The 57,185-nt window shown below is 73.0% G+C and carries 51 protein-coding genes and 1 riboswitch (1 of these 52 running past the window's edge); of the genes, 31 read left to right on the top strand and 20 right to left on the bottom strand.

Annotated features, from left to right (window positions below; translation table 11 throughout):
- Positions 1-146 precede the first annotated feature (146 nt).
- A complete protein-coding gene (locus ABT122_RS03135; protein WP_351544456.1) occupies positions 147-1,943 on the bottom strand; it encodes an AMP-dependent synthetase/ligase in 1,797 nt (598 codons plus the stop codon).
- Positions 1,944-2,247: 304 nt separating this feature from the next.
- Here ABT122_RS03135 and ABT122_RS03140 point away from each other — a divergent pair, with 304 nt between their 5' ends.
- The 6 genes from ABT122_RS03140 to ABT122_RS03165 all read left to right on the top strand — a co-directional run bounded on the left by ABT122_RS03140 (position 2,248) and on the right by ABT122_RS03165 (position 7,221).
- Complete coding sequence (locus ABT122_RS03140) at positions 2,248-3,003, top strand: metallophosphoesterase family protein (RefSeq protein WP_351544815.1); 756 nt, start codon at positions 2,248-2,250, stop codon at positions 3,001-3,003.
- Between the two features lie 131 nt (positions 3,004-3,134).
- A complete protein-coding gene (locus ABT122_RS03145; protein WP_351544459.1) occupies positions 3,135-3,584 on the top strand; it encodes an SRPBCC family protein in 450 nt (149 codons plus the stop codon).
- A complete protein-coding gene (locus tag ABT122_RS03150) occupies positions 3,584-4,744 on the top strand; it encodes an ArsA family ATPase (protein ID WP_351544462.1) in 1,161 nt (386 codons plus the stop codon). Before ABT122_RS03145 ends, ABT122_RS03150 begins: the two co-directional genes overlap by 1 nt.
- A gap of 85 nt (positions 4,745-4,829) precedes the next feature.
- The gene (locus ABT122_RS03155; protein WP_351544465.1) at positions 4,830-5,312 is read left to right on the top strand and encodes a DUF5304 domain-containing protein; all 483 of its coding nucleotides are present in this window, start codon (positions 4,830-4,832) and stop codon (positions 5,310-5,312) included.
- Between the two features lie 58 nt (positions 5,313-5,370).
- A complete protein-coding gene (locus ABT122_RS03160) occupies positions 5,371-6,312 on the top strand; it encodes an ROK family glucokinase (RefSeq protein ID WP_351544468.1) in 942 nt (313 codons plus the stop codon).
- Positions 6,313-6,480: 168 nt separating this feature from the next.
- Positions 6,481-7,221 (top strand): endonuclease/exonuclease/phosphatase family protein, encoded by a 741-nt coding sequence (locus ABT122_RS03165; RefSeq protein WP_351544471.1) that lies wholly within the window; start codon positions 6,481-6,483, stop codon positions 7,219-7,221.
- A gap of 7 nt (positions 7,222-7,228) precedes the next feature.
- Here ABT122_RS03165 and ABT122_RS03170 read toward each other — a convergent pair whose 3' ends face one another.
- Positions 7,229-7,813 (bottom strand): hypothetical protein, encoded by a 585-nt coding sequence (locus tag ABT122_RS03170; protein ID WP_351544474.1) that lies wholly within the window; start codon positions 7,811-7,813, stop codon positions 7,229-7,231.
- Positions 7,806-8,585: an alpha/beta hydrolase gene (locus ABT122_RS03175; RefSeq protein ID WP_351544477.1), complete on the bottom strand. Its 780-nt coding sequence runs from the start codon at positions 8,583-8,585 to the stop codon at positions 7,806-7,808. Before ABT122_RS03175 ends, ABT122_RS03170 begins: the two co-directional genes overlap by 8 nt.
- A 232-nt stretch (positions 8,586-8,817) precedes the next feature.
- Between ABT122_RS03175 and ABT122_RS03180 the strand changes: the two genes are divergently transcribed.
- The 4 genes from ABT122_RS03180 (at position 8,818) to ABT122_RS03195 (ending at position 12,957) form a co-directional block, all read left to right on the top strand.
- Positions 8,818-9,654, top strand: coding sequence for a lysophospholipid acyltransferase family protein (locus tag ABT122_RS03180; protein WP_351544818.1), 837 nt, complete (start codon positions 8,818-8,820; stop codon positions 9,652-9,654).
- A 66-nt stretch (positions 9,655-9,720) separates the two neighbouring features.
- Positions 9,721-10,959, top strand: a complete 1,239-nt coding sequence (gene macS, locus ABT122_RS03185; RefSeq protein ID WP_502976090.1) for a MacS family sensor histidine kinase — start codon at positions 9,721-9,723, stop codon at positions 10,957-10,959.
- Between the two features lie 101 nt (positions 10,960-11,060).
- Positions 11,061-11,714, top strand: coding sequence for a response regulator (locus ABT122_RS03190; RefSeq protein WP_451068230.1), 654 nt, complete (start codon positions 11,061-11,063; stop codon positions 11,712-11,714).
- 214 nt (positions 11,715-11,928) lie between these two features.
- Positions 11,929-12,957: a 6-phosphofructokinase gene (locus ABT122_RS03195; RefSeq protein WP_351544483.1), complete on the top strand. Its 1,029-nt coding sequence runs from the start codon at positions 11,929-11,931 to the stop codon at positions 12,955-12,957.
- Positions 12,958-13,389: 432 nt separating this feature from the next.
- Here the strand turns inward: ABT122_RS03195 and ABT122_RS03200 are convergent, their stop codons facing one another.
- Positions 13,390-15,426 (bottom strand): anthranilate synthase family protein, encoded by a 2,037-nt coding sequence (locus ABT122_RS03200; protein WP_351544486.1) that lies wholly within the window; start codon positions 15,424-15,426, stop codon positions 13,390-13,392.
- Between the two features lie 124 nt (positions 15,427-15,550).
- A complete protein-coding gene (locus ABT122_RS03205) occupies positions 15,551-15,622 on the bottom strand; it encodes a trp operon leader peptide (RefSeq protein WP_351544823.1) in 72 nt (23 codons plus the stop codon).
- 126 nt (positions 15,623-15,748) lie between these two features.
- On the opposite strand from ABT122_RS03205, the gene ABT122_RS03210 reads away from it, so the two are divergent.
- Together ABT122_RS03210 and ABT122_RS03215 are read left to right on the top strand one after the other, a co-directional pair.
- Positions 15,749-17,095 carry a class II 3-deoxy-7-phosphoheptulonate synthase gene (locus tag ABT122_RS03210; RefSeq protein WP_351544826.1) on the top strand — a complete coding sequence of 449 codons (1,347 nt, stop codon included), beginning with the start codon at positions 15,749-15,751 and terminating at the stop codon, positions 17,093-17,095.
- 181 nt (positions 17,096-17,276) lie between these two features.
- On the top strand, positions 17,277-17,531 hold the full coding sequence (locus tag ABT122_RS03215) for a (2Fe-2S)-binding protein (RefSeq protein WP_351544489.1): 255 nt from the start codon (positions 17,277-17,279) through the stop codon (positions 17,529-17,531).
- A 47-nt stretch (positions 17,532-17,578) separates the two neighbouring features.
- Here ABT122_RS03215 and bfr read toward each other — a convergent pair whose 3' ends face one another.
- Complete coding sequence (gene bfr, locus ABT122_RS03220; protein WP_351544491.1) at positions 17,579-18,058, bottom strand: bacterioferritin; 480 nt, start codon at positions 18,056-18,058, stop codon at positions 17,579-17,581.
- A gap of 157 nt (positions 18,059-18,215) precedes the next feature.
- Between bfr and ABT122_RS03225 the strand changes: the two genes are divergently transcribed.
- The gene (locus tag ABT122_RS03225) at positions 18,216-18,848 is read left to right on the top strand and encodes a sulfite oxidase-like oxidoreductase (RefSeq protein WP_351544494.1); all 633 of its coding nucleotides are present in this window, start codon (positions 18,216-18,218) and stop codon (positions 18,846-18,848) included.
- Between the two features lie 67 nt (positions 18,849-18,915).
- Here the strand turns inward: ABT122_RS03225 and ABT122_RS03230 are convergent, their stop codons facing one another.
- The 6 genes from ABT122_RS03230 to thiO form a co-directional block, all read right to left on the bottom strand.
- Complete coding sequence (locus tag ABT122_RS03230) at positions 18,916-19,500, bottom strand: DUF4396 domain-containing protein (protein WP_351544497.1); 585 nt, start codon at positions 19,498-19,500, stop codon at positions 18,916-18,918.
- A gap of 75 nt (positions 19,501-19,575) precedes the next feature.
- Complete coding sequence (locus ABT122_RS03235; RefSeq protein ID WP_351544500.1) at positions 19,576-20,430, bottom strand: deoxyribonuclease IV; 855 nt, start codon at positions 20,428-20,430, stop codon at positions 19,576-19,578.
- Positions 20,431-20,542: 112 nt separating this feature from the next.
- On the bottom strand, positions 20,543-22,480 hold the full coding sequence (pknB, locus tag ABT122_RS03240) for a Stk1 family PASTA domain-containing Ser/Thr kinase (RefSeq protein ID WP_351544503.1): 1,938 nt from the start codon (positions 22,478-22,480) through the stop codon (positions 20,543-20,545).
- Positions 22,481-22,728: 248 nt separating this feature from the next.
- On the bottom strand, positions 22,729-23,523 hold the full coding sequence (locus ABT122_RS03245) for a thiazole synthase (RefSeq protein WP_351544506.1): 795 nt from the start codon (positions 23,521-23,523) through the stop codon (positions 22,729-22,731).
- Between the two features lie 6 nt (positions 23,524-23,529).
- Complete coding sequence (gene thiS, locus ABT122_RS03250; protein WP_351544509.1) at positions 23,530-23,745, bottom strand: sulfur carrier protein ThiS; 216 nt, start codon at positions 23,743-23,745, stop codon at positions 23,530-23,532.
- Positions 23,742-24,935, bottom strand: a complete 1,194-nt coding sequence (thiO, locus tag ABT122_RS03255) for a glycine oxidase ThiO (RefSeq protein WP_351544512.1) — start codon at positions 24,933-24,935, stop codon at positions 23,742-23,744. The genes thiS and thiO overlap by 4 nt, the downstream gene beginning before the upstream one ends.
- Positions 24,932-25,045: riboswitch (TPP riboswitch) on the bottom strand. It overlaps the preceding gene by 4 nt.
- 83 nt (positions 25,046-25,128) lie before the next feature.
- Between thiO and ABT122_RS03260 the strand changes: the two genes are divergently transcribed.
- The 6 genes from ABT122_RS03260 to ABT122_RS03285 all read left to right on the top strand — a co-directional run bounded on the left by ABT122_RS03260 (position 25,129) and on the right by ABT122_RS03285 (position 29,982).
- Positions 25,129-25,467 carry an avidin-fold protein gene (locus ABT122_RS03260; RefSeq protein WP_351544515.1) on the top strand — a complete coding sequence of 113 codons (339 nt, stop codon included), beginning with the start codon at positions 25,129-25,131 and terminating at the stop codon, positions 25,465-25,467.
- 112 nt (positions 25,468-25,579) lie between these two features.
- Positions 25,580-26,755, top strand: coding sequence for an NAD(P)/FAD-dependent oxidoreductase (locus tag ABT122_RS03265; protein WP_502976091.1), 1,176 nt, complete (start codon positions 25,580-25,582; stop codon positions 26,753-26,755).
- 120 nt (positions 26,756-26,875) lie between these two features.
- Entirely contained in the window at positions 26,876-27,241 is a 366-nt protein-coding gene (locus tag ABT122_RS03270) for an Rv2175c family DNA-binding protein (protein ID WP_351544519.1), read from the top strand.
- 156 nt (positions 27,242-27,397) lie between these two features.
- Positions 27,398-28,048 carry a thiamine phosphate synthase gene (gene thiE / locus ABT122_RS03275; RefSeq protein ID WP_351544522.1) on the top strand — a complete coding sequence of 217 codons (651 nt, stop codon included), beginning with the start codon at positions 27,398-27,400 and terminating at the stop codon, positions 28,046-28,048.
- A gap of 140 nt (positions 28,049-28,188) precedes the next feature.
- Positions 28,189-29,106, top strand: a complete 918-nt coding sequence (gene metF / locus ABT122_RS03280; protein ID WP_351544525.1) for a methylenetetrahydrofolate reductase [NAD(P)H] — start codon at positions 28,189-28,191, stop codon at positions 29,104-29,106.
- Positions 29,107-29,157: 51 nt separating this feature from the next.
- On the top strand, positions 29,158-29,982 hold the full coding sequence (locus tag ABT122_RS03285) for a hypothetical protein (RefSeq protein WP_351544527.1): 825 nt from the start codon (positions 29,158-29,160) through the stop codon (positions 29,980-29,982).
- A gap of 524 nt (positions 29,983-30,506) precedes the next feature.
- Here ABT122_RS03285 and ABT122_RS03290 read toward each other — a convergent pair.
- The 4 genes from ABT122_RS03290 to ABT122_RS03305 all read right to left on the bottom strand — a co-directional run bounded on the left by ABT122_RS03290 (position 30,507) and on the right by ABT122_RS03305 (position 36,095).
- Positions 30,507-32,006, bottom strand: coding sequence for a phytoene desaturase family protein (locus tag ABT122_RS03290; protein WP_351544529.1), 1,500 nt, complete (start codon positions 32,004-32,006; stop codon positions 30,507-30,509).
- A gap of 510 nt (positions 32,007-32,516) precedes the next feature.
- Complete coding sequence (locus ABT122_RS03295) at positions 32,517-33,134, bottom strand: TetR/AcrR family transcriptional regulator (protein ID WP_351544532.1); 618 nt, start codon at positions 33,132-33,134, stop codon at positions 32,517-32,519.
- A 62-nt stretch (positions 33,135-33,196) separates the two neighbouring features.
- Positions 33,197-35,284 carry a YhgE/Pip family protein gene (locus ABT122_RS03300; protein ID WP_351544535.1) on the bottom strand — a complete coding sequence of 696 codons (2,088 nt, stop codon included), beginning with the start codon at positions 35,282-35,284 and terminating at the stop codon, positions 33,197-33,199.
- Complete coding sequence (locus tag ABT122_RS03305) at positions 35,256-36,095, bottom strand: ATP-binding cassette domain-containing protein (RefSeq protein ID WP_351544538.1); 840 nt, start codon at positions 36,093-36,095, stop codon at positions 35,256-35,258. Before ABT122_RS03305 ends, ABT122_RS03300 begins: the two co-directional genes overlap by 29 nt.
- A 156-nt stretch (positions 36,096-36,251) precedes the next feature.
- Here ABT122_RS03305 and ABT122_RS03310 point away from each other — a divergent pair, with 156 nt between their 5' ends.
- The 3 genes from ABT122_RS03310 (at position 36,252) to ABT122_RS03320 (ending at position 38,692) form a co-directional block, all read left to right on the top strand.
- Positions 36,252-36,896, top strand: coding sequence for an SAV_6107 family HEPN domain-containing protein (locus ABT122_RS03310; protein WP_351544541.1), 645 nt, complete (start codon positions 36,252-36,254; stop codon positions 36,894-36,896).
- Positions 36,897-37,252: 356 nt separating this feature from the next.
- Positions 37,253-38,035, top strand: a complete 783-nt coding sequence (locus ABT122_RS03315) for a methyltransferase (RefSeq protein ID WP_351544543.1) — start codon at positions 37,253-37,255, stop codon at positions 38,033-38,035.
- A 249-nt stretch (positions 38,036-38,284) separates the two neighbouring features.
- On the top strand, positions 38,285-38,692 hold the full coding sequence (locus ABT122_RS03320; RefSeq protein ID WP_351544546.1) for an SCO2097 family morphological protein: 408 nt from the start codon (positions 38,285-38,287) through the stop codon (positions 38,690-38,692).
- Positions 38,693-39,097: 405 nt separating this feature from the next.
- Here the strand turns inward: ABT122_RS03320 and ABT122_RS03325 are convergent, their stop codons facing one another.
- From ABT122_RS03325 to ABT122_RS03340, 4 genes are all read right to left on the bottom strand, one after another.
- The gene (locus ABT122_RS03325) at positions 39,098-41,515 is read right to left on the bottom strand and encodes a transglutaminase TgpA family protein (RefSeq protein ID WP_351544549.1); all 2,418 of its coding nucleotides are present in this window, start codon (positions 41,513-41,515) and stop codon (positions 39,098-39,100) included.
- 16 nt (positions 41,516-41,531) lie between these two features.
- Positions 41,532-42,944, bottom strand: coding sequence for a DUF58 domain-containing protein (locus tag ABT122_RS03330; RefSeq protein ID WP_351544551.1), 1,413 nt, complete (start codon positions 42,942-42,944; stop codon positions 41,532-41,534).
- The gene (locus ABT122_RS03335) at positions 42,944-43,987 is read right to left on the bottom strand and encodes an AAA family ATPase (RefSeq protein ID WP_351544554.1); all 1,044 of its coding nucleotides are present in this window, start codon (positions 43,985-43,987) and stop codon (positions 42,944-42,946) included. Before ABT122_RS03335 ends, ABT122_RS03330 begins: the two co-directional genes overlap by 1 nt.
- Before the next feature lie 310 nt (positions 43,988-44,297).
- Positions 44,298-44,849: a beta-class carbonic anhydrase gene (locus tag ABT122_RS03340; RefSeq protein WP_351544557.1), complete on the bottom strand. Its 552-nt coding sequence runs from the start codon at positions 44,847-44,849 to the stop codon at positions 44,298-44,300.
- 334 nt (positions 44,850-45,183) lie between these two features.
- Between ABT122_RS03340 and rsmH the strand changes: the two genes are divergently transcribed.
- From rsmH to murG, 9 genes are all read left to right on the top strand, one after another.
- Positions 45,184-46,140: a 16S rRNA (cytosine(1402)-N(4))-methyltransferase RsmH gene (gene rsmH, locus ABT122_RS03345; RefSeq protein WP_351544560.1), complete on the top strand. Its 957-nt coding sequence runs from the start codon at positions 45,184-45,186 to the stop codon at positions 46,138-46,140.
- A complete protein-coding gene (gene ftsL / locus ABT122_RS03350) occupies positions 46,137-46,778 on the top strand; it encodes a cell division protein FtsL (protein WP_502976088.1) in 642 nt (213 codons plus the stop codon). The genes rsmH and ftsL overlap by 4 nt, the downstream gene beginning before the upstream one ends.
- 4 nt (positions 46,779-46,782) lie before the next feature.
- Positions 46,783-48,771, top strand: a complete 1,989-nt coding sequence (locus ABT122_RS03355; RefSeq protein WP_451068211.1) for a peptidoglycan D,D-transpeptidase FtsI family protein — start codon at positions 46,783-46,785, stop codon at positions 48,769-48,771.
- Positions 48,772-48,920: 149 nt separating this feature from the next.
- Positions 48,921-50,663: a UDP-N-acetylmuramoyl-L-alanyl-D-glutamate--2,6-diaminopimelate ligase gene (locus ABT122_RS03360; protein ID WP_451068210.1), complete on the top strand. Its 1,743-nt coding sequence runs from the start codon at positions 48,921-48,923 to the stop codon at positions 50,661-50,663.
- A gap of 4 nt (positions 50,664-50,667) precedes the next feature.
- Positions 50,668-52,098 (top strand): UDP-N-acetylmuramoyl-tripeptide--D-alanyl-D-alanine ligase, encoded by a 1,431-nt coding sequence (locus ABT122_RS03365; protein WP_351544566.1) that lies wholly within the window; start codon positions 50,668-50,670, stop codon positions 52,096-52,098.
- Positions 52,095-53,165 (top strand): phospho-N-acetylmuramoyl-pentapeptide-transferase, encoded by a 1,071-nt coding sequence (mraY, locus tag ABT122_RS03370; protein WP_351544569.1) that lies wholly within the window; start codon positions 52,095-52,097, stop codon positions 53,163-53,165. Before ABT122_RS03365 ends, mraY begins: the two co-directional genes overlap by 4 nt.
- Positions 53,162-54,613, top strand: coding sequence for a UDP-N-acetylmuramoyl-L-alanine--D-glutamate ligase (murD, locus tag ABT122_RS03375; protein WP_351544572.1), 1,452 nt, complete (start codon positions 53,162-53,164; stop codon positions 54,611-54,613). The genes mraY and murD overlap by 4 nt, the downstream gene beginning before the upstream one ends.
- Before the next feature lie 105 nt (positions 54,614-54,718).
- Positions 54,719-56,164 (top strand): putative lipid II flippase FtsW, encoded by a 1,446-nt coding sequence (gene ftsW, locus ABT122_RS03380; protein ID WP_351544575.1) that lies wholly within the window; start codon positions 54,719-54,721, stop codon positions 56,162-56,164.
- Positions 56,165-56,170: 6 nt separating this feature from the next.
- Positions 56,171-57,185: the 5' portion of an undecaprenyldiphospho-muramoylpentapeptide beta-N-acetylglucosaminyltransferase gene (gene murG / locus ABT122_RS03385; protein ID WP_351544578.1), read on the top strand. 80 nt of this gene lie beyond the right edge of the window; only the first 1,015 of its 1,095 coding nucleotides appear in the window; it begins with the start codon at positions 56,171-56,173; its stop codon lies off the right edge, out of view.

Genomic DNA, 57,185 nt, shown 5'->3' on the forward strand with positions numbered 1-57,185 from the left:
CTAATAATTCAACTTGGTTCTGTCTTTTATTCTGTGTCCTTCCCAGTCCTGCCCGGGCGCCGGCCCGGACCTGCCCCGGCACGGCCCGGCCCGCCGGGCCGTGCCGGGGCAGGTCCGGGAGAGATCAGGGGTGGTCAGGGGGGTGGTCACCCCCGGTAGATCGCCTCGATCTCATCGGCGAAGTCCTTGGCCACCACATTGCGCTTCAGCTTCAGCGACGGCGTGATGTGGCCGGCCTCCTCGGTGAACGGCGCGGCGAGAATCCGGAACTTGCGCACCGACTCCGCCTTGGAGACGGCCGCGTTGCCGTCGTCCACCGCCCGCTGCACCTCGGCCAGCAGCTCCGGGTCCCCGCGCAGCTCGGCCGCCGTCGCCCCCTCGGGCCTGCCGTGCTCCGCCGCCCAGCGGCCGAGGAAATCCTCGTCCAGGGTGATCAGCGCGCCCACGAAGGGCCGCCCGTCGCCCACCACCATGCACTCGCCGACCAGCGCGTGCGCGCGAATCCGGTCCTCGATCACGGCCGGAGCGACATTCTTGCCGCCCGCCGTCACCAGGATCTCCTTCTTGCGGCCCGTGATCGCGAGATAGCCGTCCTCGTCCAGGGTGCCGATGTCCCCGGTGTGGAACCAGCCGTCGGCCAGCGCCTCGGCGGTCGCCTCCGGGTTGTTCCAGTACCCCGTGAAGAGGTGCTCGCCGTGGAGCAGCACCTCGCCGTCGTCGGCGATCCGCACCACGGACCCGGGCAGCGGCTGCCCGACCGTGCCGATCTTCTGCCGGTCCGGCGGGTTGAACGCGGTGGCGGCGCAGGACTCGGTGAGGCCGTACCCCTCCAGCACCGTGAACCCGATCCCGCGGAAGAAGTGCCCCAGCCGCTCACCGAGCGGCGCGCCGCCGGAGATCGCGTGCTCCACCCGGCCGCCGAGCACCGCCCGCATCTTGCTGTAGACGAGCTTGTCGAAGATCCGGTGCTTGATCCGCAGCCCCAGCCCCGGACCCTGGGCGGTGTCCAGCCCCCGGCTGTAGTCGATCGCGGTCTGCGCGGCCTTGTCGAAGATCCTGCCCTTGCCGTCCGCCTGCGCCTTGGCCCGGGCGCCGTTGTAGACCTTCTCGAAGACCCGGGGGACACCGAGGATCAGCGTCGGCCGGAAGGTGGCCAGCTCATCGGTGAGACGGCTGATGTCGGCGACACAGCCCAGCTTGATCGGGGCCATGATCGCGGCCACCTCCACCAGCCGCCCGAAGACATGCGCGGCCGGCAGGAAGAGCAGCACCGAGCACTCGCCGGTACGGAAGAGGGGCTTCAGCCGCTCGACCGCGTTGCCGCACTCCGCGAAGAAGGCGCGGTGGGTGAGCACACAGCCCTTGGGGCGCCCGGTGGTGCCCGAGGTGTAGACGATCGTCGCCGGGTCGTCCGCCTTGGCGGTCTTGCCGCGCTCGTCGACGGTGGCGTCGGAGATCTCCGCGCCCGATGCGACCAGCTCCCCGACCGCGCCCGCCTCGATCTGCCAGATGTTCCGGAGCGCGGGCAGCCGCTCCCGTACCGACTCCACGGCCTCGGCGTGCGCCGCGCTCTCCACCAGCGCCCCGACCGCGCCCGAGTCGGAGAGAATCCACGAGACCTGCTCGGCGGAGCTGGTCTCGTACACCGGCACGGTCACCGCCCCGGCGCTCCAGATCGCGAAGTCCAGCAGCACCCACTCGTAGCGGGTACGGGACATCAGGGCCACCCGGTCGCCGGGCTCCACCCCCGCCGCGATCAGGCCCTTCGCCGCGGCCCGCACCTCCGCCAGGAACTGGGTGGAGGTCACATCGGTCCAGACGCCCGCGACCTTTCTGCCCACCACGGCCACATCGGGGTGCTGGGCGGCGTTGCGGCGGATCAGATCCGTCAGATTGCCGTCCGAAGGGACCTCGTACAGGGCCGGAAGGCTGAACTCGCGCAAGACTGCTGCTCCTCATCGGGCGCCGGCGCCACGGCTCTGTGTGTGATGCACCGGTTGCGGTCCATGGACGGGCGGATGCTCATCTCTGGGGTGAGCACGACTGGACTGCCCGGACGTTACCCACCAGTACCGCTGCCGGATAGGGGGTTCCGGCCAGATGTTCGCTGCGTCACACGCGTATGACAGTACTTCGCGAGGGTAGTCCACACCCCCGCCCAGCAGAAAGAACGACCGGCCCAACCCCTCTGTCCAGCGGCCGAGCAGTCGCTCTAGGCTTCACGCCATGCCAGGCACCCGGGTGAATGTGGTCAGCGATGTACACGGCAACGCCAGAGATCTCGCCAACGCGGGCGACGGCGCCGACGCCCTGATCTGCCTCGGCGACCTCGTTCTCTTCCTCGACTACGCCGATCACTCGCGCGGCATCTTCCCCGATCTCTTCGGCACCGAGAACGCCGATCTGATCGTGAGCCTGCGCACCGCCCGCCGCTTCGAGGAGGCGCGTGAGCTGGGCCGCAGGCTCTGGGCCGGGCTGGAAACGGACCGCGACACCGCCATCGAGTCCGCCGTGCGCAAGCAGTACGCCGAGCTGTTCGCCGCCTTTCCCGCACCGACGTACGCCACCTACGGCAATGTCGACATCCCCGCCCTCTGGCCCGAGTACGCCCGGCCGGGCACCACCGTGCTCGACGGCGAGCGCGCGGAGATCGGCGGCCGGGTCTTCGGCTTCGTCGGCGGCGGGCTGCGCACCCCCATGCGCACCCCCTACGAGATCTCCGACGAGGAGTACGCCGCCAAGGTCGAGGCCCTCGGCGAGGTCGATGTCCTCTGCTCCCACATCCCGCCCGACGTGCCCGAGCTGACCTACGACACCGTCGCCCGCCGCTTCGAGCGCGGCAGCCCCGCCCTCCTCGACGCGCTGCGCCGCACCCGCCCCCGGTACGCCCTCTTCGGCCATGTCCACCAGCCGCTCGCCGCCCGGATGCGGGTCGGCGCCACCGAGTGCGTGAACGTCGGCCACTTCGCCTCCACCGGCCGCCCCTGGACCCTCTCCTGGTGACCCCTCCCGGTGCTCCCTCCCGCCGCTCCGGCGACCTCGGACCGGTGCGCGGAGGGCGGTACGGTCCGCGATAGCCTGCAACCACACCAATCATCCCCAGGGCCGTACCGCACTGTTGAGGAGCCGCAGCGATGGCGGAACACACCAGCTCAAGCATCACCATCGAGGCGGCACCGGCCGATGTCATGGGAGTGATCGCCGACTTCGACCGCTACCCGGAGTGGACCGGCGAGGTCAAGCAGGCCGAGGTGATCTCGCGGGACGGCGAGGGCCGCGCCGAGCAGGTCCGGCTGGTGCTGGACGCCGGAGCGATCAAGGACGACCACACCCTCGCGTACACCTGGAGCGGCCCCCACCAGGTCAGCTGGACCCTGGTGAAGTCGCAGATGCTGCGCGCCATCGACGGCTCGTACACCCTCACCCCCGTCGGCGGCGGCGACCGCACCGAGGTCACCTACCGGCTGACTGTCGACGTCAAGATCCCCATGCTCGGGATGATCAAGCGCAAGGCCGAGAAGGTCATCATCGACCGCGCCCTGGACGGGCTGAAGAAGCGCGTCGAGAGCGGACCCGCCGCCTGATGCGCAGGGTCCTCGTCACCGGCCTCGGCGGCGCGGGCCGGACCACCGTCGCCGCGGCGACCGCGCTGGCCGCCGCCGGCCCCGGGAGACGGGTGCTGCTGCTCTCCGCCGACCCCGGGGAGGTCCTCGGCACCCCGGTGACCCGCACCCCGGCCGAGGTCGCCGAGGGGCTCTGGGCCGCCCGGATAGACCCCGGAGCCGACTTCCGGGCCGAATTCCTCGCCCTCCAGGAGCGCGCCGCCGCCGGACTCGATCTCCTCGGCACCGCCGGGCTCGCCGAGGAGGAGCTGACCGAGCTGCCCGGCAGCGAGCAGTTCGCCCTGCTGCGCGGCCTCGCGGAGGCCGCGGCGGGGGAGTGGGAGCTGACCGTCCTCGATCTGCCGCCGGTCCGCGACACCATCGCCCTGCTCGCCCTCCCCGCGCAGCTCCGCCGCTATCTGCGCCGGCTGCTGCCGCCCGAGCGGCAGGCCGCCCGCGCGCTCCGTCCGGTCCTCGCCCAGCTCGCCGGGGTGCCGATGCCCGCGCGGTGGCTCTATGAGACCGCCGCGCGCTGGGACACCGAGCTGGCCGCCGTCCAGTCGCTGATCGAGTCCCCCGACACCGGGCTGCACCTGGTGGCCGAGCCGGGCCCGGCCGCCGCCGGCGCCCTGCGCGCCGCCCGCACCGGGCTCGCCCTCCACGGGCTGCCCGCCGCCGCCCTGCTCGCCAACCGGGTCCTGCCCCGGCACTCCGCCGACACCTGGCTCGCCGCGCTCGCCGCCCAGCAGGAGAAGACCCTCCAGGAGTGGTACGGGGAGTGGGGCTCCGCCGTCCGTGAGATCCCGCACCTGGGGCGCGACCCTCGGGGCCCGGAGGATCTCGCGGAGATCGGCGCGGCCACCGCCGTCACCGGTCCCGGGGAGCGGGAATCGCCGGTGGAGGACCGGCGGGCGGAGGACGGCACCCTCGTGTGGGCGCTCCCGCTGCCCGGCGCGGAGAAGAAGGATCTCGGTCTGGTGCGCCGGGGCGATGAACTGCTCCTCCGGGTGGGCCCGTTCCGCAGGATCGTTCCGCTGCCGTCCGTGCTCCGCCGCTGCACCGTCTCCGGCGCCGCGCTCGCCGACGGCACCCTGAGGGTCCGCTTCACCCCCGACCCGGCGCAGTGGCCGCGTACGCCCTGAGCCGGCCGCTGAACGGCGCGCGTCCGTTCGGGTACCGTCGGAGGTACCGAGCGACCACAGCCGACCCCCCGTGCAGGAGTACGTCATGAGCGATGCCACCGAGCGTCCCGAAGCCGACGCCGATGCCTGGGCCGAGGCATGCGCCGAGGACCTCGCCGCCGAGAAGGCCCGCCGCCGGGCCGAGTACGGCACTCCGCCCGGCTCGGCCGCGGAGGAGCTGCGCAAGCTGTTCGGCGCGGTCGCCGACAAGGTCACCGAGTTCCAGGGCTCGCTGCCCGGGATCGCCGCGCAGAGCGCTGTGCAGCAGTTCGTCAGCCAGGCGAAGTCCGCCGTCGAACCGGTCATCGAGCGCAACCCCCAGGTCTTCGACCACCTCGCCGCCGCCGGCGGTGAGCTGCTCGCGGCCTACCGCTCCGCCGTCGAGGGGCAGGAGCGCCGCTGGACCCGGAACCCCACCAGCGGTGAGGGCCCCGCCGCGAAGGACCCCTCCGACCCGCGCGACACGAGCGGTCCGCGCGGTCCGCGCGACGGGGACCCCGGCCCGGGCGAGCAGATCGACCTGGACTGAGCGGCCCCGGAGACCCGCTCCGACCAGGGGTGTCACGGCCCTCGGGTACGGTTGGCCCATGGCACTCACCATCGGCGTTGACATCGGCGGGACGAAGATCGCGGCGGGCGTCGTCGACGAGGAGGGCACCATCCTCGAAACCCATACGGTGCCCACTCCGTCGACCCCCGGAGGGATCGTCGACGCCATCTGCACGGCGGTCGGCGGGGCCGGTCGGGGCCATGAGATCGAGGCCGTCGGGATCGGCGCGGCCGGGTATGTGGACGACAAGCGGGCCACGGTCCTCTTCGCGCCGAACATCGACTGGCGGCACGAGCCGCTGAAGGACAAGGTCGAGCAGCGGATGGGGCTGCCCGTGGTCGTGGAGAACGACGCCAACGCCGCCGCGTGGGGCGAGTACCGCTTCGGCGCGGGGCAGGGGCACGAGGACGTCATCTGCATCACCCTCGGCACCGGGCTCGGCGGCGGGATCATCATCGGCAACAAGCTGCGGCGAGGGCGCTTCGGCGTGGCCGCGGAGTTCGGGCACATCCGGGTCGTCCCGGACGGGCTGCTGTGCGGCTGCGGCAGCCAGGGCTGCTGGGAGCAGTACGCCTCCGGCCGGGCCCTGGTCCGGTACGCGCGGCAGCGGGCGTACGCGACCCCCGAGAGCGCGGAGATCCTGCTCGGCCTGGGGGACGGCACGGTCGAGGGGATCGAGGGGAAGCACATCAGCGCGGCGGCGCGGGAGGGGGACCCCGTGGCGGTCGACTCCTTCCGCGAGCTGGCCCGCTGGGCGGGAGCGGGGCTGGCGGACCTGGCGTCGCTCTTCGACCCCTCGGCGTTCATTGTCGGAGGGGGGGTCTCCGACGAGGGGGAGCTGGTTCTGGCGCCGATCCGGAAGTCGTTCCGCCGCTGGCTCATCGGCTCCCAATGGCGCCCCCACGCCCAGGTCCTCGCCGCCCAACTCGGCAACAAGGCGGGCCTCGTGGGCGCGGCGGACCTGGCTCGCCAGGGGTAGCCCGCTTGCGCGAGGGGGTTGTGCCCCGTCCGCCCGTTTGATGTGCGCGCTCCCAGCCTCGCCGGCGTTTGAGGCACGGGGGTTCGGGGGCCGGCCCCCGACGGTGGGGTCGCGCGGTGCGGGGGCGTCCTTGAGCGGTGGCGGGCGCCGCGCGCATAGGCTGAGGGCATGGGTACCGCACGCCCCGGCGGCGAGGACCTCCGCGTCCTCAGCTACAACATCCGCTCGCTCCGCGACGACTTCCCCACCCTCACCCACATCATCCGCACCTCCACCCCCGACCTCCTCTTCCTCCAGGAAGCCCCCCGCTTCTTCCGCTGGCGCCACCACGCCGCCCGCCTCGCCGCCGCCACCGGCCTCCTCGTCCTCGGCGGTGGCGCCCCCGCCGCCGGCCCCCTCCTGCTCTGCTCCCCGCGCGTCGGCGTCGAGCGCACCGAGGACATCCTGCTGCCGCTCACCCCGGGCCTGCACCGCCGCGGCTTCGCCACCGCCGTCGTACGGATCGGCGGCGCCCGCGTCGGCCTGCTGAGCTGTCATCTCAGCCTGCGCCGCGACGAGCGCCACACCCAGGCCGGCCTGCTCCTCGACCACCTCGCCGCCATGGATGTCCCGCACACCATCGCCGCCGGAGACCTCAACGAACCCCCCACCGGCCCCGCCTTCCGCCGGATCTCCGCGGAGTTGCAGGACTGCTGGGCCGTCGCCCCGCGAGGCGGCGAGCACACCTATCCGTCCACCGCCCCGACCCGCCGGATCGACGCCGTCTTCGCCGGCCGGGGCCTGCGCGTCCTGGGCTGCGGCGTCCCGGACGACCTCCCCGGCATCACCCCGGCGGACTTCGGCGCGGCCACCGACCACCTCCCGGTCCTGGCCACGCTCAGCCTCCCCGTACCCCCGGTGCTCCCCTAGCGGAGCCTCACACCACGGCTCCCCGCCCCGGGTCGTCGTTCTCCTCGTCGTCCCCGCTGGACATCCGCGCCACCAGCGTGGCGAACCCGCCCAGGAAGCCGCCGATGCAGAGCGTCGTCAGCCACCAGGTCATCTCCCAGCGGAAGAGCACCGCGATCAGCATCAGCACCGGCCCGCCGATCACCGCCAGCCAGGCGAACTTCGCCGTCACATCCGCCTCGGGCAGCGGGGGCGGCTCCGGCGGGACGAAGTGGCCCTCGTCGCTCTCGTCCAGGTCGTCGTCCTTGGGCGCGGCGACCTGGTAGTCACGCGGGCCGGCGCCGCCCACCCCGGGGGCGAAGGTGATCGAGCTGCCGAGCGCCGGACGGTCCTCGTCGGACTCCGGCTCCGGCTCCGGGGGCTCGGCTCTCGCTCTCGGGGTCTCGTTGATCTCGACCCCGCCTTCGAGCTTGGCGAGGTCCTCCACGGACTTGAACGGCTTGGCCCCCGGCGGGTCCGCCGGCTCCTCGCCGTACCCCGCGACGATCGCGGCCCAGGCGGCCTCTTCGTCAATGGGCTGCGGCTCACGGTCCGCGTCATGCTGCTCAGCCACCGGCGGTGCTCCCCTTCGTCCCGACACTTGGAGCGAACCGGCCGATGAACGCGTGACTCTCCTCGAAAATCCGCTCCGCATCGAGGTCCAACGTCGCGACGTGGTAGCTGTGTTCCAGGAGGACCTCCCGGACATCCGTGGAGGAGACCCGGCCGAGGATGCGCGCCGAGTCCACCGGCGGCACCACATGGTCGCGCGGACTGTGCAGCAGCAGCATCGGCTGGGTCACCCGGGGCAGCTCGCGGTCGACCACGCGCAGGAAATCCCGCAGGGAGTTCGCCGCGTGCAGCGGCACCCGGTCGTATCCCACCTCGTGGGCGCCCGGCTTGGCGATGTCGTCGGCCACCCCCGCGGTGGAGCGGACGAAGTGCCGCAGCACCGGCAGCGCCGCCGCGGTGATCCCGTGCACCTTGTTGGCCGGGTTCACCACCACGATCCCGCGCACCGCGTCCCCGTGTCTCGCGGCCAGCCGCAGGGTCAGCGCGCCTCCCATGGAGAGCCCGAGGACGAAGACCTGGGAGCACCGCGCGCTCAGCTCCCGCAGCTCCCGGTCCACCTCCGCGTACCAGTCCTGCCAGCCGGTGATCCGCAGGTCCTGCCAGCGGGTGCCGTGCCCGGGGAGCAGCGGCAGCGAGACGGTCAGCCCGCGCTCGGCCAGATAGTCGGCCCAGGGGCGCAGCGACTGAGGAGATCCGGTGAATCCGTGACAGAGAAGGACGCCGACCTCTCCGCCCTCGTGGCGGAACGGCTCGGCTCCGGGAAGGACCGGCACCGGGGTCTCCTGTTCTGTGGCTGGGACGCCCGCGGCGTGGACTGCCGTGTCGGGGGTGTCCGTGGCGGGCGTTTCTGTGGCGGGGTCGCACAGCTCCGAGGGTGTATTCACCGTACGCGACCGGACTGACACCGACCAGATCCACTGGCCCTCCGGCGCGGAGATACCCGGTCACCTCGGGTTAAGGTCTGTTCGACAGCAATAGGAGGCATTCGAGTTGATCTACGGCGCAATGAAGTTCTCCCTGGGAGGCTCGCTCAAGCTTGCCTTCAGGCCCTGGGTGGAGGGTCTGGAGAACGTTCCCGTCGACGGGCCGGCGATCCTCGCGAGCAACCACCTCTCGTTCTCCGACTCCTTCTTCCTCCCCGCGGTGCTCGACCGGAAGGTCACCTTCGTCGCCAAGGCGGAGTACTTCACCTCGCCCGGGGTCAAGGGCAGGCTCACCGCCGCCTTCTTCAAGGGCGTGGGGCAGCTCCCCGTGGACCGCTCGGGCGCGCGCGGCGCGGCCGAGGCGGCGATCAAGGCGGGGATCGAGGTCGTGCGGGGCGGCGGCCTCTTCGGCATCTACCCGGAGGGCACCCGCTCCCCGGACGGCCGCCTCTACCGGGGCAAGCCCGGCGGGCTCGCCCGGGTCGCGCTGGCCACCGGAGCCCCGGTCATCCCGATCGCCATGATCGACACCGAGAAGATCCAGCCCCCCGGCAAGGTCATCCCCAAGCTGATGCGGCCGGGCATCCGGATCGGCAAGCCGCTCGACTTCAGCCGTTACCACGGCATGGAGGAGGACCGGTACATCCTCCGCTCGGTGACCGACGAGGTCATGTACGAGATCATGAAGCTCTCCGGCCAGGAGTACGTGGACATCTACGCCACGGTCGCCAAGCGCCAGCTGGCCGAGGAGGAGAAGGCGGCGAAGGCCGCCGCGAAGGCCGAGAAGGCCGAGGCGGAGAGAGCCGAGGCGGAGAAGGCCGAGGCGGAGAAGGCCGAGGCGCGGGCTGAGCAGGACGCCGGCGCCGAGGACGGCGGAGCGGCGGACGGCACGGAGTCGACGAACCGCCCGGCCGCCTAGCCGAGACGCGTTCGTTCCTGGGGGGAAGACGTGGGGAATCCGGCCAAGCGCGAGCGGGTCGTACGGATGTCGGTGGAGCTGCCGCTGTGGCGCGCCCTGACCGGCTATCGCGTCCTGACCATGGGGTACGCGGTACTGCTCTTCGTCTTCGAACGGGAGAGGTTCGAGCGCCCCTGGGTCGCCGCCGGATTTCTCGCGGTGATGGTCGTATGGACGCTGGCCACCCTGCCCAGGGTGTTCAGCGCCGACCGGTGCACCAAGCGGTTCCTCGGCGCCGATCTGACCATCGCGCTCACCGGCATTCTCCTCACCCCGCTCGCCGACACCCACGCGCAGCAGGTCGACGGGCCGACGCTGCCGTCGATATGGACCGCCGGCTCCGTGCTCGCGTTCGCGCTCAAGGGCGGCTGGCGCTGGGCGGGCTTCGCCTCCTCCTTTGTCGCCGTCGCCAATATCGTCGAGCGCGGTGAGCCCAGCCGGGACACCTTCCACAATGTGCTGCTGGTCTGGGTCGCCTCCATCGCGATCGGCTATGTGGTCGAGGTCGCCCGCGCCTCCGAGCGCACCCTCGCCCGGGCCCTGGAGATCGAGGCCGCCACCCGGGAGCGGGAGCGGCTCGCCCGCGACATCCACGACAGCGTTCTCCAGGTGCTGGCGATGGTGCAGCGGCGCGGCACCGCGATCGGCGGCGAGGCGGCCGAGCTGGGGCGGATGGCGGGGGAGCAGGAGATCGCCCTGCGCACCCTGGTCTCCAGCGGTCTGGTGCCCGCCACCCGCGTTCCGGGCGACACCCCGGCACGGGCTGTCCCGGCGGACCCCGCCGGGAGCGGGGACGGCGGGGACGGCGGGGACGGCGGGGACGGCGACCGCGATCTGAGGTCGCTGCTCGCCCCGTACGCGGGCCCCGCTGTCACCTTCTCGGAGCCCGGCGCTCCGGTCACCCTGCCGTCCGCCGCGGCACGCGAACTGGCCGCCGCTGTCGGTGCCGCCCTGGACAATGTGGGACGGCACGCGGGGGAGGGCGCCCGCGCCTGGATTCTGGTCGAGGACTGGCCGGACGAGGTGATCGTCACGGTCCGGGACGACGGGCCCGGCATCCCCGAGGGCCGGCTCGCCCAGGCGGAGGGCGAGGGGCGGCTCGGGGTCGCGCTCTCGATCCGGGGCCGGCTGCGGGATCTGGGCGGCACCGCCGAGCTGATCTCGGTGCCGGGCCAGGGCACGGAGGTCGAGCTGAAGGTGCCCCGGACACCGGGTGCGGCACACCGGGCGCGGGGATCACAGGAATCAGGGACAGCACAGGTTTGACGGGGGAAGGCGGACGGAAGATGACGGACCGGATGGAGCGGACGGGCCCGGCGGACCGGGAGGGCCGGGAGGGCCGGGCGGACCGGCGGCCGGTGAGGGTGATGGTCGTCGACGACCACCCGATGTGGCGGGACGCGGTCGCCCGCGACCTCGCCGCCGCCGGTTTCGACGTGGTGGCGACGGCGGGCGACGGCCGGCAGGCGGTGCGCCGCGCCCAGGCCGCCGTCCCGGAGGTCCTCGTCCTCGATCTCAACCTCCCCGAGCTGCCCGGAGTGCGGGTCTGCAAGGAACTGGTCGGCTCGCTGCCCGGGCTGAGGGTGCTGGTGCTCTCCGCGAGCGGTGAGCACGCGGATGTGCTGGAGGCAGTGAAGTCGGGTGCCACCGGCTATCTCCTCAAGTCCGCGAGTACGGAGGAACTGGTCGACGCCGTGCGCCGCACCGCGGTCGGGGACGCGGTCTTCACCCCGGGCCTGGCCGGCCTCGTCCTCGGCGAGTACCGCAGACTGGCGTCCGAGCCCGCTCCGTCCCCCGGGGCCGGTGAGCCCAACGCCCCTCGGCTGACCGACCGGGAGACCGAGGTGCTGCGGCTGGTGGCCAAGGGGCTCTCGTACAAACAGATCGCCGAGCGGCTGGTGATCTCCCACCGCACCGTGCAGAACCATGTACAGAACACCCTGGGCAAGCTCCAGCTCCACAACCGCGTGGAATTGGTGCGCTATGCGATTGAGCGCGGACTGGACGACATCGACGCCTGATCACTCCTTCGGGTGTAGAGGGCGTCTCGTGTCGTCCCCCGTTCTGCTGAATTCCCGGCGGCGCCCGGAACCGCTCCAGGACTGGTCCGGGGCGGCTCCGAGGCCGCAAACACCGCGTCCCGGACAGAAATTGACCTTCCCTCCCATCCCGGAGTGACGTGGATCACCATTAGCGTGGCGCTCCACAGGGCTCACTCAGGCGAAGGGAGTATCCATGCGCGTCGGAGTACTGACCGGAGGCGGCGACTGCCCCGGTCTCAACGCTGTCATCCGCGGAGCCGTCCGCAAGGGTGTTCAGGAGTACGGGTACGAGTTCATCGGCTACCGCGACGGATGGCGCGGCCCCCTCGAAGCCGACACGATTCCGCTCGACATTCCGGCTGTACGCGGCATTCTGCCCCGCGGCGGCACCATTCTCGGGTCTTCGCGCACCAACCCCCTCAAGGCGGAGAACGGCATCCGCCGCATCAAGGACAACCTCGCCAAGGCGGAGGTCGACGCGCTGATCGCGATCGGCGGCGAGGACACCCTCGGGGTCGCCGCCCGGCTCCACGACGAGTACGGCGTCAGCTGTGTCGGCGTCCCCAAGACCATCGACAACGACCTGTCCGCCACCGACTACACCTTCGGCTTCGACACCGCCGTCTCGATCGCCACCGAGGCCATCGACCGGCTGCACACCACTGCCGAGTCCCATATGCGGGTCCTGGTCGTGGAGGTGATGGGCCGCCACGCGGGCTGGATCGCCCTCCACTCGGGGCTCGCCGGCGGCGCCAATGTCATCCTCATCCCCGAGCAGCGCTTCGATCTCGACCAGGTCTGCGCCTGGGTGACCTCCCGGTTCCGGGCGACGTACGCGCCGATCGTCGTGGTCGCGGAGGGAGCGATGCCGCAGGACGGCGACGCCGTGCTCAAGGACGGAACCCTCGACTCCTTCGGCCATGTACGGCTCTCCGGCGTGGGCGAGTGGCTGGCGAAGGAGATCGAGCGGCGCACCGGCAAGGAGGCCAGGACCACGGTGCTCGGCCATGTCCAGCGCGGCGGCACCCCGAGTGCCTTCGACCGCTGGCTGGCCACGCGCTTCGGGCTGCACGCCATCGACGCGGTCAGGGACGGCGACTTCGGCAAGATGGTCGCCCTCCAGGGCACGGACATCGTGCGGGTCCCGATCGCCGACGCCACCGCCAGGCTCAAGACGGTGGACCCCCGGCTGTACGCGGAGGCCGGGGTGTTCTTCGGCTGACGGCCACCGGACCGGACCGGCCCCGACTGGACCGGCCCGGACCCGGCGGAGCCGACCGGACCCGACCGGACCGCACCGGCCCCGACTGGACCGGACCGGCCCCGACTGGACCTGACTGGACTGCACGGGCCCCGACTGGACCAGACCGGACCGCGCCGGACCTGCCAGACCGCACCGGACTGGACCAGACCGGACCGCACCGGACCCGGTGGAGCCGCCCGGACCCGACCCGGCGGAGCCGCCCGGACCGGGTCCGGACACCCGTATCCGGACCCCGCCCGGTCGGCCGGGCGCGGGCGCGCCCGCGCCGGTGGTGCCCCGGCGAGGCGGGCGGTTCAGCCCCCCCGGGGCCGGGGACGGACCCCGCGCCACGGGGGGCCCGCACCGTGCGGGCCACCCGGGGCCCGGCCCCCGGGCGCACCCACCGCCCGGTCACGGCCGCGGCACGCGGCCCGGCCGCTCGCCCCCCACGGCCCCGGGGGCTCCCGCTGCCCCAGCGGCCGGCGCGCCCTCCGCCGCCGCGGCAGGCACAGCGGACAGCGCGGGCACAGCGGGCGCAGCGGGCACAGCCGCGGCTCCTGGCAGCCCCGCCAGCAGCTCCGCCACCACCCGGGGGCCGTCCAGCGTCAGCACCGACTCCGGGTGGAACTGCACCGAGGCGAAGCCCGCCGCCCGCAGCGCGTGCACCTCCCCGCTCGCCGGATCGCGCGCCGTCTCCACTCCCCGGGCCGCCAGATCCGCCGCCTCCTCCGCGCCGCAGCGCGCGGTGAAGCTGTTGTAGAAGCCCACCGTCTCCGTCCGCCCGAAGAAGTCGATCCGCTCCTGCGTCCCCTGGTACGGGATCTTCTTCCGCACCACGTCCAGCCCCAGCCCGGCGGCGATCAGCTCATGCCCCAGACACACCCCCAGCACTCCGTGCCGGTGACCGGCCAGCAGCTCCGCCGTGAGCGCTCGCAGCGCCCGCATCCGGGCGTCCGCCCCGTCCGCCGGATCGCCCGGTCCCGGGCCGAGCACCACGGGACCCGGGTGTGCCAGCGCCGCCTCCCGCAGGCCCGGCTCGTCGAACCGCCGCACCGACACCGAGGGCCCCGCCGACCGCAGCAGATGCGCCAGCATCGAGGTGAAGGTGTCCTCGGCGTCGATCACCAGCACCTGCCCCCGGGTCTCGCCGCCGCCCTCCCGCATCCGCAGCCAGAACGGCGCGAGCGAGGCCCGGCGCCCGTCCAGCGCAGCCCGCACCCGGGGGTCGGCCGCCAGACCCGCGTACCCCCCGGACCCGCGCGCCGCCCCCGGGCGCACGCCCAGCGCCGCCAGCACCCCCGCCGCCTTCGCATGGGTCTCGGCGACCTCGCCCGCCGGGTCCGAGTGGCGCACCAGCGTGGCGCCCACCGGCACCTTCAGCCCGCCCCCGGCGTCGATGTCGGCGGTGCGGATCAGAATGGGGGAGTCCAGGGTCTGCCCGCCGCCCGCGTCCCGGCCGATCAGGGCCAGCGCCCCCGCGTAGTAGCCGCGCCCGCCCGTCTCGTGGCGCTCGATGACCCGGCACGCGTTCTGCACCGGGGAGCCGGTGACGGTCGCCGCGAACATCGTCTCCCGCAGCACCTCCCGCACATCGAGCGAGGACCGGCCGCGCAGCTCGTACTCGGTGTGCGCGAGATGCGCCATCTCCTTGAGCCGGGGCCCGACCACCACCCCGCCCATGTCGCCGACCGTGCACATCATCTTCAGCTCCTCGTCCACGACCATGGAGAGCTCGTCCCGCTCCTTGGGGTCGTCGAGGAAACGCAGCAGCGCCTCGGTGCTCGGGCCCCCGGGCGGATAGCGGAAGGTGCCGCTGATCGGATTCATCACGACCGTCCCGCCGCTCATCCGGACATGCGCCTCGGGGCTGGCGCCCACCAGGGTGCGCTCCCCGGTGTGGACGACAAAGGTCCAGTACGCGCCGCGCTCACCGGTCAGCAGCCGCCGGAACAGGGCCAGCGCGTCGGCCCGCCCGAAACCGGGGATCGTGCCGGTGAAGGTCCGCCGGATGACGAAGTTCGCGCCCTCGCCCCGGCCGATCTCCTCCGTGACGACCCGGCGGACGGTCTCCGCGTACTCCTCGTCCCCCACGTCGAACGCCCCGCCCTCGACCCGTACGGCATGGGCGGGCAGCGCGGCCACCGTCCCCGCGAGAGGCAGGGCCGCCGACTCCTCGGCGAGCAGCACGCTCAGCGGGGTGCCGTCGTCGCGGACGTCGAAACCGCGCTCCCTGATCTGGCGGAAGGGGATCAGGGCCAGCGCCGGAGTCCGGCCGGCCGGGATCTCGGCGAGCGTCGCGCACTCCACGACCGGGCCGGTGAGCACCTCCACGGTGTCCTCGTCGTGGCCGGGGGTGCGCCGGCGCAGCAGGGCGAAGGGGCCATCGCCGGCGAGCAGCCGGGCGAGGACCGCTCCGGGAGCGGGGGAGGTGTCGGGGTGAAGCGGCATCGGATGTGTTCCTTCCGGTGGTCCCACCGTGCGGTGGGGCGGGGGAGGAACGGCCGGTTTCCCTGCGGATACACCAAAGGCCGCCCCTCGGGCGGCCTTCGCGGTACGGATCGGGTACGCGCAGTCAGTGGGCCGCCGGATGAGCGGTCCACCACCAGTTCCGGTTCGGAAGCGTCTGGTCTCGGTGCGCGAACATGCCGGGAACCCTACCCCAGCCCGGTGCGGACCGTGGGCGGAGTCACAGGACGGTGGAATGGGTGTCTCATTTACTGGGCGGCTTGAGGTGTGCACGGTGTGACCACGTACTGTGGGCGGTGTGACCGTGAACGCTAAGACCACCCCCGCTGGTGGCAACACCTGGCGAGACCTGCCCGCGGCGCAGCAGCCCGAGTACCCGGATGCCGAGGCTCTGCGCGATGTGATCGCCGAGCTCGAAAGCTATCCGCCACTCGTCTTCGCGGGCGAGTGCGACCAGCTGCGCGCCCGTCTGGGAGCCGTCGCCAGGGGCGAGGCGTTCCTGCTCCAGGGCGGCGACTGCGCCGAGTCCTTCGAGGCCGTGGGCGCCGAGGACATCCGGGCGAAGCTCAAGACCCTGCTCCAGATGGGCGCGGTCCTCACCTACGCGGCATCGGTGCCGGTGGTCAAGGTCGGCCGGATCGCCGGTCAGTACTCCAAGCCCCGCTCCAAGCCCACCGAGACCCGTGACGGTGTGACCCTCCCCACGTACCGGGGCGACTCCGTCAATGGATTCGAGTTCACCGAGGCGGCCCGGATTCCGGACCCGCAGCGGCTGAAGCGGATGTACAACGCCTCCGCGGCGACGCTCAACCTGGTCCGCGCCTTCACCACCGGCGGCTACGCCGATCTGCGCCAGGTGCACGCCTGGAACCAGGACTTCGTGAAGTCCTCGCCCTCCGGCCAGCGGTACGAGCAGCTCGCGCGCGAGATCGACAACGCGCTGAACTTCATGGAGGCGTGCGGCACCGACCCGGCGGAGTTCCGCACGGTCGAGTTCTACGCCTCCCACGAGGCGCTGCTGCTGGACTACGAGTCGGCGCTCACCCGCACCGACTCCCGCACCGGACAGCTCTACGACGTCTCGGGCCACATGGTCTGGATCGGTGAGCGCACCCGGCAGCTGGACGGCGCGCACATCGAGTTCGCGTCGAGGATTCGCAACCCGATCGGGATCAAGCTCGGCCCGACGAGCACCGTCGACGAGGCGCTGACCTACATCGACCGGCTCGACCCCGAGCGCGAGCCGGGCCGGCTGACCTTCGTCGTCCGCATGGGCGCCGACAAGGTCCGCGACAAGCTCCCCGAGCTGGTCGAGAAGGTCACCGCCTCCGGCGCGGCCGTGGCCTGGGTCACCGACCCGATGCACGGCAACACCTTCGAGGCGGCCTCCGGCCACAAGACCCGCCGCTTCGACGACGTGCTCGACGAGGTCAAGGGCTTCTTCGAGGTCCACAAGGCCCTCGGCACCCACCCGGGCGGCATCCATGTCGAGCTGACCGGCGACGATGTCACGGAGTGCGTGGGCGGCGGCGATGAGATCTTCGTCGACGATCTCCACCAGCGCTACGAGACGGCCTGCGACCCCCGGCTGAACCGGAGCCAGTCGCTGGACCTGGCGTTCCTGGTCGCCGAGATGTACCGCGACCAGTGATCCGGCCGGCCCGTTGAACCGACGGGCCGGTTGATCTTCCGGAGAGCGGCAGTGGGGCGCGGATTCATGTGATCCGCGCCCCACCGTGCGTCCGACTGCTTTTACGCCGCCACCGGGACGGGTAAGGTTAGGTTAGCCTCACCGAAGATCGGCGGGGGCGCGACCGACAGTCCCCCGGGAGGTGAACCGCGTGTACGTCTGCTCTTGCTTCGGTATCACCGAGCAGCAGGTGAAGGAGCACGCGGACGCCGGTGCGTGCACGCCCCGCCAGATCGCCTCCGCCTCCAAGGCGGGCACGGACTGCGGATCGTGTGTGCGCAGGATTCAGTCCATTCTCGGCCGGGGTGCGTGTCCCCGGCGTGAGCTTCTCGACCGGGGCCGCCCCGCGCTGGCGTCCGGTGTCGCGGACGCCGTCGCGCTGGACGAGGCCGCCTAGGTCGTCTCAAGGCGGCGGCGCGCCGTGTGCGGGTGGGCCCGGCGGGCTCAGCTGCTCGGCTGCTCGATCTGCTGTGCCAGATAGAGGGGCTCGCCGAGGGACTCGATCAGCTCCAGCTGGGTGTCGAGATAGTCGATGTGGTGCTCCTCGTCCTCCAGGATCGACTCGAAGATATTGGCCGATGTGACATCGCCCTTGGCCCGCATCACATCGATCCCGCGCTTGAGGCGGTCGATCGCCTCCACCTCGACCTGCCGGTCGGCCTGGAACATCTCGGTGACCGTCTGGCCGACCCGCACATGGAACAGCCGCTGGTAGTTCGGCAGCCCGTCCAGGAAGAGAATGCGTTCCGTCAGGACATCCGCGTGCTTCATCTCGTCAATGGACTCGGCACGTGTGTATGCGGCCAGCTTCGTCCAGCCCTTGTTCTCCTGGATACGGTAATGGAGCCAGTACTGGTTGATAGCGGTCAGCTCGCCGGTCAGCTGCTCATTCAGAAACTCGATGACCTCGGGGTCGCCCTGCATCGCGGGTGCTCCTTCCACGCGTATGGCCTCGGGGGCAGGTCCGCGCATCCTCGCATCGCCATCGGGAGCCGTCCAGTAAGTGCCTCCTTAGTAGTAGTTGCCCGAATCGGCTCAGACCTGGTCATGACCACCCCTCCCGGTCTGTCACCATTGAGGCATGGGTCAGCCGGAGAACCGGGATTACCGCGCACCGGAGGAGTCCGCGCTTCCGCCGGGCCAGAGATTGCAGCGCGGCTGGCCGGTCACCCATTACGGGCCCGTTCCGAAGTTCAAACCCGACCGCTGGGAGTTCAGGGTCTTCGGTGCCACGGCGGACGGCGACAAGCACTGCTGGAATCACGAGGAGTTCTCGGCGCTTCCGTTCTCGACGGTCGTCGCCGATCTGCACTGCGTGACGAAGTTCAGCATGCTGGGGGCCGAATGGGGTGGTGTGTCCACCCGTGCCATCGTCGAGCTGGCGCCGCCGGCACCCCATGTCACACATGTCATGGTCTGGGCCGAGTACGGGTTCAGCGCCAATATGAGGCTCTCCGATTTCACCGCCGAGCGGGCGATTTTCGCCACGCATAAGGACGGTGAACTGCTCACCGCCGAACACGGTTTTCCGCTGCGCCTTGTCGTGCCCCAGCTCTATGCCTGGAAAGGGCCCAAATGGGTCCGGGGTGTGGAATACATGACGGCGGACCGCCGGGGTTTCTGGGAGGAGCGCGGCTACCACAATCTGGGGGACCCCTGGCGGGAGCAGCGCTACTCGTACCAGGAGGAGCCGGGGGACGGCCCGGAGCTGTAGCCCGGCGTCCCGGGCTCACGGCGGGGCCGGCGGAGCCGGAGCGGCGCGCCGCCGGGCCGGTGGAGGGTCAGTGGAACCGGTGCATCACCGCGTGCCCCCTGCCCCGGCCGATCAGCCACTTGTTCACCGGAGTGGTGATGACGAAGGCGACCGCGAAGGCGATGGCCAGGGCGTACCAGAACAGGGCGTCCGACAGCTCCGCGTGCAGCGCGCCCGGCCAGAGGGCGAGCACGCTGTTGTCGGTGATCTCCATGACGGTGATGGAGAGGGTGTCGGCGGCGAGTGCGATCTTCACGGCGGTCCGGAAGCCGATGCCCGCCCGCAGGATGGTGACCATGGTGAACGAGTAGCCGAAGACAAAGGCGAGGAAGATCGCCAGGGCCATCGTGGGCACGTTGTGCCAGCCGAGCGCGGTGCCGATCGCCATGCCGAGAACCTCGCCGATGGCGCAGCCGACGAGGCAGTGCAGGGTCGCCCGGACGGCCATGCCCCAACTGGCTCCGCCGTTCCCCGGGTGCTGATGCCGCGCGTGGTCCGCCCGCTGTCCGGGGCCCTCGGGCCGACGGTGGCCGTCGCGGCCGTCGCGGCCGTTGTGCCGGTCGTGGCCGTCGTGCCCGTGGTCCGTGGGGCGGGAGTGGGCTCCGTGGTCCATGAGGGGTCCCCAGGGTCAGGTGTGCGGGTGCGCCGACAGGGAGACTCTATACCCCCCTAGGGTACCTCGCCAGGTTCACCGCTCCCGGAGCGTCTTGAGCAGGGCCACATCCGCCGTGTGGCCCTCCTTGCCGCCGGGCGTCTCGATGATCAGCGGCACCCCCTCGGTGGCCGGATGGCGCAGCAGCTCCCGGAAGGGCTCGGCGCCGATATGGCCCGCGCCGATACTGGCGTGCCGGTCCTTGTGCGCACCGGCCGGCTCCTTGGAGTCATTGGCGTGGATCAGTTTCAGCCGCCCCTCGCCGACGGTCCGCACCAGCAGATCGAGGGTCTCGGTCACGCCGCGCGGAGCCGCGAGGTCGTGCCCGGCGGCGTGGATGTGGCAGGTGTCCAGACAGATGCCCAGCGCGGGGTGGGCGTCGAGCGCCTCGAAGTACGGCCCGAAGTCCTCCGCCCGCGAGCAGAGCGAAGCGCCCTGCCCGGCCGTGGACTCCAGCAGCAGCCGGGGATCGTCGTCATGGGTCAGCTCGTCCAGCAGCGGCAGCATCAGCTCGCGCGCCTGGGCGAGCGCCACCTCCCGGGAGCGGCCCCCGGTCGCCGAACCGGTGTGGACGACCACACCCCGCGCACCGATCTCCCGGCCCCGGCGCAGCGAGTGGCGCAGGGACTCCACGGACCGCTCGGCGGTCGCCTCGGTGTGCGAGCCGAAGTTGATCAGATAGGGGGCGTGGACATACACGGACAGCCCCGCCTCGGCGCATCCGGTGCGGAACGCCTCGTCCTGGGCCGGGTTGCCCGGAGGCGTCGCCCAGCCGCGGGGATTGGCCACGAAGACCTGGAGGGTCTCCGCCGCCAGCTCACGGGCGTAACCGAGGCCCGTGGTGGCGAGGCCGCCCGCCACGGGCACATGTCCGCCGACCGGATTGCGCATAGCTGTCTCGTCAGTCCTTCGCTGGTGTGCGGGGGCGCCCCCGGAGGAACGGGAGGCGCCGGAACGCTGATGTCCGGGGGTGTCCCGGGGCGGAGGGAGCGAGCGGCGGCGCTCACAGCCCCTGGAGACGGACGGTGACCGTACTGCCCTCGGGTGCCCGGTCCCCGGCCCCCGGTGACTGGCTCTCGACGGTGTCGCCGAGGTAGGGGAAGCTCTTCTCCACCCTGACCTCGAAGCCCGCCGACTCCAGCGCGCTCCTGGCCTCGTCCTCGCTGTCGCCGGTCACCTCGGGGACGGTGACCATGCGCGGGCCCTTGGAGACGGTGAGGGTGACCGTGTCGCCGGCGGCCAGCCTGGCGCCCCGGGCCGCGGACTGCCGGGCCACGGTGCCCTCGTCCTTCGGTGAGTGGACCCGCCCGGAGGCGATCTCCACCGTGAATCCGGCGCCCTCCAGTTCCTCGGTCGCCTCCGCCACGGAATCGCCGGTCACCCCGGGCACCTCGATCGGGGCGCCCTTGCTGACCACCACGGCCACTCCCGAGTCCGGGCTGCGCCGGGCGCCCGCCTCCGGGTCGGTGCGGACGACCGAGCCCTGCGGCACCGTCTCGCTGAACTCCCGGGAGACCGCGCCGGGCGCGAGACCGGCCTCCTTGAGCCGGCGCTCCGCCTCCGCGAGCGGCTCGCCCTTCACCGAGGGCACCCGGATCACCTCCGGGCCGCGCGAGACGACCAGCGTCACCGAGCCGTTGCCCCGGATGCGCTCGCTGGTGGCCGGGTCGCTGGTGATGACCGCGCCCCGGTCGAAGGTCTCGCTGAACTCCTCCCGCACCGTCCGCACATCGAGACCGGCGCTCTCCAGCTCCCGGCGGGCGTCGCTCTCGGTCTTGCCGATCAGGGCGGGGACCCGGGTGAACTGCCCGGAATTGATGTACCAGACACCGATTCCGCCGCCGAGCACCACCAGGACCGCGGCCACGATCGCGAGAACACCCCGCCGGGACAGGGTGAGCCGCCAGGACCGGGCGCCTCGGCGCGCGGGCGGCGCCGGTGCCGCCGGTGTCAGGGAGAGCCGGGCGGTGCGGCTGACCCCGGGCTCCTCCCGGGGGAGGGCCCGCGCGATGACATCCGTACGCTCCTCGCCGGTGGCGGGCGCCGGGGGGTCGTCCGGCTCGCGGGCGCCCGGCGGCACCAGGTCGAGCTGTTCGTCACCGAGCGCCGCCCGGGCCTCGCGGGCGCGGGCCAGCAGCTCCACGGCGTCGTACGGGCGGGCCCCGGCGTCCCGCGCGGTCGCGCCGGCCACCAGCGCGTCCAGCTCCGGGGCCAGGCCGGGGGCGGACGCGGAGGGCGCCGGCACGTCCTCGTTCAGATGGCGGTAGATCACCTGGGCGGGGGTGTCCCCGGAGTGCGGCTTGGCGCCCGTCAGCATCTCGTACAGGACCACCCCGCACGCGTACACATCGCTGCGGGTGTCGGAGGCGCCGTCCTCGATCTGCTCGGGCGCCAGATAGGAGACCGTGCCCAGCACGGCGCCGGTGGTGCTGGTGACCGAGCCGACGGCCCGCACCAGGCCGAAGTCGGCGACCTTCACCCGGCCGTCGTCCCCTATGAGGACGTTCTCCGGCTTGATGTCCCGGTGGACGAAGCCCGCCCGGTGCGCGGCGCCGAGTGCGGCGAGCACCGGCTCCAGGATGTCCAGCGCGGCCCTGGGGCGCAGCGCGCCGCGCTCGCGCAGCACGTCGCGCAGGGTGCAGCCGGCGATGTACTCCATGGCCAGATAGACATAGGAGCCCTCGGCGCCCTGGTCGAAGACACCCACCACATTGGGGTGGGCGAGCCGCGCCACCGACCTGGCCTCACGGATGAAGCGCTCCACGAACGCGGCATCCCCGGCGAGGTCCGGATGCATCACCTTGAGCGCCAGCTCGCGGTCGAGCCGGGTGTCGACGGCCCGGTAGACCGTGGCCATACCGCCGACGGCGATGCGCGCGTCGACGCGGTAGCGGCCGTCGAGCACCTGCCCGACGAGAGGGTCCTGGAGGGTCGTATCCACCCCGCGATTCTACGAGCCGCCACCGACACCCCCGGTCCGGCGGGGTGCGGCGGGCGGTACTGGGGCCGAGCTGTGACAGCCCGGGCGCCCACCCCGGACCCGTACCGCCCCGGGGCGCGGCCGGAACCCGTGCGGCCGGAACCCGTGCGGCCGGGACGCGGGCCGGCCCGTGCGGCCGGGTCCGTATCGCCGGGGCGCGGAGGCGGGTCCGCGCGGCCGGGCCCGTACAGCCGGGCGCGCGGCCGGGCTCAGAAGGCCGGGCGCTCCGGGTCCAGCGCCGCCATGCCGTCGACCGGGGACGACGCCTCGGCGAAGTGGCGGCGCGGAATCCGGCCCGCGCGGTGCGCCAGCCGGCCGGCCTCGACGGCGTGCCGCATCGCCCGAGCCATCAGCTCCGGCTCCTGGGCCCGGGTGACGGCCGACGCCAGCATCACCGCCGCGCACCCCAGCTCCATGGCGAACGCCGCGTCGGACGCCGTGCCCGCGCCCGCGTCGAGGATCACCGGCACCCCCGCCCCCTCGACGATCAGCCGGAAGTTGTGCGGGTTGCGGATGCCGAGCCCGGAGCCGATGGGGGAGCCGAGCGGCATGATCGCCGCACAGCCCACATCCTCCAGCTTCCGGGCGAGGACCGGATCGTCATTGGTGTACGGGAGGACGGTGAAGCCGTCGTCCACCAGGATCTCGGCCGCGTCGAGCAGCTCGATCGGGTCGGGCAGCAGGGTCCGCTCGTCGGCGACGACCTCCAGCTTGATCCACGAGGTGCCCAGCGCCTCCCGGGCCAGCCGGGCGGTGAGCACCGCCTCCCCCGCCGTGAAGCAGCCCGCCGTGTTGGGCAGCACCTGGATACCGAGCTTCTCCAGGACGGACAGGACGGAACCCTGGACGGTCGGGTCGAGACGGCGCATGGCGACCGTGGTGAGTTCGGTGCCGCTGGCGACGAGGGAGCGCTCCAGGACCTGGAGGCTGGGCGCCCCGCCCGTGCCCATGATCAGCCGGGAGCCGAAGGTGGCGGGCCCGAGGGTGAGCCGGTCGTCCGACATCGCGCCTCAGCCTCCCTGGACGGCGGTGAGGACTTCCACCCGGTCGCCGTCGCCGAGCGGGGTGTGGGCCCAGCGGCTGCGCGGGACCACCGTCTCGTTGACGGCGGCGGCCACCCCGGCCCCGGCGCTGGTGAGCTGCGCGATCAGGGTGTCCAGCGTGGTTCCGGTGGCGAGTTCACGCCGTTCGCCGTTGACGGAGACGGCGACGGGCACAGTACTCATACGGGCTGCTCCTGGGAGAGAGGGGAGAAGCGGCGGGGAGTGAAGGGGCGGGCTTCCTCCGGCAGTACGCCGGTGCTCAGCGCGGTCGCCAGCACATCGCCGGTGACCGGCGCCAGCAGCACGCCGTTGCGGTGGTGGCCGGTGGCCAGCAGCAGGCCCGGCAGGGCCGTCGGGCCGAGCAGGGGCGCGTTGTCGGGCGAGCAGGGGCGCAGCCCGGCGCGGGTCTCGGTCAGCGGGAGTTCGGTGATGCCCGGGACCAGCTCATGGGCGTCCCGCAGCAGTTCGTACACCCCGCCGGCGGTGACGGTGGTGTCCCACCCCAGCTCCTCGCTGGTGGCGCCGATGACCAGCTCACCGCTCTCGCGCGGCACCAGATAGACCTGGCTGCCCCGCACCACGGCCCGGACGGTCCGGGACAGGAAGGGGGCATGGGACGGTGGCACGGTCAGCCGCAGCACCTGGCCCTTCACCGGGCGGACCGGAGGAAGCACATCCTCCGGGACCCCGCCGAGACGGCCGCTCAGACTGCCCCCGGCGAGCACCACCTGCCCGGCGTCCACGGCGGTCCCGTTGTCGAGCACGGCTCCGGTGGCCCGCCCGCCCGCCACCGAGAGCCGCTCGGCCCAGCCGAGGTGGAAGGCCACCCCCGCGCGCTCACAGGCCGTCACCAGGGCGCCGGCGAGCCGCCGGGGATCGACCTGGTGGTCGCCGTCCACCCGCAGCCCGCCGCGCACACCGGGGGCCAGCATCGGTTCGAGCCGGCGGCACTCACGGCCGCTCAGCCACTGGGACTCCAGCCCCGACCGCAGGTGCAGGGCGTGCAGCTCGCGCAGATGCGCCCGGTCGTCGGCGTCGAGGGCCACGGCGAGGGTGCCGCAGGCGCGATAGCCGATGTCCCGTCCGGACGCCTCCTCCAGCTCGGCGGCGAAACCGGGGTAGCGGCGGGCGGATTCGAGGTTGAGGCCGAGCAGGGTCTGTTCGCCGTAGTGGAGTTCGGTGACGGCGGCGAGCATCCCGGCGGCGACCCTGGCGGCCCCCCGGCCGGGGCGCGGGTCCGCGACGGTGACGCTCAGCCCCCGCTGGGCGGCCCGCCAGGCCGTGGCGAGGCCGATGATTCCGCCCCCGATGACCAGGACGTCCGGCACCGGTGGTCGGTCCGTCGCGGTCCGTGTGACAGGGATCTGTGGCATGGACGGTCGGCTCCTCCCTTCGCCGGCATGACCCGGATCAGGTTCGTACGGTCGGAGGCCGTCCAGCCTCCCTCTCAGCCCGGTGCGTCCGGGCTCCCGCGAGTGCTTTACGGTGGCCACCCTAACCCCAGCGCCCAACGCGCAGTAAGGCGCGTGGGCACCGGCCGGACACCGAGGCAGAGGGAGCACGGCAGTGACGAGGTCGCTCGACGGACTGGTCTTCGCGCCGGTCGCGGATCAGGCCCCCGGACAGGTGGGCACCGGCACCCGCTTTCTCTACCACGAGCGGGACGGCCGGATCTGGGCCGAGTACGAGGGCGGCGATGTGGTCCTGGGCCGGCTGGTGGGCACCCGGGAGGGCGACCGCGTCGACTTCCGCTACGTACAGCTCACGGCCGACGGCGCCACCTCGTCGGGGCACTGCGTCTCGACCGTCTCCCCGCTCGCCGACGGCAGGCTGCGGATGACGGAGACCTGGGAGTGGGAGTCCCGGGCGGGCAGCGGGACGAGCGTGGTGGAGCAGGTGCGGTGACGGCGGGGCGGACGCCTCCTGTTCGCGGGGATCACCGGCTGCGTAAGGTTGGCGCGTGAGCGAGCGGAGCGGTGAGCGGCGGGCGGGGCGCGTGGTCGTGGCCGGCGCGGGCATGGCCGGGGTGCAGACCGCCGTCGCCCTGCGCGATCAGGGATTCACCGGACCGGTCACCCTGATCGGAGCCGAACCCCACCAGCCCTACGACAGACCGCCGCTCTCCAAGGCGGTCCTGCTCGGCACGGCCGAGGGCTCGGCGTTCGATGTGGACTTCGAGACGCTCGGCATCGAGCTGCGGCTCGGCTGCGCCGTCACCGGCGTACGGCCCGGGGCGCACGAGCTGGACACCGAGGCCGGAGCCGTCCCGTACGACACCCTGGTCATCGCCACCGGCGCCGAGCCCCTCACCCTGCCGGGCACCGACGCGGTCCCCGGGGTCCATCTGCTGCGCACCCTGGACGACGCCGCCCGGCTGCGGCCCGTCCTCACCGCCCGGCACGACATCGTGGTCGTCGGCGCGGGCTGGATCGGGGCGGAGTTCGCCACCGCCGCCCGGGGCGCGGGGTGCGCGGTCACCGTGGTGGAGGCCGCCGGGCGGCCTCTCGCGGGCGCTCTGCCCGCCGAGGTCGCCGCCCCGATGGCCGGCTGGTACGCGGAGCACGGGGTCACGCTGATCACCGGCGCCCGGGTGGCGGGGATCGAGCCGGGCACCGTCGTCCTCGCGGACGGGCGGAGGCTCCCGGCGGGCGCGGTGGTCGTCGGCATCGGCGCCAGGCCCGCCACCGGCTGGCTCGCCGGTTCCGGGATCGAGACCGGCCCCGACGGCGCGATCACCGCCGACAGCCATCTGCGCACCTCCCGCCCCGATGTGTACGCCGTCGGGGACTGCGCCTCCTTCCCCTCCGCCCGCTACGGCCGGCGGCTGCTCGTCCACCACTGGGACAACGCCCTCCAGGGCCCGCGGACCGTCGCCGCGAACGTGCTGGCCGCCGGGCGGGGGGAGCCGCCGCTCCGCTACGACCCGGTGCCCTACTTCTGGTCCGAGCAGTTCGGCCGCTTCGTCCAGTACGCGGGCGACCACACCGGCGCCGACACCACGTGGTGGCGGGGCGGCCCCGACGACACCGGCTGGACGGTGCTCTGGCTGCGCGACGGCGCCCTCACCGCACTGCTCGCCGTGGACCGCCCACGGGACCTCGCCCAGGGCCGCAAGCTCCTCCTGTCGGGCGCCCGGCTGGACCGGGAGCGGGCCACCGACCCCTCCGTACCCCTGAAGGGCGCGTCCGTCTGATCCGGTCATGACCGAGACGCACCGCTCTGACCAGCCATAATGTTAAAAAGGTGGTTCGCCTTCAGCGGATGGCCCGGGGGCTGGCTACCGGCTGTCAGTCCCAGATGGCAGGCTTGTCCCGTGACCGAGATTGACGCAAAGATCGATGCTCTCGTCCCTGCCTGGCTCACCCTCCCCGACATCGCGGAACTCCTCGATGTCGAGGTGACGCGTGTGCGCCAGCTGGTCAAGGAGGGCCAGCTGATCGCCGTGCGCCGGGGTGAGAACCGGGCGCTTCAGGTTCCCGCCGCCTTCATCGACGGCGACAAGGTCGTCAAGGGCCTCTCCGGCACCCTGACGCTCCTGAAGGACGACGGCTTCACCGACGGAGAAATGCTGGAGTGGCTCTTCACTCCCGACCCCAGCCTGCCCGGTACCCCCGCGCAGGCCCTCAGCGAGAACCGCGGCACGGAAGTGAAGCGCCGCGCCCAGGCGCTGGCCGTCTGAGCCCGGCGCCCGCGTCCGGCCGTCCCCGGCGGGCGCTCCGACGACCGCACCACGGCCACGTGGAGCGATGACACCAGAGCGGGGTGCGTGCGGGGCCGCCGCGCCATGCGGCGCGCGCCCGCCCGTGCCCCGCCGACCCACCCGGGGGGAACCGCCATGCCCAGCACCCGAGCGCCGCTCACCGACGCCCGGCTCTACCTCTGCACCGATGCCCGCACCCGGCAGGGCGACCTCCCCGAGTTCCTCGACGCGGTCCTCGCCGCCGGGGTCGACATCGTGCAGCTCCGCGACAAGGGCATGGAGGCCGCCGAGGAACTGGACCGGCTGAGCGTCTTCGCCGACGCCTGCCGGCGCCACGGCAAGCTGCTCGCGGTGAACGACCGGGCGGACGTCGCCCACGCGGCCGGCTCCGATGTGCTCCATCTGGGCCAGGGTGATCTCCCGGTCCCGGCCGCCCGGGCGGTCCTCGGCGAGTCCGTTCTCATCGGCCGCTCCACCCACTCCCCGGCCGAGGCGGCGGCCGCCGCCGCCGAGCCGGGCGTGGACTACTTCTGCACCGGGCCCTGCTGGCCCACCCCGACCAAGCCGGGGCGGCACGCCCCCGGGCTCGACCTGGTCCGCTCCACCGCGGCCCTCGCCACCGACCGTCCCTGGTTCGCCATCGGCGGGATCGACGCGACCAATCTCGACGAGGTGCTGGAGGCGGGCGCCCGCCGGATCGTCGTGGTCCGGGCGATTACGGAGGCGTCCGACCCCGCCGCGGCGACCGCGGATCTCAGCAGGAGGATTCGGGCATACAGCTCATAGTCGAAGGCTGTCGAGCCCTGGCCGCGCCCGGTGGGAAACCGCTTTCCGGCGGGCGGAGTGATCAAGCCGAATGCGCGCGGCGCGTGTCCGATTGCTGGACTCCTGTTGGGTGACCCCCTTACCCCCGATAACCTGCGGGTATGGCCTTCGGAACATATTCGACCAGGACGGACCGCGCACGGACCGTGCGCGAGTTGCTCGCGACAGGCAAGGCGTCCTACTCCTTCGAGTTCTGGGCGCCCAAGACCGAGAAGGGCGAGCGCAACCTCTGGAACGCCCTGCGCAGGATCGAGGCGGTGGCCCCCAGCTTTGTCTCCGTGACCTACGGCGCGGGGGGTTCCACCCGGGCCGGCACGGTCAAGGCCACCGAGCAGATCGCCGCCGACACCACGCTCACCCCGGTGGCCCACCTCACCGCGGTGAACCACTCCATCGCCGAGCTGCGCAATATGATCGGCCAGTACGCCTCCGCCGGAATCCGCAACATCCTCGCCGTCCGGGGCGACCCGCCCGGCGACCCGATGGGGGAGTGGGTCGAGCATCCCCAGGGCGTGCGGTACGCGGCCGAACTGGTCCGGCTCATCAAGGAGTCCGGCGACTTCTGCGTGGGCGTCGCGGCCTTCCCCGAGATGCACCCCCGCTCCCAGGACTGGGAGACGGACATCCGGCACTTCGTCGACAAGTGCCGCGCCGGTGCCGACTACGCGATCACCCAGATGTTCTTCCGCCCCGAGGACTATCTGCGGCTGCGCGACCGGGTCGGGGCCGCGGGCTGCGACACCCCGATCATCCCCGAGATCATGCCGGTCACCAGCGTCCGGCAGCTCGAACGGTTCGGGCAGCTCAGCAATGCCGTGATCCCGGCGAAGCTGAAAGAGGGCATCCTCAGCGTCAAGGACGACCCCGCGGCTGTACGCTCCATGGGAATAGAGTTCGCAACCGAGTTCTGTGCGGAGCTGCTCTCCGAGGGTGTTCCCGGGCTGCACTTCATCACGCTCAACAACTCCACGGCGACACTTGAGATATACGAGAATCTCGGACTGCACAGACAGTCCTGATCGGCCCTACCCGCCCCGAGCCGGGGCGGGGGCCGAGGGAGAGGGGCGGGCATGGGCTGGACGGTCCTCTACATCGCGTTCGGCGTGGTCGCGCTGTGGCTGCTCGGTGAGGTGCTGCTGCAGTACAAGGCGCGGCTGAGGTGGCGTCTCCTCGCCTTCGTCGGGTTCCTGGGGGTGGTGCTGGGGGTGCTGCTCTCCTCCGTGGTGGTGATCGCGCTCGGCACGATCACCTTCGCCGTGGGGCAGACCTATGTGACGCTCTCCTTCCGCCGGGGCTTCTCCACCGGCTGGGCGATCGGCGGGCGGCCCGGGGCGAGCCGCCGCCGCAAGGCAGGGGAGAAGGACGCCTCGCGCGAACCGGTCATCGAGGTCTCGGGACTTGAGGAGACCGCCGTACCGCCCTACGCGACGGCGGCCCCGCTGGATCTGGACCCCGAGCCGGTCTACGCGCCACAGCCGATGCCCGACGACACCAACGGGTACGGCGTCTACACCGGCGCCCCCTTCGACGGCCCCCAGCCCGCCCCGGGCGGCCCGTCCGGCGAGGGCTACGGCCAGTACGACCCGTACTACGACGCCGGACAGCCGCCCGCCCGGGACGACTTCGGCACGGACCCCCAGCAGTACCCCGCGTACTCCGATCCCTATGTGGGCGGCCAGCAGTACAGCCCGGCGGAGAGCTACGACAGCTTCGGCAACCCGCAGTCGTACGACGCCGATCCGTACTACGCGCAGCAGTCGTACACGGATACGCCTCCCGGTGGTGTGTGGGTCCCGCAGCAACGGGACACGGAGCCGCCCCGGGAGCAGCCGGACCCGCAGCAGCCGTACGGCTACGACCCCGAGTACAACAACGAGCAGCAGTACCGCTACTGACTCGCAGGGGGCTGACCTCCCTGACCCGGCCGCACCCCGGCCACTCCCGGCCCCTGTGGCGCGGGGTCCGTCCTCAAGCGCCGGACGGGCTGGGGGTGACGGGTTCGCCCGGCGCGGGAGCCCGGGAACCGGGATGCCCTGGGTGTGGGCCTTTCCACGAGCGCCCGGACAGGCTGCCGTACCGAGCCCCTCCGAAGGCCCGCCGGAAATCGGAGCGAATCCCAGCCCCATCGGGAACCCGAACACCCCCAGCCCCGCCAGGAACCTGAGCCACCCCCAGCCCCGCCGGCGTTTGAGGCGCGGGGGTTCGGGGGCTGGCCCCCGACTCGGGCCCGCACGGTGCGGGTGCGTCCTCAAGCGCCGGACGGGCTGGTGTGTGCACGGTGCGGGTGTCCTGTGGTGCGGGGTCCGTCCTCAAGCGCCGGACGGGCTGGAGATGCGCATGCTCGGGCTCCCGTGGTGCGGGTGCGTCCTCAAGCGCCGGGCGGGCTCGGGGTGACGGGTTCGTCCGGCGCGGAGCGCTCTCACTGGGAGCCGCGGAAATCCGGCCCCTCGACGATCAGCCCCGCCACCAGCGCCCCGGACATCCCCGCATGAGCCAACCCCCCGCCCGGATGCGCATACCCCCCCACCAGATGGAGCCCCGGGAGCCGGGTGCTGTTCGCCGGGTGGAGATGGCGCCCCCCGGGCCCGGCCAGCGAGGGCGCCGCCATCCCTCCCGTCTCGGCGGGGGTCAGGATCTCCCGCCACAGCATCCGCTCCCGCAGTCCGCCCCCGCTCTCACCCATGGCCCGGGCGGCCGCCTCGACCAGGACCTCCGCGTACCGCTCGCGCAGCGCCTTGTCCGTCCAGTCGACCGGGCCCCCGTGGCCCGCGACCGTCGCCGACACGGTGACCGCCTCATGGCCGCCGTCCGGGCGGGTCGCCGGATCGTCCGGACGCAGCACGGTGACGGTGGGCCGCTCGGCGAGCCGCCCGCCGAAGACGGCCGCGGCCTCCTCCCCGGTGTCCGGGGCGTGCACCACACTGCGGTGCGCAACGGCCGCCGGCCGCCCCCCGCGCAGCGCCAGCAGCACGGTGAACCTGCCGGGCAGCGGCTCCTTGCCGCCGCCCTCGCGCGGCCGGATGTCATCCTCCCCCCACAGCGGACACCCGGTCAGCGCGGCGGCCCCCGCGCCCGCCACCACCTGGTCGGCCTCCACGGCCGAGCCGTCCGCCAGCACGACTCCCGCGGCCCGGCCGTCCCGCACCACCACCGAGGTCACCTCGCACTCGAAGCGGAACTCAACCTTCCGGGCGAGGCATCTCCCGTGCACCGCCCGCGCCAGCCGGTGCAGCCCGCCCTCGACGTACCAGGTGCCGAAGGTCTGCTCCAGATACGGCAGCAGGGCCGCCCCCGCCGGCGCGTGCCGGGGGTCCAGGCCGTACCCCAGGACACAGCCCTCGAGGAGCGCGGCCAGCCGGCGGTCGGCCAGCTCCCACGCCCCGGTCTCGGCCACGGTGGCCGCCTGCCGGGTGCGCAGCAGCCGGCGCTGCCGGAGCGCCGGATAGGGATCGCGCTCCAGCACCCGCCAGTCCCGCCACAGCGGCTCCTCCAGCAGGGGCCGCCGGGAGCGGTCCCAGGCATCCCGGGCCCGGCCCAGGAAGTCCCCCCACCGCTCGCCCGCCCCCGCGCCGAGCGCCGACTCCAGCGCGGAGACGATCCCCGCGCGCGACGCGTCGGGCAGCACGGCCTCGGTGCCGTCGGCGAACAGATGGCGGCCGGCCGGATCGACCTGGACCAGGCCGACGCACCGCTCCAGCGGCTCCCGGCCCGTCTTCACGAAGAGATCCCGCCAGACCGCGGGCAGATGGAGCAGACCGGGCCCGGTGTCGAAGACGAACCCCTCGCGCTCGAAGGAGCCCACCGACCCGCCGGGGGCCGCCGAGCGCTCGTACACCGTCACCCGGTGGCCTGCCACGGCCAGCCGGGCGGCCGCCGCCATCGCGCCCATCCCGGCGCCGATCACCGCAATCCGTGCCATGCCGAAAACTCTATCGACCCCCACTGACACTGCCGCCGCACGCCCTCGGCCCGCGCCCGCCCACCCGGGCGGGGACCGCGCCGGCGACCGCAGCCCCGCACGGGGGGAGTACGGACGCGGACGCGATCGTCACCAGACCGGACCTCCCACGGCTGGGCCCGCGCCCCCACGGCTGAGTACGACTACCTAGCCGCCGATATGAGTACGCGCGCGGATGGGCCGCCACCTGCGCGGACGGAAGAGTGGAGCCCACGGAGGGGGACGCGGCGCCGGCACCGACGACACGGGGCGGCGGAACGGCGCGGCGCCCCCGACGGAGAGCTTCCCTCGCGGAAGCGTTCCGGCGCCACGGGGGGAACGGGGCGCCGGAAACGGGGGACAGGGGGAACAACGGGGGAATCGGGGGATCGGAGGAACGGGGGAACGGGGGGAACAACGGGGGCCGCGATGCGCCGGCCCGGCGGGACTCGGGGGAGTCCCGCCGGGCCGGCCCATCGCCGTCCGCGCGGGTCAGCGCCCGCTGACCCGCCCGTGCAGCAGCCGCGACAGCGCCGCGTGCACATCGTCCAGGGACCGCTCCGGCTGGAACGACTGCCAGTCCAGCGCCGCCACCAGCACCATCCCCACCAGGGCCGCCGCGCTGAGCGGAATATCGATCTCCTCGCTCAGCTCGCCGTTCTCCACGGCCTCCCGCAGCACCGTCTCGACCACCGCCACCGCCTGCTGACGCACCACCAGCAGCGTGGACTGCCACGCCCGGTTGGTGCGCCACAGCTCGGCGACGTAGAGCTGGGTGAAGGCCGGATAGCGGTCGATGAAGACCAGACCCGCCCGGATCATCCCGTCCAGCGCCTCGACCTTGGTGCCCCCGCGCTCCGCGGTCTCGTCCGCGGCGGACTGGAGCGACGCGGTCAGCAGGCCGACCCCGAACCGCAGCAACTCCTCGAACAGCTCCGTCTTGCTCTTGAAGTTGTAGTAGACCGTGCCCTTGGCGACCCCGGCCCGCTCGGCGATCTCGTCCACCGTGGTCGCCGAGAAACCCTGCTCGGCGATCAGGGTCACCGCGGCCTCGTAGAGCTTGGCCCGGGTCGCCCGGCGTCTGGTGCTGCTGCTGTCCCTCGCGTCCATGCCGCCGATTCTCACAGGTCTCGGGGTTTTCCCGGGCTTGTTCCGGCAGCCGGCCGGCCTCGTCACAGACTCAGCTCGGGGTGGAGCCGGTCCAGTGTCCAGACCTGCTTGCGCCGCGCCGTCAGAGCGGTGAGAGCCAGCGCCCCGGCCGTGAAGGCGAGCAGGACGGCCGTCGCCTGCCACACCGGTCCGAGACCGCCGCCCGTGATCAGCCTCCGCAGCGCCTCCACCACATGGCTCATCGGCAGGAACGGATGGATCGCGTTGAAGAACGCCGGACTGGTCTGAACGGGATAGGTGCCGCCCGCCGAGGTCAGCTGGAGCATCAGCACCGCCAGGACGAGAATCCGTCCGGCCGCCCCGAAGCGGGCGTTCAGCCACTGGATGATCGCGGCGAAGCAGCAGATGACGAGCGCCAGGAAGGCGAGCGTCCCGGCCGCGTACGCCACCCTCATCCCCAGCGACCAGTGCAGCACCGCCATCAGCGCCCCGACCTGCACCAGACCGATGGCCACCACCGGCAGCCAGCCCGCCAGCGCGATCCGCCAGGCCGAACCCCCGGCGGCGAGCGCCCTCCGGTTCATCGGCTGGATGATCATGTACGCCACCATCGCGCCGACCCAGAGGGAGAGCGGGATGAAGTACGGGGCGAAGCCCGTGCCGTAGTTGGGCGCCTGGTTCAGGGTCTGGCTGGCCAGTTTCACCGGGTCCGCCATGACCTCGGTGCGCAGATCGCGGTCCTTCTCGCTGTAGTCGGGGATCTTCGCCACACCGTCGTGCAGGCCCCCCGCCAGATCGGCGGAGCCGTCGGCGAGCTTGAACAGGCCGCCGTCCAGGTCCCCCGCGCCCTTCTTCAGCTTCCCGACACCGGTGTCGATCTCGCCGGCGCCGGACCGGGCGCCGGTCAGCCCCGTGTGCAGCTCGGTCATGCCCCGGGAGACGCTCTGCGCACCCGTGTTGAGCGCGTTGATCCGTTCCAGGGCCGAGGCGAGGTCCTTCTCCAGGCCGGGCGAGCGCTCGGCGAGCTCCGCCGCCTTCTTCTGGAGGTCCTGGAGACGGCTGTCCAGCTTCCGCAGACCGCCCTGGTTCTCCCGGACCAGGGCGGTGACCCCGGCCGCCGATGCGGCGGCCTCCGTCGCGGCGGCGCTCGCGCGCTCCAGCGCGGGGCAGGCGACGGGGTCGGGCTCGGCCACGTCCCCGCACTGCTTCCCGTGGAGCGCCTTCAGCTCGTCGGCCGAGGTCTGGACACGTGTCGCGGCGGCGGGGCCGCTCTCCGTCAGTCCGGCGAGGCCGTCGCGGATCAGCTTCGAGGAGTCGGCGACCAGCAGGGCCGCGTCACCGATGGATGTGCCGTTGTCCTTGAGGTACGGGCGGATGCCGCCGGCGAGGCCGCCCGCCTTCCCGGCGAGCGCCCCGGTGCCGTTCGCCAGCTCCCGGGTCCCGGTCCTGAGATCCCCCGCGCCCTTCTCCAGCCGGGCGAGGGCTCCGGTGAGCCTGTCGGTGCTGTTCTTGGCGTTCTTCAGGCCGTCCGCCAGCTCCGTGGAGCCCTTCCTGGCCTCGCCGATGCCGCCCTTGAGGTCGTCCGCGCCCTTCGCGGCGTCCTCGGTCGCGCTGTGGATGTCCGAGAAGTTGATGAAGATCCGGTCCAGGAACGAGCGGGACGCCTTGGTGGAGGCGGCGGTGCGCACCTCCGCGAACACGGTCCGGGAGACCTGTCCGACGATGTAGTTGCTGGCGTCGTTCGTGCGCACCTGGAGGGCGCCGGTCTCCGGTGAGTCGCCGGAGCTGGACGCGATCCGCTCGCTGAAGTCCTCGGGCATCGTCAGGGAGAGGTAGTACGCGCCGTTCTCGACGCCCTCGCGGGCCTCGGCCCCGCTCACCTCGTGCCAGTCGAACACCTCGCTGTCGCGCAGGTTCCGGGCGATCTCGTCGCCCGCCGCGAGCCTCCCGTCGCCCTCCTCGGCCCCCTTGTCGTCGTTGACCAGGGCGACGGGGATGCGGTCGAGCCGTCCGTACGGGTCCCAGAAGGACCACAGGTACAGCGCCCCGTACAGCAGCGGCAGCAGCACGATCGCCACCACGGCGGCCCTGGGGAGCCTGCCCCTGCCGAACCGCCTCAGCTCAAGCGCGGCCAGTCTCGGCGAACGCATCGGCCGTCCCCTCCCCGTTGTCGTCGTCCATGGAGCCGCCCGCACCGTCGGTGCCGCCGCTGCTGTGGGTGCTGTCCGTGCTGTCCGTGCTGTTCGCGGCGCCTGCGCCGTCCGGACCGTCCGTGCGGACGACGGTGGTCCCCTCGGGCGCCTGGCTGCACACGGACACCACGGTGGTGCCGGTGCCGGCCGCCACCGAGCGCAGCAGCTCCCACGCCTCGGTCCGTTCGGCGTCCGAGAGCTTCAGATCGGTGTCGTCCACCGCGAGGAGCCGGGGGCGCCCGATCAGCGCGAGCGCGATGGACAGCCGCAGGGCCTCCAGCCGCTCCAGGGCGCGTACGGGGGTGCGCTCCGCCCTCGGGAGCGAGGCCGGGTCGAGCCCGGCCGCCGACAGCGCCTCCGCGATCCGCGCCCGGGTCCCGGCCGCCCGCTCGCCCGGCGGGCGCAGCAGCGCCCGCAGCGAGCCGTCGAACCGCCGCTGGAGCAGGGCGCGCTCGCGCAGATGCTCCGCGACGGTCAGTGCCGGGTCCAGCTCGCTCACCGACGGTACGGGGCCGAGCGCGCTGATCCTGCGGACCGCGGCCATCCCGCGCGGCAGCGTGAGACCGCCGATCTCGGCACGGCCCTCGGTGGGGCGCATCCGGCCGGCGAGCGCGAGCAGCAGACAGGTCCGGCCGGAGCCGGAGAGGCCCTCGACCGCGATGAGCGAACCGGGCGCCGCGTCGATGTCGACCGAGCGGAAGGCCCATCCCCGCGGGCCCTTGAGCCCGAACCCCTCGGCGAAGACGGCCGCCCCGTGCGGGCTGTCCACAGGCCCCCCTTGTTTTTGTACTGACCAGTCAGTGCAAAAACTAACCCTGGATCGAGCGTTGAGGCAAAAGCGCAGGTCAACGCGGATTGTCAGTGGCTGCCCCCACGATGGACACATACGGCCACAGTGCCGTCACACGACGACAGGAGGCTCGTCATGGCCAGCGACCACACGGCAGCCCCACACCGGCGCCGTGCCACCGGCCCTGTCCCCTCACTGACCGGGCCCGCGAGCGATGTGCACCCCGTCCCACGGCGTGCGTCGGCCCCGCCCGCGGCCCTCGATCTGCTCGCCCAGGCCCGCCGGGGCCTCGACGAGGCCGCCGCTCTCGAACCGCCCAACGAGCGGTACGCCACCGCCCACCTCGCCGCCCTGCGGACCGCCGCCGCGGTCCTCGCCGCCCGGGGCTACCCCGACGGTCCGCCCGCCGCCCGGGGCTACCCCGACGGTCCGCCCGCCGCCCGGCGCGGCCGGGGAGAGCCCACCCGGCGCGGTCGCAGGGCGGGCATCCGCAGCGCCTGGGAGCTGTTGCCCGAGAGCGCTCCCGAACTGTCCGAGTGGAGCGCCCACTTCGCCTCCGGAGCGCCGCGCCGAGCGCGCGCGGAGGCCGGTATACGCGGCGCGGCCAGCAGCCGCGAGGCCGACGACCTGCTGAGGGACGCGGCGATGTTCCTCCGCCTGGTGGAGCGCCTGCTCGTGCTCCACCCCGCACCGCCCGGGCCGGCGGCGGCCGGTCCGCCCGCACCGCGCCCCCCGGAGCCCGGGCCGCGGCCCGCCGTGCGGCAGGAGGAGGCCGGGTGAGCGCGCCCGCCGCCCGGCCTCCCTCTCCCGCCGCCCGGCCCCGTGCCGGTCCTCGCGGCCCCGCCGTCCCGCCGTCCCGCTGCCCCGGCGTGCTGCCGCCCCGCCGCCCTGTCGCGCGCACCGGCCGCGGGCCCGCGCGACCACGGAGCGGGACGCGGCGCCGGCGTCCGGGAAGGAGGCAATAGGGTGGGAGATGTCCTCAGTCCCACGGGGGCCACCCAGCGGGAGGCCCTCCACGAGAGTCCACCGTCCACCGCGAGAGCCCGACCCGGCGGTCCCCGACCGAGGTCGTCGCCCACCGCACGCCCCGCCGCTCCCGCGCGGCCGGGGCGGCACCGTCCGAGGAGTCAACTGCCGTGCCGGACCCGTCCCACCGCGGGGCCACCCCGCCGCGCCCGCCCCGCGCCGCCCTCCGCACCTCCGTGGTCTGGGAGGTCCTCAAGGAGGCCCTCGACCGCCGGGTCGAGGCCACCGGGAGGGAGGCCCTGGACGTCCTCGACACCGGCGGCGGCAGCGGGTCCTTCGCGGTGCCCGTCGCCCAGCTCGGCCACCGGGTGACCGTCGTCGACCCCAGCCCCAACGCGCTCTTCGCGCTGGAGCGCAGGGCGGCCGAGGCGGCCGTCGCCGACCGGGTGCAGGGCGTCCAGGGCGATGTGCACGGCCTCTTCGACGTCGTCGGGCGCGACGGCTACGACGTGGTCCTGTGCCACGGCGTCCTGGAGTACGTGGACGACCCCGCCGACGGTGTGCGCAACGCGGTGGACGCGCTGCGGCCCGGCGGCGCGCTCAGCCTGCTCGCCGCCGGGCTGGGCGGGGCCGTCATGGCCCGCGCGCTCGCCGGCCACTTCGCGGAGGCCCGCCAGGCGCTCACCGACCCCCGGGGCCGCTGGGGCGACGGGGACCCGACGCCCCGCCGCTTCACCGCCGAGCAGCTCTCCGGGCTGGTCACCGGGGCCGGCGCCGAGATCGGCGCGGTCCACGGGGTGCGGGTCTTCGCCGACCTGGTCCCCGGCGTCCTGGTGGACACCGAGCCGGGCGCCCTGGACGCCCTGCTGAAGCTGGAGGCCGAAGCCGCCGAGCTGCCCGCCTTCCACTCGGTCGCCACCCAGCTCCACGTACTGGGCCGGAAGCACGGCTGATCAGGGGCGCAGCCGCAGATGGAGTAGGACACAGACCCCCCGATCGGGTCCGCCGCCCCGTATGATCGAGGGACACCATCCGGCATGACGGATCGGAGGTTGGGGAATCTACGCCTCAGCAGCCAAAGCCGCCGTGGCGGCCCAAACTGGCGAACTGGCGTAGAGGGCGGGTTTCACGGGGGCGATTCCCTGCCTATCCTGAAAGGGCCGCATACGGTCGCCCCCGCGGCCGACGACTAGGAGGACTCCGTGCCGCTCTCGGAGCACGAGCAGCGAATGCTCGAGCAGATGGAGCGAGCGCTGTACGCCGAAGATCCCAAATTCGCGACAGCGCTTGAGGGAAGCGGGCTGCGTACGTACACCCGGCGACGGGTCTACCAGGCGGTTGCAGGCTTCCTGGTGGGTATCGCGCTCCTCATGGCCGGAATGGTCGCGCAGATGATCTGGATCAGTGTGGTGGGGTTCCTCGTCATGCTGGGCTGTGCGGTTCTGGCCGTCACCGGATGGCGCAAGGCGCCCAAGCCGGGCGAGCAGCAGACCCTGGGGGAGACGGCGGGCAGCGCTCGTCGCCCGTCCCGTCAGTCCCGTCAGCGCAAGTCGATGATGGACCGGATCGAGCAGCGGTGGCAGCGCCGCCGCGACGAACAGGGCCACTGAACCACCCGGTCCCCAGGGACCGGCGGACCGGCCCGGACCTTGTGTCCGGGCCCTGCGGCACAGGGCGGCCTCCGCCGCGCCCCCTTCCGCCCGGGAGCTGAGCCCCGGCGGACTCCCCTCTCCGGCACGGACCCGCGCCCGGTCACCGCTCCGTCTCCGGTCACTGATCCGTGACCGGTCACTGATCCGTGACCGATCGCGGAACCGCCCCCGATCCGCCCCGGGGCCCTCCCCGGGATGGCTCCGGGCCACCGACCCCGACCAGCGAGACGCCGATCAGACGCCGATCAGACGCCGATCAGACGTCGATCAGCGGCGTACGGCCGTGGCGGCGGCCGGGGAACAAGCGTCCGGGGGCCGGCCCCGCCGGGCACCGGCCCCACTCCTGCCCTCCCCGCCCCTCCGTCAGCCCCGCTGACGGAACGGCCGGCGCGGCAGCGCCGCCCGCCACTCCCCGCCCCGGGCCCGCAGACGGCCGGTCACCGAGGCCCACCGGTCCGACCCCGCCCAGATCACCCGGACGGCCGAACGGGGAAGCAGCACTGCCCTCAGCCGCCCCCACCGGCCCGCCCCGGCGCGCAGCCCGGCCCGGACACGCGCCGCGTCGTCGGCGAGACCCGTGACCGGCCGGGGCTCCGGCGCGTACAGCACCTGCTCCACCGCGCCGGCGAGGCGGTGCAGCGCCTCGGCGGGCTCGCCCGCCAGCTTCCCCAGCCGCACGATCCGCTCCGCTGTTCCGCGCGGCGTCCGTGAATCGTCCGGCGGGACACCGTGGTCCCAGGCCGTGTCCAGCACCTCCTGCCAGGCCGCCAGCACCCGCGCCCGGACATCCGCCGGGGCCCGGCCGCCGGACGACCGCAGCCTCCGCGCACCGGCGCCGCGCCGCCACAGCATCGGCCCCAGCAGCAGCGCCGCGGCGGCCACCACTCCCGCCACGACCAGCGCCACCGAGCCGATGGACCGGCCCGACCCGGCCGATGTCTCCTCGTCCACCGGGGCGGCCACCGAGCACTCACCGGCCCGCCGCAGCTCCGGAGGGCAGCTGTCCGAGGCCGAGGGAGCCGCGCTCGCCTCGTCGGAGGCCGTCGCCGAGGGCTGCGCCGAGGCGCTCGGCCCACCGGCGGGCGTGTTCTCCAGGGTGTAGTCCGGCTGGCTGCCCCGGCTCGGCGTCGGCTCGAAACGGGTCCAGCCGACCCCCTCGAAGTACAGCTCGGGCCAGGCGTGGGCGTCCCTGGTGCTGACCGACATGGTGCCGTCGGCGCGGGGAGAACCCGGGGTGAACCCCACGGCGACCCGCGCCGGTATACCGAGCGTCCGGGCCATCGCCGCCATCGAGAACGAGAAGTGGATGCAGAAGCCCTCCTTCTCGCGGAGGAAGCGGCTGATCGCGTTGACGCCCGTGCCCGACTGCACCTCGGTGTCATAGGTGAACTCACCGCTGTCGGCGAACCACTCCTGGAGCAGCACCGCCCGCTCGTGGTCGTTGGCCGCACCGCTGGTGACCCGCTCGGCCGTCCGCCGGACCGTCTGCGGGAGGTTGTCGGGCACGTCGGTGTACTCGCGCCGCAGAGCGGCTGGGGCGGGCGGAGCACCGGCCAGCTGCTCCGCCGTCGGGTTCACCGCCAGGCTGCTGACGGTGTACTGCGCCCCGCGGGAGTCCTGGCCCCGGTCCCCGACCAGGGTCCGGCCGCTCGGCTCGAACCGCCAGCGGCCGTCGATCCCGACCCGGGTCGCCGGATAGGGCAGCGGCAGCCAGTTCTGCTTGTAGTAGTCGGCGGCCGAGATGCTCGACCGGACGGGCTTGGTGGGGACCGCGCCGCTCAGCCCCTCCGGCCGGGGGAACCGCTCCGGCACCTCCTGCACCTTGCGCGGCGAGGACCGCCAGGTCGTGCCGTCGAACTGGTCCAGGGCGACGATCCGCAGATAGAAGTCCTCCTTGTTCTCCGCGTCGGTGCGGTAGCGCAGCACCTCGCGGTCCTCCGGCTGGTTCAGGCTCTCCTGGAGCGACACCAGCGGATTCACCGCCGAGATCGTGCTCCCGCCGCCCGGCCCGGACCCTCCGGACCCGCCGCCCACATCGGCCAGCAGCCCGCCGTCCAGCGCGGGCAGGGCCGCGGGCACCGCGAGGGCCACACCGAGCGCCAGGACGCCGATCCGGCGTCCGGTGCGCAGCGGGGAGACGGACGGTCCGGCGCCGGGCTCGAAGGGCCGGGCGCCGCCCGTCCGGGGAGAGCCGAAGACCCTGCCCCACTGGGCGACCCGGTCCCGGCCCTCCGCCAGCAGAAGCAGCAGATAGCCGGAGGCCGCGAGCAGGAACCAGAGCCAGTTCGCCGCACCTCCCGCGAGACCCGCCGCCACCGAGTACAGCGCGAGCAGCGGCAGACCCGCCGGGGCGGCACTGCGGAAGGTCACCGCGATGGTGTCCACCGCGAGCCCGATCACCAGCACCCCGCCGATCACCATCAGCGAGATGCCGTCGGAGACGGGCGCCGGGATGGCGTACTGCCCGATGTCGTCGCCGCCCGCGCTCAGCAGCCCGGCGAACCGCTGGAAGACCTCCGGCCCCGGCAGCAGCCCGAACAGTGCCTGCTCCCGGGCGAAGACCCAGGTCAGCAGCGTCAGCCCGGCCAGCGCCTGGACCAGCGCCGTGAGCGGCCCGGCCAGCGCCGCCCGCCTGGCCAGGGCGCCCGCGGCGCTCTGGACGCCCAGCAGCACCACGGCCTGCACCAGCCAGCCCACGCCGTCGAGCAGCGGCACCATCGCGCACGCCGCCATCAGCGTGGCCGCGTACGCACTCAGCGTCAGCCGTCCCCGACCACTCATGACCCATCCCCACCGTTCATGACCATCCCCCGAAGCCGCCGCCCGCACCGCCGGACGGTTCGCCGCGCTGCTGGTCGGCCAGTTGCCACAGTGCCGGGAACGACGCCCCCGGCGGTACGGCCAGCGCCGTCCAGCCGGCCTCGCGCAGCACCCTCAGCCGGCTCTCGACCGGGCCCGGCGAGCCTCCGCCGCTCGTCCACGCCCCGCTGTCCAGGACAAAGGCCACCGCCGAGCCGGCCCGCCGGCACATCCGGGCCGCCAGTGCCGCCTGCTCCTCGTCCAGATCGCCGAAGAAGGCCACCAGCAGCCCCTCGCTCCCGCCGCGCAGCGCCGTGTGGGCGGCCCGCAGCCCCTCCTCCTCCGAGTGGTCCACCACCGCCAGCTCGTCCAGCATCAGCCCGGCGGTGTCGGCGGAGTCCTGGGCACCGGCGAACCCGTCGCCCGAGTCCTCGGGGACGGTGCTCCCGGTGTCCGTCATCAGCCGCACCGAGAAGCCCCGCTCCAGTATGTGGACCAGCGCGGAGGCGGTCCCGGAGACCGCCCACTCGAAGGCGGAATCGGGGCCCGCCCCCTGGTAGGCGATGGCCCGGGTGTCCAGGAGGACCGTGCAGCGGGCGCGCTGCGGCTGCTCCTCGCGCCGCACCATCAACTCGCCGTACCGCGCGGTGGAGCGCCAGTGCACCCGGCGCAGATCGTCGCCGTAGCGGTAGTTCCGCGGGATCACGTCGTCGTCCCCGGCGAGCGCAAGGGAGCGCCGCCGGCCCTCCCCGTACCCCGAGGCGTCACCGGTCAGCCGCACGGGCGGCAGCGGCTCGGTCCGCGGGATCACGGTGAGGGTGTCGAAGGCGCCGAACGAGCGGGTCAGTTCGCACATGCCGAACGGGTCGGTCAGCCGCAGCTGGAGCGGGCCCAGCGGATACCGCCCCCGCAGATCGGAGCGGACCCGGTACGACACCTCGCGGCGGCCCCCCGCCTCCATCCGGTCCAGCACGAACCGGGGCCGGGGTCCCAGCACATAGGGCACATGGTCCTGGAGCATCAGCAGTCCGGTGGGCATCCGCGAGACATTGTCCATCCGCAGGTGCACCCGCGCCTCGGTGCCGGTGGGCACCCGCGCGGGAGTGAGCCGGCGGCTGCCCGTGACGCGGTGGCGGGTGCGGTGGAGCACGGAGACACAGACCAGCGGCAGCACCGCGAGGAGCAGCCCCACCCGCAGCAGATCGCTCTGCCCCAGGACATAGGCACAGCCCGCGGCCGCCACCCCGGCGGCCAGGAACGACCGGCCGCGCGTGGTCAGCCCGCTGAGACCGGCCCGGAAACCGGGCCGGTCCGCGCCGTCGGTGCCGCTGTCGCCGTCCGTTCCCGCCGCCGCGCCGGAAGCCCCGGCGGGCTCCCCCGCGCCTTCCCCGGCCAGGCCCCCCGGAGACATCACAGCCGCCGGGCCCCGGGTACCCCGCCGGGGAGGGGCTGTGGCCGCTCGCCCGCCACATACGCGGTCCGCGCGCCCTCGGCCGTGGGCACCGGAGTGCGCTGGAGGATGTCCAGCACCACCTGCTCCGCCGTGCGCCGGTTCAGCTGGGCCTGCGCCGTGGGCAGCAGCCGGTGCGCCAGCACCTGCACCACCAGCGACTGCACATCGTCCGGCAGCGCGTAGTCCCGGCCGGCCAGCGCGGCGGTGGCCTTCGCCGCGCGCAGCAGATGCAGGGTCGCGCGCGGGGAGGCACCGAGCCGGAGGTCGGGGTGGCTGCGGGTCGCGGCCACCAGCTCCACCGCGTACCGGCGGACGGGCTCGGCCACATGGACATGGCGCACGGCGTCGATCAGCTTCACCATGTCGTCCGCGTGCGCCACCGGCTCCAGGTCGTCGAGGGGCGAGACCCCGCCGTGCACATCGAGCATCTGGAGCTCTGCCTCGGCGCTGGGGTAGCCGATGGAGACCCGCGCCATGAAGCGGTCGCGCTGGGCCTCCGGCAGCGGATAGGTGCCCTCCATCTCCACCGGGTTCTGGGTGGCCACCACCATGAAGGGGCTGGGCAGTTCATAGGTCTTGCCGTCGATGGTGACCTGGCGCTCCTCCATCGACTCCAGCAGCGCCGACTGGGTCTTGGGCGAGGCGCGGTTGATCTCGTCCCCGATCACGATCTGGGCGAAGATCGCGCCGGGCTTGAACTCGAAGTCCCGCCGCTGCTGGTCGAATATGGACACGCCGGTGATGTCGGACGGCAGCAGATCCGGCGTGAACTGGATACGCCGCACCGAGCAGTCGATGGATCTCGCCAGTGCCTTGGCCAGCATGGTCTTCCCCACGCCGGGGACATCCTCGATGAGCAGATGTCCCTCGGCGAGCAGCACGGTCAGCGAAAGCCGTACGACCTCGGGCTTGCCTTCGATCACCCGCTCCACCGATCTGCGGACACGATCCGCTGTGGTGGTCAGATCTGTGAGGCTCGCTCGATTGTCATAGGTCGTCACCCGGCCCTCCTCGGCCCGTTCCACACGGGCCGGGTCTCCAAGCGGCCCGGCCCACCCCGAATCACGAACACCGCACGCGGGAAGTTCCGGAGTGGTGTCGTACCCGCATTCTTGTTGCCGTCGGCGGGTCGTGTCACTTGCCTGTGGACAAGGGGGTGTGATTTGCCGGGTTGATGGGGCTATTTCATGGTGTTCCGGTCGAGCCCTCGAACTTTCCGCCGGGGCGGCCGCATCCGTACGGCCGCCCCGGCGCTTCTCAGAGGCCCGCTCCGGCCATCATTCCGAGGGGACGATCATTCCGAGGGGGCGATCATTCCGAGGGGTCGGTGGGGTCGATCTCCCGCAGCACACCCTGCTTCACATCGAACACAAAGCCGCGCACATCATCGGAGTGCAGCAGGAACGGCGAGGTGCGCACCCGCTGCATGGACTGCCGTACATCCTGGTCCACATCGCGGAACGCCTCCACCGCCCACGGCGGACGCTGCCCGACCTCGTCCTCCAGTTCGTGCCGGAAGTCCTCGGTCAGCGATTCGAGGCCGCAGCCGGTGTGGTGGATGAGGATCACCGTGCGGGTGCCCAGCGCCCGCTGGCTGATGGTGAGCGAACGGATCACATCGTCGGTGACCACGCCGCCGGCGTTCCGGATGGTGTGGCAGTCACCCAGCTCCAGTCCGAGGGCGGCGTGGAGGTCCAGCCGGGCGTCCATGCAGGCGACCACGGCGACCCGGAGAACGGGGCGAGCGTCCATCCCGGGGTCCTGGAACACGGCGGCATAGCGCTGATTCGCCTCGACGAGGCGATCGGTGACCGATCCGCCCGTACGCACAGCGTCGGGGGAGTGGTGCGCGGAAGTCGTCATGGTGACGACGTTAATGGGAACGGGCCGCACCGGCCTGCTGACGGAGGTGACAAAGAACATCAACACGGCTTGTTGTGAGGTAACCCACAGGGGTGCCGACGCCCCACCCGTTCGAGTGAAGTGTTCGCCGTCCCGGCCGCTCCGCCACGCCGTCGGCCGGTTGATTGACCGGCAAGGCCGGTGGACTAAAGTGACGCGCAGTTCACGGAATCATCCTGCACGTTTCCACGATTTCCCCGCGTGTGCGGCGGTACGCACCGCGAGTGCGGCGTACGCACGGTCCGGTCCCGCTCGGCGGTGGACCGGGCCCCCGCGCCGGACCTGAGAGGGCCCTTTGAGCAATACCCGACACGTCCCGGTGATGCTCCAGCGGTGCCTGGACCTCCTGGCCCCGGCCCTGGAAACGCCGGGGTCGGTCGTCGTCGACTGCACCCTGGGGCTCGGCGGCCACAGCGAGGCCCTGCTCACCCGCTTCCCCGGCGCGCGGCTCATCGCCCTCGACCGCGACCCCGAGGCCCTGCGGCTCTCCGGCGAACGGCTCGCCCCCTTCGGCGAGCGTGCCACGCTCGTCCACGCGGTCTACGACGAGCTGCCGGACGTGCTGGAGCGGCTCGGCGTCCCCGCCGTCCAGGGCGTCCTCTTCGACCTCGGCGTCTCCTCCATGCAGCTCGACGAGGCCGGGCGCGGATTCGCGTACGCCCAGGACGCCCCGCTCGACATGCGGATGGACCAGACCACCGGGATCAGCGCCGCGGAGGTCCTCAACACCTATCCGCCCGGCGAGCTGGTGCGCATCCTGCGGATGTACGGCGAGGAGAAGCAGGCCAAGCGGATCGTCTCGGCCGTCGTGCGCGAACGGCAGACGGACCCCTTCACCAACAGCGCCCGGCTGGTGGAGCTGATCCGTGACGCGCTGCCGCAGGCGGCCAAGCGCACCGGGGGCAACCCCGCCAAGCGCACCTTCCAGGCGCTGCGGATCGAGGTCAACGGCGAGCTGACCGTCCTGGAGCGGGCGATTCCGGCGGCGGTCGGGGCGCTCGCGGTCGACGGCCGGATCGCGGTCCTCTCGTACCACTCCCTGGAGGACCGGCTCGTCAAGCAGGTCCTCGCGGCGGGCGCCGCCACCACGGCCCCGCCGGGCCTCCCGGTGGTGCCCGAGGAGTTCCAGCCCCGGCTGAAGCTGCTGACCCGGGGTGCCGAACTGCCGACCGAGGAAGAGGTGGCCGAGAACCGCCGCGCCGCCCCCGCCCGGCTGAGGGGAGCACAGCGCATCCGGGAGGACGTGCGGTGAGCCCGGCGGCCGAGCAGCTCAAGGGGCGTGCCGCCAGGCTCGCCCGCATGATGCCGGCGGGCCCCAGCACCGCCGCGCGCACGCCGTTCGTGCTGCTGGTCGTCGTCCTCCTCGGCGGCGGACTGATCACTCTGCTCCTGCTGAACTCCTCGCTCAACGAGGGCTCCTTCGAACTGAACGAGCTGAAGCAGGAGACCACCGAACTCACCGATGAGCAGCAGGCCCTCCAGCGGGACGTGGACAGCGGGCTGGCCCCCGACGCGCTGGAGCGGCGCGCCCGCGAGCTGGGCATGGTCCCCGGCGGCAACCCCGCCTTCATCGACCCCGGCGGCAGGGTCCGCGGCACCCCCGGCGAGGCCACCGCGCCCCCCGCGACCGGCGTCGCCCCCTCCCCGACCCTCCCCGCCCCTCTCGGCCCCACCCCCCAGACCCTGGGCGGGACCCCCGCCGGTCCGCCGTCCGAGGGACCGACCCCCGGCCCGGGACAGACCGGCCCCGGACAGACCGGCCCGGCGCCCGGGGGCGGACCCCGCGCCCCGGGCGACCCGACGCAAGCGGACCTGACGCAAGCGGACCCGGACCGGCCGCCCTCCCCGTCCGGCACCCCCGCCCCGCCCTCCACGCCCCCCGGCAGGTGACCCAGTGCCACCCAAGGAACGATCAGCGCGCCCCTCGGGACGGCCGGCCGGCCCGCACGACCGGGTGCCGGGACCGGCCCGCAAACCACCGGCCCGCAGATCACCGTCCGGTGGGCCACCCTCCCGCCCGGCCCGCCGGACCCCGAAGCCGCCCCCGCTGCGGCTCGGCAGCCCCCGCCCCCGGCTCCGCCTGGTCAGCCTCGGTCTGACGCTGGTGATGCTGGTCTTCGTCGTCCGGCTGCTCCAGGTGCAGGCCGTCGACGCCGAGGCGTACACCGACAAGGCGGAGAAGCACCGCTATATGAGCGTGGTGCTCGCCGCCGAGCGCGGAGAGATCACCGACCGGTCCGGGGTCGCCCTCGCCAGCAGCGTCGACGCCCACGACATCACGGCCGACCCGAAGCTGTTCACGCCCGGCGAGAGCAAGTCCCCGAACGCGCCCGAGCAGGCCGCCGCCCTGCTCGCGCCCATCCTCGGCAAGGAGACCGGCGAACTCGCCGAGAAGCTCCGCACCCCGAACTCCCGCTACACCGTGCTGGCCCGCCGCCAGACCCCGCAGGTCTGGAAGCAGATCAAGGACCTCAAGGGCGTCCTCGCCGAGAAGGCCCGCACCGACCGGGCGGCCGGCGGCCCCGGGGCCAATGTCCTCGCCGGGGTGCTCCAGGAGTCCAGCAGCAAGCGCGTCTACCCGAACGCCGATCTCGCCGCCGGGATACTGGGCTATGTGAACGCCGAGGGCCGCGGCGGCGGGGGCGTCGAGTCCATGCTCGACAAGACCCTCGCCGGCGAGGACGGGGAGATCACCTACGCCCAGTCGGGCGGCCGGCGGGTCCCCACCGCCGACGGCACCCGCGAGACCCCGGCCGTCCCCGGCTCCGATGTGGAGCTGACCATCGACCGCGACATCCAGTGGGCGGCCCAGCGCGCGATCAGCGACCAGGTCTCCAAGTCCAGGGCCGACCGCGGCTATGTGATAGTCCAGGACACCCGCACCGGCGAGGTGCTCGCGATGGCGAACGCGCCCGGCTTCGACCCCAACGACATCTCCCGGGCCGACGCCACCGCCATGGGGAACGCCGCCCTCCAGGACGCCTTCGAGCCCGGCTCCACCGCCAAGGTGATGTCGATGGCCGCCGTCCTGGAGGAGAAGGCCGCCACCCCCGGCACCCATGTCGTGGTCCCCAACCGGCTGCACCGGGGCGATCGGCTGTTCAAGGACGACATCGACCACCCCACCTGGTATCTGACCCTCAACGGGGTGCTCGCCAAGTCCAGCAACATCGGCACCATCCTCGCCACCGGACAGCTCGGCAGGACCCAGGCCGAGGCCAATGAGGTGCTCCACTCCTACCTGCGGAAATTCGGCATCGGCAGCCCCAGCGGGCTCGGCTACCCGGGGGAGACGCCCGGCATCCTCGCCCCGCCGAAGAAGTGGTCCACCTCGCAGCAGTACACGATCCCGTTCGGCCAGGGACTGTCCATCAACGCCATGCAGGCCGCCTCCGTCTACCAGACCATCGCCAACGGCGGCGTACGCGTCGAGCCCACCCTGGTCCGGGGCACCAGGGGGCCCGATGGCCGGTTCGGCGCCGCCCCCGAGCCCAGGAAGACCCGGGTCGTGAGCGAGCGGACCGCCAAGACGCTCTCCACCATGCTGGAGTCCGTCGTCGGCAGTGAAGAGGGCACCGGCACCAAGGCCCGCATCCCCGGCTACCGCGTCGCGGGCAAGACCGGCACCGCCAACCGTGTCGACCCGGAGCTGGGCCGCTACCGCGGCTACACCGCCTCCTTCGCCGGCTTCGCCCCCTCCGACGAGCCCCGGATCGCCGTCTACTGCGCCATCCAGAACCCCACCAAGGGAAGCTACTTCGGCGGCCAGATCTGCGGCCCGGTCTACCAGCAGGTCATGCAGTTCGCGCTGAAGACCCTCCAGGTGCCGCCCACCGGCAACGCACCGGCCAGACTCCCCGTCACCTTCGAACCCGGCCCATGACCCGCCGGCGCACCTCCCGCGAGGCGGCCCCGGGCCGGCGGCCGGCCCGCCGGCCCCCGGCCCGCCCCGCACCCGATCGCTCCGGCACCCGGCCGGCCCGGCCCCCGACCGCCGGGCGTCCCGCCCGAGAACGACCCGAGGAACCACCAGTGACAACCATCACCCCCGACTCCGGGAACCGCGGACCCTCCGGGGCCACACCCTCCGGCAGCCCGCCACCGCCCCCGGCGGACGGCACCGAGGGCGGCCCCCCCTCTTTTGGCTCCGGGCCGGGTGCGCCCGGTACGCTCACCGCCGTGCCACACGCTGATCAGTACCGAACCGCCCCGCAGGACGCCCCCGCGAAGCAGCCGGGAGCTCCCCGGCCGGAAAGGCCCCACCCGACCCCCCTGGGGGACCTGGCCGCCCGGCTGGGGGTGACGAGCCCCGCGGCGGACGAGATCACCGTCACCGGCATCACCCACGACTCACGGGCGGTACGCCCCGGTGATCTGTACGCGGCCCTGCCCGGCGCCCGGCTCCACGGCGCCGACTTCGTCGCCCAGGCCGCCGGTCTCGGCGCCGCCGCCGTCCTCACCGACCCGGCGGGCGCCGAGCGCGCCGCCGCCACCGGACTGCCGGTCCTGGTCACCGGGGACCCGCGGGGCCGGATGGGCGCCCTCGCCGCCGAGATCTACGGCCGGCCCGGCGAGCGGCTGCTCCAGCTCGGCATCACCGGCACCTCGGGGAAGACGACCACCGTCTACCTCATGGAGGGCGGCCTCCGCGCGGCGGGCCGCACCACCGGTCTGATCGGCACGGTCGAGACCCGGATCGGCGACGAGCGGCTCAAGTCGGAGCGGACGACCCCGGAGGCCACCGACCTCCAGGCGCTCTACGCCGTCATGGGCGAGCGCGGGGTCGAGGCGGTCGCCATGGAGGTCTCCAGCCACGCCCTGGTCCTCGGCCGGGTCGACGGCTGTGTCTTCGACGTCGCCGTCTTCAACAACCTCAGCCCGGAGCACATGGAGTTCCACTCCGGCATGGAGGACTACTTCCAGGCGAAGGCGCGGCTCTTCACCCCGGCCCGCAGCCGGCGCGGCGTGGTCAACCTCGACGACGAGTACGGCCGCAGGCTCGTCACGGAGGCCTCCGTCCCCCTCACGACCTTCTCCGCCGAGGGCCATCCGGACGCCGACTGGCGCGCCGAGGACGTGGAAGTGGGCTCCCTGGGCTCCGTCTTCACCGTCGTGGGCCCCGGCGGGGTGCGGGTGCGGGCCGCGGCGCCGCTGCCCGGCCCCTTCAACGTCGCCAACACGCTCGCCGCCGTCGTCACCCTCGCCGTCGCCGGGATCGACCCGCAGACCGCCGCCGACGGCATCGCCGCCGTCCCCGGCGTCCCGGGCCGGCTGGAGCGCGTGGACGAGGGCCAGCCCTACCTCGCCGTGGTCGACTACGCCCACAAGACCGACGCCGTCGAGTCCGTGCTGCGCTCCCTGCGCAAGGTCACCGACGGCCGGGTGCACATCGTCCTCGGCTGCGGCGGCGACCGCGACACCACCAAGCGCGGCCCGATGGGCGCTGCGGCGGCCCGGCTCGCCGACACCGCCGTGCTGACCTCCGACAACCCGCGCTCGGAGGACCCTCTCGCCATCCTCGCCACCATGCTCGCCGGCGCCGCCGAAGTGCCGGCCCACGAGCGCGGCGACGTCCTCGTCGAGGCCGACCGCGCCGCCGCCATCGCCGCGGCCGTCTCCCGGGCCGAGCCCGGTGACACCGTGCTCATCGCCGGAAAGGGCCATGAGCAGGGCCAGGACATCGCCGGAGTCGTCCGTCCCTTCGACGACCGCCAGGTACTGCGCGACGCCATCCGGGCCTCTCGCGCCTCCGTTCACCAGAAACCCCGGGGATGACCAAGTGATCGCCCTCTCCCTCGCCGAGATCGCCAGCATCACCGGCGGGCAGTCGTACGACATACCGAATCCGGAGCTGCTCGTCACCGGGCCCGTGGTCACCGACTCCCGCGCGGTCGGGCCGGGCGCCCTGTTCACCGCCTTCGCGGGCGAGCGCGCCGACGGCCACGACTTCGCCGCCGGCGCGGTCGCGGACGGCGCCGTCGCGGTGCTGGCCACCCGGCCCGTCGGCGTGCCCGCGATCGTCGTGGACGATGTGACCGCCGCCCTCGGCGCCCTCGCCCGCCATGTCGTCGAACGCCTCGGCGCCACCACCGTCGCGCTCACCGGCTCCGCCGGGAAGACCAGCACCAAGGACCTGATCGCCCAGATCCTCCAGCGCAAGGGGCCCACCGTCTACCCGGCGGGCAACCTCAACAACGAGATCGGACTGCCGCTGACCGCGCTGCGGGCCGATGAGACCACCGAGCACCTCGTCCTGGAAATGGGCGCGCGCTATGTCGGTGACATCCGTTACCTGACCGGCCTGGTGCCGCCCCGGGTGGGCCTGGTGCTCAACGTCGGCACCGCCCATGTCGGCGAGTTCGGCAGCCGTGAGCGGATCGCCGAGGCCAAGGGCGAGATGGTCGAGTCCCTGCCGGAGGACGGGGTCGCCGTCCTCAACGCCGACGACCCGCTCGTCCGCGCCATGGCCTCCAGGACCAAGGCCCGGGTGACCCTCTTCGGCGAGTCCGCCGACGCCGACGTACGTGCCGAGAATGTCCGGCTCACCCGGCATGGTCAGCCCGCCTTCACGCTTCACACCCCCACCGGGTGCAGCGATGTGACGATGCGGCTGTACGGTGAGCACCACGTGTCGAACGCGCTCGCCGCGACCGCCGTCGCCCATGAGCTGGGCATGCCCGTCGAGGAGATCGCCAGCGCGCTCTCCGAGGCCGGCACCCTCTCCCGCTGGCGCATGGAGGTCACCGAGCGTCCGGACGGCGTGACGATCGTCAACGACGCCTACAACGCGAACCCCGAGTCCATGAGAGCGGCACTGCGCGCGCTGGCCGCCATGGGCCAGGAAGCGCAGTCCCGGGGGGGACGCACGTGGGCGGTGCTCGGCCTGATGGCCGAACTCGGAGACGAAGCGCTCGCCGAGCACGACGCTGTCGGACGGCTCGCCGTCCGGCTCAACGTCAGCAAGCTCGTCGCAGTCGGGGGCAGGGAAGCGTCCTGGCTGCAACTGGGCGCATATAACGAGGGTTCGTGGGGTGAGGAGTCGGTGCACGTGTCCGACGCACGGGCGGCGGTCGACCTGTTGCGCAGTGAACTGCGACCGGGAGACGTCGTGCTGGTGAAGGCATCCAGATCGGTCGGGCTTGAGCGGGTCGCCGAGGCGCTGCTCTCGAACCCGGCAGCGCCTTCGGATGGGCAGGGTGCCGGCCGATGAGGCAGATCCTCTTCGCGGGGGCCATCGGGCTCTTTCTGACGCTCATCGGCACCCCGCTGCTGATCAAACTCCTGGCCCGCAAGGGGTACGGGCAGTTCATCCGGGACGACGGCCCGCGCACCCACGGCAGCAAGAAGGGGACGCCCACCATGGGCGGTATCTCCTTCATCCTGGCCACCCTGATCGCCTACGCGCTCGCCAAGGTGATCACCGGGGAGAAGCCGACCATCTCGGGCATCCTGGTGCTCTTCCTGATGGCCGGCATGGGTGTCGTCGGATTCCTGGACGACTACATCAAGATCGTCAAGCAGCGCTCGCTGGGTCTGCGGGCCAAGGCGAAGATGACGGGGCAGCTCGTCGTCGGCATCGCCTTCGCCGTGCTGTCGCTGCAATTCGCCGACCAGCGCGATCTGACCCCGGCCTCCACCAAGCTCTCCTTCATCACGGACTTCGGCTGGTCGATCGGACCGGTGCTGTTCGTGGTCTGGGCGCTCTTCATGATTCTCGCCATGTCCAACGGCGTGAATCTGACGGACGGTCTGGACGGCCTCGCCACCGGCGCGTCGGTGATGGTCTTCGGCGCGTACACCTTCATCGGCCTCTGGCAGTTCCAGGAAGCCTGTGCGCGGGCCGGCTCGCTGACCAACCCGGCGGCCTGTTTCGAGGTACGCGACCCACTGGACCTCGCGGTGGTGGCCTCCGCCCTGATGGGCGCCTGCTTCGGCTTCCTGTGGTGGAACACCTCACCCGCCAAGATCTTCATGGGTGACACCGGCTCTCTCGCCCTCGGCGGCGCCCTCGCGGGTCTGGCCATCTGCTCCCGCACGGAGCTGCTGCTGGCGCTGCTCGGCGGTCTCTTCGTCCTCATCACCATGTCCGTGGTGATCCAGGTCGGCTCCTTCAAGATGACCGGTAAGCGGGTCTTCCGGATGGCCCCGCTCCAGCACCACTTCGAACTCAAGGGGTGGTCCGAGGTCCTGGTGGTGGTCCGGTTCTGGATCATCCAGGGCATGTGCGTGATCGTGGGTCTGGGGCTCTTCTACGCGGGCTGGGCGGCCGACAAGTGAGTACGGAGCAGTGGCGGGGCAAGCGGGTCACCGTCGCCGGACTCGGGGTCTCCGGGATTCCGGCGGCGAAGGCCCTGCACGGCCTCGGCGCGGTGGTCACCGTCGTCAGCGACGGCGACGACGAGCGCTCCCGGGCCCAGGCGGCCGAGCTGACCGCCTGGGCCCGGGAGCGGGGCGGCGCCGATCCGACCGTGCGCCTCGGCGACGGCGCCACCCTGCCCGAGGGCACCGAACTGGTCGTCACCGCGCCCGGCTGGCAGCCCGACAAGCCCCTGTTCTCCGCCGCCGCCGAGGCGGGCGTGGAGATCTGGGGCGATGTGGAGCTGGCCTGGCGGCTGCGCGACAGCCGCCCCGGCCGCACCCCGGCCCCCTGGCTCGCCGTCACCGGCACCAACGGCAAGACCACGACCGTGCGCATGCTCGCGTCGATCCTGAGGGCGGCGGGCCTGCGCACGGCCGCCGTCGGCAACATCGGCGTCTCCCTCCTGGACGCCGTCCTCGGCGACGAGGAGTACGACGTCCTCGCCGTCGAGCTGTCCAGCTACCAGCTCCACTGGTCGCCCTCGCTGCGCGCCCACTCCGCCGCCGTGCTCAATCTGGCGCCCGACCACCTCGACTGGCACGGCTCCATGGCCGCGTACGCCGCCGACAAGGGCCGGGTCTACGAGGGCAACACCGTCGCCTGCGTCTACAACGCGTCCGACCCCGCCACCGAGGAACTGGTGCGCGAGGCGGAGGTGGAAGAGGGCTGCCGGGCGATCGGCTTCACCCTCGGCACCCCCGGCCCCTCCCAGCTCGGCGTCGTCGAGGGAATCCTCGTCGACCGGGCCTTCGTGGCCAACCGGCGGCAGCAGGCGCAGGAGCTGGCCGAGGTCGCCGATGTCAGCCCCCCGGCCCCGCACAACATCGCCAACGCCCTCGCGGCGGCGGCGCTGGCCCGTGCCTACGGTGTGCCCCCGGCGGCCGTACGGGACGGTCTGCGGGCCTTCCGGCCCGATCCGCACCGGATCGAGAAGGTCGCCGACGTGGCGGATGTCGCCTATGTCGACGACTCCAAGGCCACCAACACCCACGCCGCCGAGGCGTCGCTGGCCGCCTACGACCCGATCGTCTGGATCGCGGGCGGACTGGCCAAGGGAGCCTCCTTCGACGAGCTGGTCCGGACGTCGGCGGAGCGGCTGCGGGCCGCCGTCCTCATCGGCGCGGACCGTGCGCTCATCCGGGAAGCCCTCGCGCGACACGCCCCCGAGGTCCCGGTCGTGGACCTCGACCGGACCGACACTGGGGCGATGTCGGCGGCGGTCCGGGAGGCGGCACGGCTCGCCCGGCCCGGGGACACGGTACTGCTGGCCCCGGCCTGTGCCTCGATGGACATGTTCGTCAATTACAACAAGCGAGGCGAGGCGTTCGCGGAAGCGGTCGGAGCCCTCGCCGCCGAGCGCGCCTGAGCGCCCGGACACCTGAGCGGACCGGCCTTCGCGCCGTGCCCGGTGTCCCGGGGCCCGCCCCGGACACCGGGCACGCGCCGGGCACGACTGGAGGGGACAGCGTCCATGCCGGCCGATGACACCACCGCCGGGCCGGGTCCGGCCCGCCCGCCCCAGCGGTGGGCGCGCCCCCTCACCCCCGCCCCGGCCCTCGCGGGCCTCACAGGGGCCCGCCCGGGCCGTCCCGGGCTCGCCCTGCGCGGCCGTACCGCCCAGGCGCGCGGCGGCCCGCCCCCGCGTGGCCCGCGCGGCGGCGCCCGCACCCCCGGGCCCCCGCGCGGCGGTGGCCCGCGCCGGGCCTTCGAGCGGGCCCGCAGAGCCTGGGACCGGCCGCTGACGGCGTACTACGTCATCATCGGCAGCGCCCTGCTGATCACCGTGCTCGGCCTGGTGATGGTCTACTCCGCCTCGATGATCAGAGCGCTGTCGCTCTCGCTCCCCAGCTCCTACTTCTTCCGCAAACAGCTCCTCGCCGCCTTCATCGGCGCCGGACTGCTGCTGCTCGCCTCCCGGCTGCCCTCCCGGCTGCACCGCGGGCTCGCCTATCCGCTGCTGCTGGTGACCGTCTTCCTGATGGTGCTCGTGCAGATCCCCGGGATAGGGGAGTCGGTCGGCGGCAATCAGAACTGGCTCTCCCTCGGCGGCCCCTTCCAGCTCCAGCCCAGCGAGTTCGGCAAGCTGGCGCTGATCCTCTGGGGCGCCGACCTGCTCGCCCGCAAACAGGACAAACGGCTGCTGAACCAGTGGAAGCACATGCTGGTCCCGCTCGTCCCGGTCGCGTTCATGCTCCTCGGGCTGATCATGCTCGGCGGGGACATGGGCACCGCGATCATTCTCACGGCGATCCTCTTCGGCCTGCTCTGGCTGGCCGGAGCGCCCACCCGGCTCTTCGCCGGAGTCCTCGCCTTCGCCACCCTCGTCGGGTTCATGCTCATCAGAACGAGCCCGAACCGGATGTCCCGGCTCACCTGCGTGGGCGCGGCCGATCTCGGCCCCAAGGGCGAGTGCTGGCAGGCGGTCCACGGGATCTATGCCCTCGCCTCCGGCGGATGGTTTGGTTCCGGACTGGGCGCAAGTATGGAAAAATGGGGTCAACTCCCCGAACCGCACACCGATTTCATCTTCGCCATCGCGGGGGAGGAACTGGGCTTGGCGGGGACGCTGTCGGTGCTCGCCCTGTTCGCGGCTCTAGGCTATGCGGGTATCCGCGTGGCCGGACGCACGGAGGACCCCTTCGTGAGGTACGCGGCGGGAGGTGTGACCACCTGGATCATGGCGCAGGCCATGATCAATGTCGGTGCGGTGCTCGGTCTGCTGCCGATCGCCGGGGTCCCGCTCCCGCTGTTCTCCTACGGGGGTTCGGCGCTGCTGCCGTCCATGTTCGCGATCGGGCTGCTGATCGCCTTCGCGCGAGAGGAGCCCGCCGCGAAGGCGGCCCTGGCCATGCGGAGGCCAGGGAGATGGAAGACGATGAGACGGCGCGCGACCAAGCGTCCGTCCGGAGAGCGGTGAATTTCGGTGCATGTCGTACTCGCCGGTGGGGGGACCGCCGGCCACATCGAGCCCGCGCTCGCCCTCGCGGACGCCCTGCGCAGGCAGGACCCCACCGTGGGGATCACGGCCCTCGGCACGGAACGCGGACTGGAGACCAGGCTCGTCCCGGAGCGCGGCTACGAACTGGCGCTCATCCCCGCCGTGCCGCTGCCGCGCAGGCCCACACCCGAGCTGATCACCGTACCCGGACGGCTGCGCGGCACCATCAAGGCGGCCGAGCAGATCCTGGAGCGGACCAAGGCCGACTGCGTCGTCGGCTTCGGCGGCTATGTGGCGCTGCCCGGCTATCTCGCCGCCAAGCGGCGCGGAGTGCCGATCGTCGTCCACGAGGCCAACGCCCGGCCCGGCCTCGCCAACAAGATCGGTTCGCGGTACGCCGCCGGGGTGGCCGTCGCCACGCCCGACAGCAAGCTGCGCGGTGCCCGCTACATCGGCATCCCGCTGCGCTACTCCATCGCCACCCTGGACCGCGCCCGGGTGCGCCCCGAGGCGCGCGCCGCGTTCGGGCTCGACCCGAACCTGCCCACCCTGCTGGTCTCCGGCGGCTCCCAGGGCGCCCGGCGCCTCAACGAGGTCGTCCAGCAGGCCGCTCCGGTGCTCCAGCGCTCCGGAATCCAGATCCTGCACGCGGTCGGCCCCAAGAATGAACTGCCGCATGTGGACAACATGCCCGGAATGCCGCCGTACATCCCGGTACCGTATGTCGACCGGATGGATCTCGCCTACGCGGCGGCCGACATGATGCTCTGCCGCGCGGGTGCGATGACCGTCGCCGAACTCTCCGCCGTCGGGCTCCCCGCCGCCTATGTCCCGCTGCCCATCGGCAACGGCGAACAGCGGCTCAACGCCCAGCCGGTGGTGAAGGCCGGCGGCGGACTGCTCGTCGACGACGCCGAACTGACCCCCGAGTGGGTCCAGGGCAATGTCCTCCCGGTACTGGCCGATCCGCACCGGCTGTACGAGATGTCCCGCGCGGCCG

This window comes from Streptomyces sp. NPDC001985, assembly GCF_040296845.1.
In the GTDB taxonomy this organism is placed as follows: Bacteria; Actinomycetota; Actinomycetes; order Streptomycetales; family Streptomycetaceae; genus Streptomyces.

What these genes read in the sequence shown, in the direction of transcription:
- bfr (WP_351544491.1), bottom strand. Translation starts at nt 18,058, where the DNA reads ATGCAGGGCGACCCCGAGGTCATCGAGTTTCTGAATGAGCAGCTGACC.
- ABT122_RS03155 (WP_351544465.1), top strand. Translation starts at nt 4,830, where the DNA reads ATGAGCGATGCCACCGAGCGTCCCGAAGCCGACGCCGATGCCTGGGCC.
- ABT122_RS03310 (WP_351544541.1), top strand. Translation starts at nt 36,252, where the DNA reads ATGGCCAGCGACCACACGGCAGCCCCACACCGGCGCCGTGCCACCGGC.
- ABT122_RS03290 (WP_351544529.1), bottom strand. Translation starts at nt 32,006, where the DNA reads ATGGCACGGATTGCGGTGATCGGCGCCGGGATGGGCGCGATGGCGGCG.
- ABT122_RS03340 (WP_351544557.1), bottom strand. Translation starts at nt 44,849, where the DNA reads ATGACGACTTCCGCGCACCACTCCCCCGACGCTGTGCGTACGGGCGGA.
- ABT122_RS03300 (WP_351544535.1), bottom strand. Translation starts at nt 35,284, where the DNA reads ATGCGTTCGCCGAGACTGGCCGCGCTTGAGCTGAGGCGGTTCGGCAGG.
- ABT122_RS03230 (WP_351544497.1), bottom strand. Translation starts at nt 19,500, where the DNA reads ATGGACCACGGAGCCCACTCCCGCCCCACGGACCACGGGCACGACGGC.
- ABT122_RS03200 (WP_351544486.1), bottom strand. Translation starts at nt 15,426, where the DNA reads ATGCCGCTTCACCCCGACACCTCCCCCGCTCCCGGAGCGGTCCTCGCC.
- metF (WP_351544525.1), top strand. Translation starts at nt 28,189, where the DNA reads ATGGCCTTCGGAACATATTCGACCAGGACGGACCGCGCACGGACCGTG.
- ABT122_RS03330 (WP_351544551.1), bottom strand. Translation starts at nt 42,944, where the DNA reads ATGTCTCCGGGGGGCCTGGCCGGGGAAGGCGCGGGGGAGCCCGCCGGG.
- ABT122_RS03150 (WP_351544462.1), top strand. Translation starts at nt 3,584, where the DNA reads ATGCGCAGGGTCCTCGTCACCGGCCTCGGCGGCGCGGGCCGGACCACC.
- thiS (WP_351544509.1), bottom strand. Translation starts at nt 23,745, where the DNA reads ATGAGTACTGTGCCCGTCGCCGTCTCCGTCAACGGCGAACGGCGTGAA.
- ABT122_RS03235 (WP_351544500.1), bottom strand. Translation starts at nt 20,430, where the DNA reads ATGCGCAATCCGGTCGGCGGACATGTGCCCGTGGCGGGCGGCCTCGCC.
- ABT122_RS03190 (WP_451068230.1), top strand. Translation starts at nt 11,061, where the DNA reads ATGGTCGTCGACGACCACCCGATGTGGCGGGACGCGGTCGCCCGCGAC.
- ABT122_RS03225 (WP_351544494.1), top strand. Translation starts at nt 18,216, where the DNA reads ATGGGTCAGCCGGAGAACCGGGATTACCGCGCACCGGAGGAGTCCGCG.
- thiE (WP_351544522.1), top strand. Translation starts at nt 27,398, where the DNA reads ATGCCCAGCACCCGAGCGCCGCTCACCGACGCCCGGCTCTACCTCTGC.
- ABT122_RS03295 (WP_351544532.1), bottom strand. Translation starts at nt 33,134, where the DNA reads ATGGACGCGAGGGACAGCAGCAGCACCAGACGCCGGGCGACCCGGGCC.
- ftsW (WP_351544575.1), top strand. Translation starts at nt 54,719, where the DNA reads ATGCCGGCCGATGACACCACCGCCGGGCCGGGTCCGGCCCGCCCGCCC.
- thiO (WP_351544512.1), bottom strand. Translation starts at nt 24,935, where the DNA reads ATGCCACAGATCCCTGTCACACGGACCGCGACGGACCGACCACCGGTG.
- ABT122_RS03145 (WP_351544459.1), top strand. Translation starts at nt 3,135, where the DNA reads ATGGCGGAACACACCAGCTCAAGCATCACCATCGAGGCGGCACCGGCC.
- macS (WP_502976090.1), top strand. Translation starts at nt 9,721, where the DNA reads ATGTCGGTGGAGCTGCCGCTGTGGCGCGCCCTGACCGGCTATCGCGTC.
- ABT122_RS03165 (WP_351544471.1), top strand. Translation starts at nt 6,481, where the DNA reads ATGGGTACCGCACGCCCCGGCGGCGAGGACCTCCGCGTCCTCAGCTAC.
- ABT122_RS03265 (WP_502976091.1), top strand. Translation starts at nt 25,580, where the DNA reads ATGGCCGGGGTGCAGACCGCCGTCGCCCTGCGCGATCAGGGATTCACC.
- ABT122_RS03325 (WP_351544549.1), bottom strand. Translation starts at nt 41,515, where the DNA reads ATGAGTGGTCGGGGACGGCTGACGCTGAGTGCGTACGCGGCCACGCTG.
- ABT122_RS03180 (WP_351544818.1), top strand. Translation starts at nt 8,818, where the DNA reads ATGAAGTTCTCCCTGGGAGGCTCGCTCAAGCTTGCCTTCAGGCCCTGG.
- ABT122_RS03160 (WP_351544468.1), top strand. Translation starts at nt 5,371, where the DNA reads ATGGCACTCACCATCGGCGTTGACATCGGCGGGACGAAGATCGCGGCG.
- ABT122_RS03245 (WP_351544506.1), bottom strand. Translation starts at nt 23,523, where the DNA reads ATGTCGGACGACCGGCTCACCCTCGGGCCCGCCACCTTCGGCTCCCGG.
- ABT122_RS03285 (WP_351544527.1), top strand. Translation starts at nt 29,158, where the DNA reads ATGGGCTGGACGGTCCTCTACATCGCGTTCGGCGTGGTCGCGCTGTGG.
- mraY (WP_351544569.1), top strand. Translation starts at nt 52,095, where the DNA reads ATGAGGCAGATCCTCTTCGCGGGGGCCATCGGGCTCTTTCTGACGCTC.
- ABT122_RS03195 (WP_351544483.1), top strand. Translation starts at nt 11,929, where the DNA reads ATGCGCGTCGGAGTACTGACCGGAGGCGGCGACTGCCCCGGTCTCAAC.